This is a genomic window from Sphingobacteriales bacterium, from assembly GCA_012517435.1.
Lineage (GTDB): Bacteria > Bacteroidota > Bacteroidia > CAILMK01 > JAAYUY01 > JAAYUY01.
Map to the genome: position 1 here is coordinate 1 of JAAYUY010000076.1, position 57,671 is coordinate 57,671.

Annotated in this window: 10 protein-coding genes (1 of these 10 running past the window's edge); 4 read left to right on the plus strand and 6 right to left on the minus strand. The window is 42.0% G+C overall.

The genetic code is table 11. The features are described from left to right. Positions 1-212: 212 nt before the first annotated feature. Genes GX437_04310 through GX437_04320 form a run of 3 tightly spaced genes read right to left on the minus strand, consistent with a single transcriptional unit; the run spans position 213 to position 32,097 of the window. Positions 213-1,796: a PorP/SprF family type IX secretion system membrane protein gene (locus tag GX437_04310; GenBank protein NLJ06879.1), complete on the minus strand. Its 1,584-nt coding sequence runs from the start codon at positions 1,794-1,796 to the stop codon at positions 213-215. Positions 1,797-1,815: 19 nt separating this feature from the next. Further along, on the minus strand, positions 1,816-3,843 hold the full coding sequence (locus GX437_04315; GenBank protein ID NLJ06880.1) for a PKD domain-containing protein: 2,028 nt from the start codon (positions 3,841-3,843) through the stop codon (positions 1,816-1,818). Positions 3,844-3,879: 36 nt separating this feature from the next. Next, positions 3,880-32,097, minus strand: a complete 28,218-nt coding sequence (locus GX437_04320) for a PKD domain-containing protein (GenBank protein NLJ06881.1) — start codon at positions 32,095-32,097, stop codon at positions 3,880-3,882. Positions 32,098-32,633: 536 nt separating this feature from the next. Here GX437_04320 and trkA point away from each other — a divergent pair. The 4 genes from trkA (at position 32,634) to GX437_04340 (ending at position 37,947) form a co-directional block, all read left to right on the plus strand. Then, positions 32,634-33,977 (plus strand): Trk system potassium transporter TrkA, encoded by a 1,344-nt coding sequence (trkA, locus tag GX437_04325; GenBank protein ID NLJ06882.1) that lies wholly within the window; start codon positions 32,634-32,636, stop codon positions 33,975-33,977. A 69-nt stretch (positions 33,978-34,046) separates the two neighbouring features. Then, complete coding sequence (locus GX437_04330; GenBank protein NLJ06883.1) at positions 34,047-35,432, plus strand: TrkH family potassium uptake protein; 1,386 nt, start codon at positions 34,047-34,049, stop codon at positions 35,430-35,432. Between the two features lie 64 nt (positions 35,433-35,496). Continuing rightward, positions 35,497-37,254, plus strand: a complete 1,758-nt coding sequence (locus tag GX437_04335; protein ID NLJ06884.1) for a hypothetical protein — start codon at positions 35,497-35,499, stop codon at positions 37,252-37,254. 3 nt (positions 37,255-37,257) lie between these two features. Next, a complete protein-coding gene (locus GX437_04340) occupies positions 37,258-37,947 on the plus strand; it encodes a hypothetical protein (GenBank protein ID NLJ06885.1) in 690 nt (229 codons plus the stop codon). Between the two features lie 50 nt (positions 37,948-37,997). Here the strand turns inward: GX437_04340 and GX437_04345 are convergent, their stop codons facing one another. The 3 genes in view from GX437_04345 to GX437_04355 are tightly spaced (at most 23 nt apart) and all read right to left on the minus strand, a layout consistent with a single transcriptional unit that may run on beyond the window. After that, the gene (locus GX437_04345; GenBank protein NLJ06886.1) at positions 37,998-46,604 is read right to left on the minus strand and encodes a PKD domain-containing protein; all 8,607 of its coding nucleotides are present in this window, start codon (positions 46,602-46,604) and stop codon (positions 37,998-38,000) included. 2 nt (positions 46,605-46,606) lie between these two features. Further along, positions 46,607-47,629, minus strand: a complete 1,023-nt coding sequence (locus tag GX437_04350; GenBank protein ID NLJ06887.1) for a hypothetical protein — start codon at positions 47,627-47,629, stop codon at positions 46,607-46,609. A 23-nt stretch (positions 47,630-47,652) separates the two neighbouring features. After that, on the minus strand, positions 47,653-57,671 hold the 3' portion of the coding sequence (locus GX437_04355) for a hypothetical protein (protein NLJ06888.1). 6,424 nt of this gene lie beyond the right edge of the window; the window shows 10,019 of its 16,443 coding nt (coding positions 6,425-16,443); the start codon falls outside the window, past its right edge; its stop codon occupies positions 47,653-47,655.

The window sequence follows — 57,671 nt, forward strand, 5'->3', positions numbered from 1 at the left end:
GAAATTTGGTTGACTCCGGTTTTTCACCCAAAACATAAAGCAGACAGCGTCTATTTTAACCAGGCAGTGGGCAGGGAAATTCGAAATCTTGCCTGTCGGCAGACAGGTCCGAAATTCGCAATTCGCAATCCGAAATCCGCAATCTTACCTGTCGCCTACCTGACGGGAGGCAGCTCAAGGCAGAATAACTACCTGCTAAAACCAGTCAGCTCTTATTTCACCATCATCACATCCACCCTTCTGTTCAATGAACGTGCTTCATAAGAAGTGTTAGGAACGAGGGGTTTTTCTTCGCCATAGTAGTTCATGGTAATCCTTTCCGGTGCTATACCATTTTTAACAAGGTAATTGTAAACTTCCTTTGCTCTTTGCTGGGAAAGAAGAAGATTGGTTTCTTCTTCACCAACATCATCAGCATAGCCCGAAATTTCTATTTTGTTCGTTGCATCTTTGGCTAATGCAATAAATTTGAGTAACTCCGTCTTTGCCTCACGACTCAAAATATAGCTTCCTGTTTTAAAATACACGCTGTTGTATCCTCCACCGGAAACCACGGTAACCTTTTCCACCACTTTTTCAGTAGTTCCTTCTTTGGTTGAGGGGGTAGTTCCCGGCTGCTGAGGAAGGTTGGCCAAGTCATTTCTTAACTTGTCGATGTCTTCTTTCAGGCCTTCGATCATTTTCGACTGCTGATTGTTTACTCCGGCAATGGAATTGGTTGTAGCAATATTGGCATCCATCTTATTGCCTAAGGTATCCAGTTTGGCAGTCATAGCCAATTGGTTTTCCTTCAGCATTTTAATATCTTCATCATAGGATTTTCCTTTTCTTCCCTGTCCAAAGGTGTAAATCAGCATGATTTCGTGTGTGCCATGCGACCTGTCGTAGATAGAAGAATTAGAAACTTCGTATCCGTAGGCAATATCAATATTATTGAGCAGGGTAATGCCACCTGAAAGCAGAAAATAAGAATTGGCAAGGGAAAGGTTGATTTCCGTGTAGTCTCCTCCTCCGGCAGATTCCACCCATGTTCTGCCGCTGTTGCGATATCCCAGTCCAAGCCAGTATTGGTTTTTCCATTTGGTTACCACATTCAGGTCGAGCTGAGAGGGACTGTGGCGGGCATCCCGGTAAACCAATACCGGTTCAATAGCCCAGTTATCATTTTTCAGGTTAAACCGGTAAGATACAATGGCATTGAAATGACGGTAGAAGTCGAAAACATATTCATTATTTTCTGCCGTAAAATACCTGACTTTTGACTGAAGCAGGTAAGGCACTGAAAAGCCAACTTCGAGTTTCTTGAAATTGTAGCGAAACCCGAAACCTGCATCGAACCTCATGCCTTCAAATGACTGAAGTGTAAGAAGGTTGTCATTATAGTCTTTTACCTGTGCATTGCTCATCAGAAACTGATTTTCAGTCAATACGCCATTCAACGCAAAGGTCAGTTGGTGGTTTTCAGCCAGTTTGACCATATAGGCATAATTCAGGTTCATACTCATCCGGTCGAGCAGGCCGGTACGGTCGCTGATGACAAAACCGCCAATGCCCATATTGTTTTTCAGTAAGCCATGAACGCCAAAGATACGCGTCTTCGGGGCACCATTGATACCTACCCATTGATTGCGTGAGTCGAGGAAAGCCGACCATGTCCCATAATCGCCCGTATTGGCCGGATTGATTAAAATCCTGTTCAGATGATACAGATCATACACGGGAAGTTGCTGTGCCGACAGAGAAAGTGAAAAAAGCATGGCAACGATCCATAAGTTTATTATCCTGTTCTTTTTCATTGTTTTGTTCATTTAGCGGTTAACGTAAAATGGTTAAATATCCTGAATACACTTTATCGCTGTTATCAAACCTGATAAAGTAATAATAAGTGCCTTCAGGGACAGGATTTCCTTTGTACATGCCATCCCAGTTGTCGGCATAGGCTTTCTGACGATAGACTTCCACTCCCCAGCGGTCGTAAATTACCACTTCATTATCGGAGTAGTATTTCAGTCCGATATCCCAGATATCATTTGCTCCGTCACCGTTTGGTGTCAGCATGTTGACCAGATCAAGCGTATAATCAAGATTTACGGTAACTTTCAGTGACTTTGTGTTTTTACATCCTTTAAGGTCTTCCCCGGTTACGGTATAGGTAATGGTTTGTAACGGAAGTGAAACAGGATCGGATTTAAAGGCATTGTCGAGATAATCGGGTGGCGACCACGAATAGGTATTTGCTCCCCACGCCAGTAAAGGTACGGGTTTTCCAAGGCTGACCGCAGTATCTTCAGGAGATACCATGATAACAGGCAGTTCGTTTACAGTAACCATGATGCTGTCTTTGTTCACACAGCCATGATTGTCAAATACCAGTGCCCTGTATTTCCCGCTGTTTTTGGCAGTAATGGTAAATGTGTTTTCCCCTGTGGACCATAATATGGTATTGATGGCCGGTGAAACGGTCAGGACAACACTGTCGTTCCGGCAAAACTCTGTCGGGCCTCCTGCTGTGATGGTAACACTTGGCAATGCCCAGACATTCACGGCCTTCACAAAGGTGTCGCTGCAGGCAAAAATATTGGCCACAATCAGGCTTACCTGATAGGTGCCCGGTGACTGATACAGGTGTTTGGGGTTCTGGTTAATTTCCCCATGATTATCATCAAAATCCCAGTAATAATCTTTTATCGGGGCTCCGTTAGGTTGTGAGAGATTTTCAAAACTAACCGTGTTCCCGAGGCAGACGTCCTGGGCATTAAATCCGGCCGAAGGTGTTGGATGTATGGTTATATTCTTGGATATCATATCATTACATCCGTATGCAGAGCTTCCTGAAAGCTCAATGGTATAGGTTCCGGCATCGTTGTAAACATGAACAGGGTTGGCAGCAGTAGAAGTGTTGCCATCTCCGAATTTCCACAAATATGTTTTTGCGTATGAAAAACTGTTGTCGATGTTAATATCGTATCCAACGCAGGTATTTGAAAAGGTGAAGTTAAGCGTAGGCCGTGGGGCTATCACCACCAGTTTGACCGTATCTTTTACACATCCCTTATCCGATTCCGATTTAACCTGAACCAGATAATTTCCCGGAGCAATAAAGCTGAGTCTGTTGTCAGGGCTGGTGGTTGTCTGCTCATAGAGCGGATCTCCGTCAAAGTTCCAGTAATACTTGCTGATGCTTCCGCCTGCAACTGAGGAAGTAACAGTAAATTCGGTGGTATCATGGAAACAGGTTTTATCGAAATTAAAGTCAACAACCGGCAACGGATTTACCTTAACAGTCTTTAAAACAGTTGAAATACAGCCACTATCTGTTATCACCATGAGGCCAACAGTATAGGAACCGGGAGTATTGAACAAACGGGACACATCGGTACCGGAAGAATCATCATAGATCAGGTCATTGTTAAAGTCCCATTTGTATTTGACAATGCTGCCGCCCGAAATGGTTGAAGTGCTTTTAAAGGTGTTGGCTTCGCCCAAACAGGCATCCGTGGCAGTAAAACTAGCTACTGCCAGCGGATTGACTGTAATGGTTTTATAAGCGGTTGTAACAACGTTTAAACTACTCCGGATACGGATACCTACCGGATAACTGCCTGCAGAGGCAAACAGTTTGGTAACAACCGGTCCGGTGGCATCCGAAAAATTTCCGTCTGCATTAAAGTCCCATTCATACAGAACGATAGTTCCGGAGGTAACCGTTGAAGTACTTGTAAATTTAACAGCACTGCCATCGCATGCACTGGTATAGATAAAACTGGCTACATCACCAAAACTTTTGGTCATCATCAGGGCTGCTGCCAGTACCAGACTCAGGGTTTTCATTGCTTTTTTCATCGCTTTACTTTTTAAAAGTTTTACCATTCTCATTTTTTACCTCCTGAATATTTTATGTCTCAGCACACCGTCTTTGGTCGTTATTTCAACCATGTAGAGGCCTTTCGCATAATTCATGAGGTCGATGCGGTGGCGATACTGTTTATCAAATACATCTCCTTTATATTCGTCCATGACTGCCCCTTCGGAGTTAAGAACCCTGATATAGAGTTCTCCAATGTCCTGATTGGCTGTCATTTCCAGATTGACGTAATCGTCAGCAGGATTGGGATAAATGACTACACCGATATACTGTCCTGAATTTTCATCACCAATGGATGTCGGATAAATATTGAGCTGTTTGGTGATTGTATCGCTTGTACAGCTATTGATAGCAATCAGTGTTACAGTGTATTTACCAGCTGCTTTATAGATATGTACCGGAGAATTGGCGGTGGAAGTTGATGCATCTCCAAAGTTCCATTGATAAGATGTGGCATTCTTTGACTTATTGACAAATGATGCTGAATGGCTGTTGATGTACACATCAAAATCAGCTTCAGGAGGCAAGGTGTTGGAGCTGATGGTAATCAGCTTGCTCTGCAGGCAGAGTTTGCTGTCTTTTACCCAAATTTCATAGGTTCCGGATTTAAGATTGCTGAAAGTACCTGATGCCTGATAGTTGACACCATCTTTCGAATAGGTGTAAGGTGCGGTACCACCTGCGCCACTTACCGTCAATGCACCGGTACCGTCATTCGGACAGTTTTCATTGGTGATGTTATCCACTTTAATGCTTAGTGGTGCGGAAGGTTCGCTGATGGTAACCTGCTGATCGGTCTGACAACCATTCTGGTCGATTACCGTAACCGTGTAAACTCCTTTCACCAGATTGATAAAGTTGGAATCGCTGCGGTAATGTACTTTATCCAGCGTGAATTTATACGGTTTGACACCACCTGAGGCATGGACTGTAAGTTTTCCACTGAAGTCGCCATAGCAGGCCACATCTGTCTTGTCGATGCTCTTGATGGTCAGTGCCTGTGCAGGCTCTGTGATGGTAAAGCTGACTGAATCAAGGCACAGGTTGGCATCTCTGATGTAGGCTTTGTAATTGCCTGCAGGGAGATTGTTGAAGTAACCACTGGCCTGGAAGGTAGTTCCGTTCAGGCTATACTGGTACAGTCCGGTTCCGCCTGTTCCTGTCAAAGATACACTTCCTGTTGAGCTACCCTTACAACTGACATTTGTTTTGGAAGCAACGGTTACATCGAGTGCAGCAATAGGCTCTGTAATGGTAACACCCTGGGATTCACTGCAGTTGTTGCCATCTTTGACGGAAACAATATAGTATCCTGCTTTCAGTCCGTTGAAGACATTGCCGGCCTGATAGGTCTTTCCGCCATCAGCAGAATACTGATAAGTACCGGTACCTCCTGTTGCTGTCAATGTAATGCTTCCGGTCATATCTCCCTTACATTTAACATTGACTTTCGATACGGTAATGACAATCGGGTCAGGCTCTGTAATGACAAAACTGCCGGTATCCATGCATCCTCTCTGGTCTTTTGCAAAGACACTGTATGACCCTTTGCCCAGCTTGACAAAATTACTGTCGTTCTGGTAAGTGGTTCCGTTCATTGAGAAGGAATAAGGACTGGTGCCTTTGTGTGCATGAACGGTGATTTTACCGTCATTAAGCCCGGCACAGGTAATGTTGTAGGCATCAATGTTAATATCAGGTTTCGGATAAATGGTTACCGGAATGGTAAGGCTGTCGGAACAACCATGATTGCTGGTGGCTACCAGTTTGACCTGATAGGTTCCGGCTGAAGCATACATTTTTGTTGCATGCATGGAAGTAGTGGTCGATCCGTCTCCGAAATACCATTTGTAAGTCAATACACCTGTATTGATGGAAGATGTATTGGTAAAGCTTGCCTGATTGCCATAACAAACATTGGCGGTTGTGAACGATACTGAAGGAGCATCGTAAACCGTTACTGATTTGGTAACGCTATCGGAACAGCCTTTATCAGAAACAGTAACCAGTTTTACCGTATAAGTGCCCGGAGCTGAATAGAGTTTGGTTGGATTAATGACAGTTGAACTTGAGCCATCGCCAAAATACCAGGTATGTGACATGGTACCGCTGCTGATGGTAGAGTTGTTGACAAAGCTGGCACTGTGTTTATCGCAGACATTGGCCGTACTAAAGGAAACTTTCGGCATGGCATATACAGTGATGGTTTTGGTTGAGCTGTCTTTACATCCGTAATTGGAAGTGGCTACCAGTTTTACATTGTAGCTATTGGCAACAGAATAGGTATGGTTCGGGCTCATAACAGTGGAAGTAGCGCCATCGCCAAAGTTCCATGCAAACGACATTGATCCGGAAGTAATGGTTGAATTATTATAGAAGCTGGCAGAACTGCCTTCGCAAATATTGTTAAAGGTAAAGGATACCACAGGCATCGGGTAAACGGTTACCTGACTTGAGATGGTGGATACACAACCTTTATCGGAAGTAACTGTCAGTGTAACAGTGTAAGTTCCGGCAGCTGCATAAAGGTGGGCAGGACTGGTTTGCGTGGAGGTGGTGTTGTCTCCGAAATTCCACAAATAACTCATGGTACCACTGCTGATGGTACTGCTGTTGGTAAAGCTGGTGCTGGTACCGTAACACACATTGCTGGCACTGAATCCGGCAACCGGCAACGGATAAACAGTTACCTGCTTGCTTAAAGTATCAATACAACCTTTGTCAGTGGTTGCCTGCAACACAACTGTAAAGGTACCACTGGCAGAATAGGTATGATAAGGACTTACATTATTGCTGCTGTTACCATCTCCAAATGTCCAGTAATAACTGTTGCTGCCACCCGATACGGATGAGGTGTTTTTGAATTCAATGGCCGTTCCCTGACAATCATTATTGGCGGTAAAGCTGACTGTCGGCATTGGATAAACGGTTACACTTGAATTATAAGTGGAAACACATCCTTTATCACTGGTAGCTTTCAGGCTTACGGAGTAAGTACCTGCCGAAGCATAGAGATAGCTCGGACTGGTGGAAGTTGAGGTATTGCCATCTCCAAATGTCCAGTAATAGCTCATCGTGCCGGAGCTGATTGTACTCGTATTGTTAAATGAAACATACTGTCCGTCACAGACATTATTGGCACTAAAGCCTGCAACCGGCACCGGATTGACATTCACAGTCTTGACCACACTTGCCACACAACCCTTATCGCTGGTGATGACCAGTTCAACGCTGTATGTTCCACTGGAGGCATAAGTATAGTTCGGGCTGACGTTGTTGGAAGTATTTCCATCTCCAAATTTCCAGAGATAACTCATTGATCCTGAAGAAATAGTTGAATTATTGGAGAAGCTTACAGCATTGCCGTTACATACATCATTGGCAGTAAATGAAGCAACCGGCATCGGATTCACAGTAACTGTCTGAGTTATACTGTCTTTGCAGCCGTTTGATGTACTGACCACCAGTTTGACGGTATATGTACCGGCTGATGCATATTTATATTTAAAGCTTGTTGCTGTGCTTGTGTTTCCATCACCCAGATACCACATATAATCCATGGTTCCTGAACTGATAGTGCTTGTATTGGTAAATACTGTTGAGTCACCTGAACAAACCGTTGTAGCGCTGAAGCCTGCATGTGGTGCAGGATAAACCACCACCTGTTTAATCAGACTGTCTTTACAGCCATTGTTGGTGGTTGCTATCAGTTTTACGTCAAATGTTCCTGAACCAGTATAGGTATGTGTCGGGCTGGTGTTGGCTGAAGTTGATCCATCACCAAAGTTCCAGCTATAGCTATTGGTACCGCTACTTACACCTGAATTATTGGTGAAGGAGACCTGATTACCTTCGCACACATTGGCAGCAGTGAAGCTGACCACCGGCATCGGATAGACTGTTACTGTCTTGCTGATGCTGTCTTTGCAGCCATTACCTGAGGTAACTACCAGTTTTACCGTATAAGTGCCTGCAGATGCATAGGTGTAAACCGGATCGGATGAGGTGCTGCTGTTGCCGTCTCCGAATGTCCAGACATAACTCATCGTGCCGCTGCTGATCGTGCTCGTGTTGGTGAAGCTGGTGGCTGTGCCTTTACAGACATCGCTGGCATTGAAGCCTGCCACAGGCTGCGGATACACTTCTACGGTCTTCACCAGACTGTCCACACATCCATTATTGGTAGTGGCTATCAGTTTTACACTGTATGTGCCACTGGCTGAATAGGTATAATTAGGACTGGTATTATTCGAGGTGTTGCCATCTCCGAAATTCCACAGATAGCTGTTACTACCGCTGCTTACACTTGAGCTATTGACAAAGTTCACAGCCTTGCCGTTGCAGACATTGGCGGCTGTGAAGCTGACCACCGGCATCGGATAGACCGTTACTGTCTTGCTGATGCTGTCTTTGCAGCCATTAGCTGAGGTAACTACCAGTTTTACCGTATAGGTGCCTGCAGATGCATAGGTGTAAACCGGATCGGATGAGGTACTGCTGTTGCCGTCTCCGAATGTCCAGACATAACTCATCGTGCCGCTGCTGATCGTGCTGGTATTGGTGAAGCTGGTGGCTGTGCCTTTACAGACATTGCCGGCATTGAAGCCTGCCACCGGCTGCGGATACACTTCTACGGTTTTCACCAGACTATCCACACATCCATTGTTGGTAGTGGCTATCAGTTTTACACTGTATGTGCCACTGGCTGAATAGGTATAATTAGGACTGGTATTATTCGAGGTATTGCCATCTCCGAAGTTCCACAGATAGCTGTTACTACCGCTGCTTACACTTGAGCTATTGACAAAGTTCACTGCCGTGCCGTTGCAGACATTGGCGGCTGTGAAGCTGACTACCGGCATCGGATAGACTGTTACCGTCTTGCTGATGCTGTCTTTGCAGCCATTATCTGAGGTAACTACCAGTTTTACCGTATAGCTGCCTGCAGATGCATAGGTGTAAACCGGATCGGATGAGGTGCTGCTGTTGCCGTCTCCGAATGTCCAGACATAACTCATTGTGCCGCTGCTGATCGTGCTGGTATTGGTAAAGCTGGTGGCTGTGCCTTTACAGACATTGCCGGCATTGAAGCCTGCCACCGGCACCGGATAGGCGGTTATTGTCGAAATGGCTGTATCTTTACAACCCTTGTCCGAAGTGGATATCAGGGTAACAGTATAAGTATTTGCAGTAGTATAGGTATGTAACGGATTGACCGAAGTTGATGAGGTATAATCTCCGAAGTCCCAGACATGGGTTAAGGTGCCGGAACTTACAGTTGAAGTATTGCTGAAGCTAATGGATTTTCCGGTACAGTTGTCGGTAGCACTGAAGGCAGATACTGGTTTTGGATAAATACTGATTGATTTGACCGTTGAATCCTTACATCCGAAGTTGCTTGTGGCTACAAGGGTAACATTGTAGCTGCCATCAGCATTGTAATAATGACTGGGTGATGCAGTCGTGCTGCTGCTTCCGTCTCCGAAATTCCAATTACTGGTAAACGTTCCGCTGGTGATATAGGTAATATTGTTAAAGCTTGCATTCTGGCCATAGCAAACGTCATTGAGGGTGAAGTTAACAATCGGATTCGGATATATGGTCACGTTATAGGTGAATACATCTGTACAGTTATTGTCAGTTATCACTGTTAAGGTTACCACATAAGTACCTGAAGACTGATAGAGATGTTTCGGGTGCTGAACTGTTGAAGAATCACCATCGCCAAAGCTCCAGATATAACTCATGGTTCCTGAAGAAAGGGTCGAAGTATTGGTAAACACAGTAGAATCGCCAAAGCAATTGTTATTGACAGTGAAGGAAGCTACCGGCAGCGGTGTAACCTTAACAACAGAAACTGCTGTGTCGCGGCAACTGTAATTGGAAGTAACTATTAACTGAACGGTATAATTACCTGCCGAATTATAAAGATGAACCGGGTTCTTAACTATAACTGCCCCACTGCCATCTCCCATGTTCCACAGATAAGAGGTAATGCTGCCACTGCTTACACTTGAAGAATTGTAGAAGTTAATGGCCTGATTGACACATCCTGCATCATGCGTAAATACAGCATCAGGTTTCGGATATACTGTCAATGTTTTGACAACTGTATCCTTACACCCTTTATCGGTTGTTTCAACCAGCATAACATTGTAATTGCCTGATACAGCGTATTTATGCTTCGGATGCTGGTCAGTTGAGTTATAGGTATCAGCAAAGTCCCAGTAATGAGTAGCAATGCTTCCTCCTGAAATGGTGCTGAGGTTGGTAAAGGCAAGGGTATCATCCAGACAGGCATTGGCTACACTGAAGTCAACACTGCTCTGCGGATGGACGGTAATCTGTTTTGTCAGTGAATCTGTACATCCATTGTTGGTGGTCGTAATCAGTTTAACATCATAAGTTCCTGCAGAAGCATAAACTTTACCTGTTGGATTTTGCAGGGTTGAGCTGCTACCATCTCCAAATGTCCATGCAAATCCGGTAACTGATCCTGATGAAACAGTCGAACCGTCTGTGAAATCAAAGCTGTTGCCTTTCAGACATTGCTTGTCGTTGTTGATGCTGAAGCTGACTGTTGTTTGCGGATCTACCGTAACTGAGCTGCTGGCAGAATCCAAACAGCCATTATTGGTGGTAACAATCAGTTTTACAGTGTAAGTGCCGGCTGAAGTATATACCTTGGTCGGATGCTGGGTGGTGGCATTGCTGCCATCTCCAAATGTCCAGTTCCAGTTGGTAATGCTACCGGAACTAACCGTTGAAATATCTGTAAAGCTGAAGCTATTGCCGCTCAGACATTGTTTATCGTCATTGATATTAAATCCGGCTGTTGATTGCGGATAAACAACAACATTCTTAATAACTGAATCAATACAACCTTTATCGGTAGTAACCATCAGTTTGACTGAATAGGTTCCGGCTGCAGAATAGCTATGTGTCGGGTTTTGAGATGATGATACATTTCCGTCTCCGAAACTCCATGACCATCCGGTTATACTTCCCGAACTGACTGTAGAATTATCTGTAAAGCTAAAGCTGTTGCCACTCAGGCATTGCTTGTCGTCATTAATGCTGAAGTCGGCAGCAGATTGCGGATAAACGGTAACGGATTTACTGACAGAATCCTGACATCCGTTGTCTGTTGTTACAATCAGTTTCACCGTATATGTTCCGGCAGAAGTATAGGAATGGGTTGGATTCTGAGTTGTTGAGGTTCCTCCGTCTCCGAAGTTCCAGTTCCAGGCAGAAATGCTACCTGAACTGACCGTTGAAAGATCAGCAAAGCTAAAGCTATTGCCACTCAGACACTGTTTATCGTTGTTGATACTGTAATCAGCCACAGATTGCGGGAATACAATCACTTGTTTGACTATGGTATCTTTACATCCGTTGTCAGTCGTTACAATCAGGGTAACGTCAAAGGTGTCAGGTACGGAATAGGTCTTTCCTGAAGGATTTTGTGCAGTTGATGTGGTTCCGTCACCAAAATTCCAATCGTATGATACAATAGAACCTGAACTGACTGTACTGGTATTTGTAAAGCTGAAGCTGTGACCACTGTAACATTGTTTGTCATCGTTAATGGTGAAGTCAGCCATTGGTTTGGGATAAACAGTAACTGTTTTTACAACGGTATCTTTACCACCAGTATTAGTGGTTACAATAAGCTGAACATCATAGGTTCCTGATGCAGAATATTGATGGGTCGGATGCTGAAGGGTTGATGTAGTTCCATCGTCAAAGTCCCAGTGATGTGAAACAAATGTTTGTCCCGGAGGTGCATAACTGGTATTGGTAAAGGTGGTTGTAAAGCCGTAACATTCGTTGGTATAGTTAAAGTTTGCACCCGGCTTCGGATAAATAATCAACTGATTGACCTGAGTATCTTTACAACCGTAGTCAGAGACAACAATCTGAGATACATAGAAGGTATCATAGGTCAGGTATTTATGTTTTGGATTTTGCAGGGTGCTGTTTGTTCCATCATCAAAATCATAATAGAACCCGACAATTGATCCACTTGTGATAGTTGAGGAGTCGGAGAACTGAACAGTATCGTCAATACTTGAATTCGGGGCATAGAAATCGGCTACCGGTTTCGGATAAACGGTAATGTTATTGGTTGTAGAGTCTTGACAACCATTGTTGGTTGTAACTATCAGTTTTATGGTGTAATTGCCCGGGTTGCTGTAAATGTGGCTTCCATTAGTGGATGAACTGGTGTTGCCATCTCCGAAATTCCAGAGGCTGGCGGTTATTGAACCACTTGAAACCGTACTGGTGTTGAATGTAGTTGCAGGATTTTCACGACAGGTATTTCCTGTAGTAAAAGATGCCACCGGCTGTACATCTACGGTAACTTGTTTGGTAATGCTGTCTTTACAGCCATTGTTCGTGGTAACTACCAGTTTTACATTATATGTTCCGGCTGTACTGTATGTCTTGGCAGGAGGATTCTGACTGGTGGAAGTCGTTCCGTCTCCAAAGGTCCAGTAATAGCTCGTAATCGTGCCTGATGACACTGATGAATTATCAGTATAGGTAAAGCTGTTGCCACTCAGACATTGCTTATTGTCATCTATGGTAAAGTCAGCTACAGGCTGAGGATCGACTGTTACCTGTTTCGTGATGCTGTCTTTACAGCCATTGTTCGTGGTTGCCACGAGCTTGACATTGTATGTGCCGGCTAAGCTGTAGCTGATTCCTGACGGATTCTGGCTGGTCGAAGTGTTCCCATTGCCAAAGGTCCAGCTCCAGCCACTGACACTGCCGCTTGATACGGTGCTGCCATCGGTAAAGCTGAAACTGTTTCCGCTCAGACATTGCTTGTCGTCAGCTATGCTGAAGTCGGCTACCGGCTGCGGATCGACTGTTACCTGTTTCGTGATGCTGTCTTTACAGCCGTTGTTCGTGGTAACTACCAATTTGACATTATATGTTCCGGCTGTGCTGTATGTCTTGGCAGGTGGATTCTGACTGGTGGAAGTCGTTCCGTCTCCAAAAGTCCAGTAATAGCTCGTAATGGTACCTGATGTTACTGAAGAGTTATCTGTATAGGTAAAGCTGTTGCCACTCAGACATTGTTTATTGTCATCTATGGTAAAGTCAGCTACAGGCTGCGGATCGACTGTTACCTGTTTCGTGATGCTGTCTTTACAGCCATTGTTCGTGGTTGCCACCAGTTTTACATTATAAGTACCGGCTAAGCTGTAGGTGATTCCTGACGGATTCTGGCTGGTCGAAGTGTTCCCATTGCCAAAGGTCCAGCTCCAGCCACTGACACTGCCACTCGATACGGTGCTGCCATCGGTAAAGCTGAAGCTGTTTCCGCTCAGACACTGCTTGTCGTCAGCTATGCTGAAGTCGGCTACCGGCTGCGGATCGACTGTTACCTGTTTCGTGATGCTGTCTTTACAGCCGTTGTTCGTGGTAACTACCAGTTTTACATTATATGTTCCGGCTGTACTGTATGTCTTGGCAGGAGGATTCTGACTGGTGGAAGTCGTTCCGTCTCCAAATGTCCAGTAATAGCTCGTAATCGTGCCTGATGACACTGATGAATTATCAGTATAGGTAAAGCTGTTGCCACTCAGACATTGTTTATTGTCATCTATGGTAAAGTCTGCTACCGGCTGCGGATCGACTGTTACCTGTTTCGTAATGCTGTCTTTACAGCCGTTGTTGGTCGTTGCTACCAACTTGACATTGTAAGTACCAGCTACACTATAGGTGATTCCTGACGGATTCTGGCTGGTCGATGTGTTCCCGTTGCCAAATGTCCAGCTCCAGCCACTGACACTGCCACTCGACACGGTGCTGCCATCGGTAAAGCTGAAACTGTTACCGCTCAGACATTGCTTGTCGTCAGCTATGCTGAAGTCGGCTACCGGCTGCGGATCGACTGTTACCTGTTTCGTGATGCTGTCTTTACAGCCATTGTTGGTCGTTGCCACCAGCTTGACATTGTATGTGCCGGCTGCACTATAGGTGATTCCTGATGGATTCTGGCTGGTCGAAGTATTCCCATTGCCAAAGGTCCAGCTCCAGCCACTGACACTGCCGCTCGATACGGTGCTGCCATCGGTAAAGCTGTAACTGTTACCGCTCAGACACTGCTTGTCGTCAGCTATGCTGAAGTCGGCTACCGGCTGCGGATCGACTGTTACCTGTTTCGTAATACTGTCTTTACAACCGTTGTTCGTGGTAACTACCAGTTTTACATCATAAGTACCGGCTAAGCTGTAGCTGATTCCTGATGGATTCTGGCTGGTCGAAGTGTTCCCATTGCCAAAAGTCCAGCTCCAGCTTGCAATGCTGCCACTCGACACGGTGCTGCCATCGGTAAAGCTGAAGCTGTTCCCGCTCAGACACTGCTTGTCATCAGCTATGCTAAAGCCGGCCACCGGATTCGGATTGGGAGCTATCGTAGCTGTTGCCGTATCATTGCTGGCATCCGGGTCATTTTGCCCGTTTGGCTTATAGCTGACAGCTACAATATTTTCATTTGATGTAAAGTTATGAATACCAATACTGAATGTAATACTACTATCGGTCGGTAAGGAGCCTGTCCAGTAATAAGTAGTCTTGGGCACACCGTTGACGCTCCACCTGATGCTATCCTTGGTCAGGTAATTGGCTCCGTTGTTTTTCAGGGTAACATATACAGCATAATTGCCCGGACAACCCGGAGTGGCAGTAACAGAGACCAGTTGTGCATCATTTTCACGGCCTTCATCGGCTCCGATATATGGAGCAGAGGTGCTTCTGGTGGCTCCGTCAATATCCGTTGTAACAAAAGAAGTTACCGGGGTACCAGCCTTCATGGTATCTGTTTTTACATGAAGATCGGTATTGCTGACAAAATACGGATTTTTGCTGATTGAATTCTGATCAAGGCCGGAGGCTGAATTCCATGTGGCCAGACTTGAATAGTTTGTGGAATTATAATATACCAGGTCGCTGCCTGTCGTACGAAGGTTATTGTAGTCAAACTGTGTTATGGTAGCTACAGAAGACATCGGGATATAAACTGCATATCCTCCTCCGCTGTTGTTGAAAATATTGTTTTTGAAATAAAGACCTGAAGTGGTGGCATACAGGTATAATGCGGAGCTGTTGTTGGCTCCGGTGGTAATGTTTACTGAATTGTAGTAATAATCTGTATAATGCGAATTGTAGGAATAAATCCCATAATGAGTATATGAAGTACTGCTATTAGTGATTGAAACAAAGTTGTTGGCTACAAGGTTACGGTTGGCTGCGGTATTGTTGTCTCCGTTAAAGTAATAGAGATAAATTCCATAAGCAGTGTTAAGTCCCTGAAGCTGAATTTTATTGTTCTGTATCTGGGTCTTGGTGGTTCCGTTGACATAATAAACACTGGAGAAATAAATACCGTATTTGAAATTGGATGAATTGATATCAATGATATTGTTGTTGAACTTATTCCCGTAATAGCAGTTGATAGCATATATACCATAAGAAGCTACATTGATGGAATTGTAACTTACATCAGAAGTATAGGCTATCTGATTGATATTAATACCGTAAAAACCTACAACTGGTGAAGATATGGTATTATTGGTGATGGAAATACCTCTTTGCTGATTGACATTAATACCCTGATAGGTAAAGTTTTTAATGGTATTGTAATCAATCTTGTTCCCATAAACGACCGGATAACTATATCCATTCATCACCACACCGTTATAGCCATTTTCAATGGTATTGTATTGAACCTCATCATATTGGCAATAGTTTCCTGAACCGGTTCCGACAAAAGAAACCACATCAGAATTGTTTCCATTCACGCTGGTCGAACTGCTAATAATATGGTTATATTTTATTTTGACATAATTGGCTGAGTTGGTGGCGTAAATAACCCTGTTATACGTATTGGAAGTATTGCGGATGGTCAGGTACTGGAAGGTAATGTAATCGGTACCATTGAGGCTGATTACATAGTTGGTGGATGAAGTAGAGTTGCCGTATGTCAATATAACCTTTGAAGTATCATTATCTTCCGACTTGAAAGTAATGGTATTGACAGCTGAAGCACCCGGAATCTGTCCGAGTTCAAACTGCTCGTTATAAGTTCCGGCTCTGACATTAAAGGTTACCGGCCCGCGCACACCGCAGTTATTAAGGAAAAATGCAGCATCGGAGAAGGTGGCAAAATTGGGGGAAGTACCACCAATGGTATAATTACCGGACAATGCGGCACAAATGTAGCCTGTGGCTGTATCATTGGCGGGTTTGTTGTCTGTCGTGGCATTTGGTTCACTGGTGTTGGCCACAATGGTATAGAGAATACCATCTGAAACACTCACATTTCCAAGACTTTGCGTTGCGGTTTGTCCGCTTGTCAGTGAGCCGCCCCATGCTTGCTGGCTCTGAGCCGTACCATTGACTTTCCAATTGACTTTTGCACTGGTCAAGGTATTCAGACCATAGTTTTTAATGGTTGCTGAAATGCTCTTGGTACCAGGGGCATATGGCGGTGTAGGACCTGTAATGGCATACACGCCTGCATCATTGTTGACAGGCACTGTACCTGAAATATTAATATCATCAAAGATAACTGCTTCATTACCTAACTGATAACGTGATTTATAGGAAAATTTAAGTTGCGTGGTACCTGATACCGATTGCCCTGCATTCCGTAATACATCACTGATACTTGCAGAAGCATTTTTCCATGTCATATCGCCAGCACGATTGGCACTGATATCATATAATAAAACCCATGGTGTAGAAGGATCATTATTTCCTCTTACCCAAACTCCATCTTCAGCAGAATATTGGCGATACATCTGATACATGTACCAGAAAGAAATATCCAGGTCAGTAGCTCCAACATAGTTGCTGAGATTCAGGGTAAGAATCAGATTACCAACTGCCCAGCTATTGAAAACAGCATTATCGATCAATGCAGCATAAGCGCCTCCGGTCGTGTGATTATAAACCGAACCTGCATTCATTTGCAGACGCGACTGATCAGTGGGTGCAGGAACTGATTCAAACTGCCATTCTTCCAATCCACTTCCATTGAGCGGCCTTGTTGAAGCGGTGTAGGTATATGGTGTTGTGGCGGTTTCAAAATCTTCACTATACGGCAAGGTAAGCGGCAACATATTGACCATTCGGCTTCCTGTCGGATTTTGATCTGTTGTCGGATACAAAGAACCATTGACAGAAATACTGTTTGCTTTTATTTTGGCATCTACTGTATTAAACCAGACTGCATTCGAAGTAATGTCATAGGTGATCCAGAGATATGTTGTTGAATTGCCCGGTAAATCATAATTAATAGAATTCCATTTCACTGAGCCTCCGGAAAGTACTTTTCCCGTACCAACAGGAACGGCTGTTGAGAAGGTTGGCGTTGTGGTCCGGAACAACCTGACCGTGTCAATATCGCTGTTTGAAGTATTGACGGCAGTAACCTCCAGTGAATCAAGATAGAGGTTGCTGGTGGTTCCATTTACAACAAAGTCAAGCCTTAATACAGGATAATAGTTGGAATCCCTGTAAACATCATCTGTCGAGGGCTGAACATATTCAATACGGCTGAGCACCTTATCATTGGTTATTTTTCTGAAGCCTGCAGGAGCAGTAACGGTATTTATTCTGGCCGTATCATCAACGATAACCGTATCACATTCAGCATCAATGGTGTCGCCTATATTGGCTCCGCTCTTTACGTCATAAGCAAGCCAGAAATAGTTGGTACCTGCCTGGAGTTCCTGTGTTCCGGTAATGATAAACCGGCCATTGGGTGCACTGACCGTACTGCCAAACTGATTGGCAATGCTGAAATTATTACTGGTTCCTGTATAGTACAATCTTGCATTTTGAATGTTGGTGGTGGGTGAATTGGTTCCGTTGGTGGTGAAAGAGAATTTGCTGGCAGAAATAGCACTATCCTCTCCGCTTGTAACAACCTGAATACCAAGAATCTGGTTGTAGGAAGAACCCGGAGTCACATTGCTGGTAACACTTTGCGTGGTCGTGGAAGACACATATTTCATGGCCGGCCTGATTTCATCGGCACCAATAGTAGGTGTGGAAGTACTGCGGCTGTGTCCGTCAATATCTGTATTGACATAAGTAACCGGGGTTCCTGCATTGAGCTGGGTGTTCCATGTATGCAGGTCATTTGCACTCCAGAACGATGGATTGTAGTTTTTGGAATTGGCTTCGAATGGTGTTACTGCTGTCTGCCAGTTGGCAAAACTGGTATAGGATGAACCATTCAGATAGCCAATATAGGTTCCGGTAGCATATATGTTATTGTAATCAGAAGCCTGAGGAACATAGCTGGAAGCAATATATACAGCATAACCTCCGCCTGTATTGGAAGCTATATTGTTGTAGAAATAATTGTAAGTGTTTGTTGATGAGTGATTAAAATACAAGGCGGCAGAAGAGGTGGAACCATTGCGGATGCTGATGCTGTTGTGAATAAAATCTGTATTGTTACAGCTGGTGTACTGCACTCCGTAACAGGTTCCCGTACCGTTGTACAGCGAAACAAAGTTATTGGCAATCAACCATCTGTATTCTACACTTGAACCATTACCCTGTAAACTGTTCATGTATATACCTACAGAAGTTGAAGAAGAGGTTGTTCCCTTTAATATCACCTTGTTCCTCAACACGGTGGGTTTAACCATATTATCATTGTAGTAACAGCTTGTCAGATAGATACCTACCTGAACATAGGTGCTGTTGATGGTAATCTGGTTATCGTTTACCCTCGGGCCATAGTAACAGGAGGTGAAGTAAATACCGTACTTGGTATTTGAACTTCCATCGAGTAACACAGTGTTTCCGATGGCTTCTGTCTGGTAATAACACTGGGTGATATAAATACCATAGTTTATATATGTATTGTTGGTTCTGACCGTATTGTAATCGGCTTTGGCAGCTTTCTGGTTGTAAATAAACACACCATAGTAGTAGAAACTATCAACAAGGTTGTAATTGAATACATTGCCTTCGGAATAGCTCGGGGAATAGCCACCCCACCTGAAGCCATAAGAACCGTATTTCACCACATTATAGGTAAATGTATTAAAGGTGCAATGTGTGCTTTGTGATGTATAATAAGAATAGACAACTGCATTGGCATCACTTGTATTGGTGGAATAATAACCAATAAAGATATTGGAGGTGAAGGTATTGTAGTTGGCCTGGTTGGTCAGGTCAACGACTCTTGAATAGGTAGTACCAAGGGCTTTGATGGTCATTTTCCGGATGATGATATAATCAGCTCCGTCAAGCTTAATGGTATAATTGGCAGTGCTTAAAGTAGCGGAATATTGCAGTGTAACCTTTGTACTGTCATTGCTTTCACTCTGGAAAGTAATGGTATTGGTAGCCGAAGAACCGGTGATGGATGGAATAACCACCTGCTCGGTATAAACACCATTTCTGACATTAAAGACGACAGGGCCGCAAATACCCTGCGTGCTTAAAGCAGTTACAGCTGCGTTAAATGAAGCGAAATCAGGACTTGTGCCGCCAATCGTGTAGGTCCCGCTCATCCCCCTGTAAATATTATTCCCATAAACCGTATCATTTCCTGTTTGAGTCTCAGCATACTGTCCGTTGAAATAAGAAACATATACCTTGAAATTGTAGGCTGTATTTGTACTCAAAGTGTATTGTCCGATAACAACCTGTGCGGTATCTCCGAAACTGAGATTTCCTGTCCATGCATAAGGTGTTTGTGCCACCCCGTTAACAGTCCACCTGATGGTATCACTGGTAAGCGCTGCAGTTCCAAAGTTTTTGATGGTTACTTTTACATCGGCCGTAGCGGCACAACTCGGATGAACCGGGCTAAGAATTGCAATAATTCCGGCATCTCTGGCGATGGGTTTCAATTCATAGGCTCCTATGGTCGGAGTGTAACGGGTACTGTCGAAAATATCGGTAGAAATGCCTAGTCCGGTAACTCCGCGGTTGAGTGAATAATTGGAATGGCTTAAATCGGTGTTGCTGACAAATCCCGGATCAATATTGACTGAATTGGCATCCCAGCCTGAGCCAGCCTGCCAGGCACTTAGCGTGGTATAGTTTGTTCCATTGTTGCATAAGTACAATGAATTGGTATAGAGATCATTATAATCGCAGGATGCTACATAATCATTGGGTGACAAATAAATAGCATAGCTGTTTTTGTTTACAACAATATTGTTTTTGACATTGTTATAGTAATTGCTGCTTCCGGATAAATACAAACCTGCATTGGAAGTTGTATTTGATGGTCCTGCCTGAACATTTACGCTGTTGTGATAAATGTTGACGTATTGACTTGAATATACAGCAAGTCCGTAAACTGCACTCGAAGTATTGCTCCCGTAAATAGAGATGTAGTTGTTAAACACAGCGAAAGGCACAGATGAATTACCAGAACAACTGTTCATATACAAGCCGTAATCACTACCAGGTCCTTTCAGGAAGATTCTGTTTCTCGAAATTTCGGAGCCAGTGCTACCTGTCGAAGTATTGCTGTTAATCAGATAAATTCCATATTCACCGGTTATAAGCGACCTGCTTCTGATCAGGTTTCTCTGAATTTTTATATCATACTGATAATAAGAATATATCCCGTAAGTGTAGAAGGAATCAATGGTATTACTGATGAAGGCATTTCTGTATTCGTAAGGGGAAGCATCTCCAAACCAGTAGATGGCATAGGAGCCATATTTGATGGTGTTCCCCTGAATGGTAATATCGTTACAGGTATTGGCCCCTGAAGAATAATTATAGATAACGGTATAGATATCACTGGACGACAGGAATGTCGAACCGTAAATCTTGTTGTTCAGAATGGTAATACTATCATTGTTTCCTTTAAACTCAATTACTCTTCCGTAAGCCGAAGAGCTGGTCTGGATTTTAAGGCCTTTAATGGTGATACATTTGGCACCATTGAACCGTAAGACATAATTGGTCAGAGAGGATGACGGAGCATAGGTCAAAACGGCATCATAGGTATTTGCCGGATCGTTCTGGAAAGTAACCGAGCGGGACTGGATAGCACCAGGAATGGCTGGTATTTCAATCTGTTCATAATAAGTACCCTGGCGTACATTAAAGACAACATTTCCGCAAACACCATAGGTAACCAAAGCATTGACGGCTTCAGTAAAGCTGGAATAATCGGGTGAACTGCCACCGATGGTATAGGTGCCGCTTAAGCCTGTTCTGATTCCTGCTGAAGTGCTTGTGTCGTTTGTCGGATTGCCATCTGCCTGCGTACCGTTGAAATAGGAAGGATAAGCCTTGATTGTATAGCTGTTTCCGGCTGTGAAACTATAGGCTCCTATGTTCACATTGGCCGTCTGGCCTGAAGCCAGTGAGCCTGTCCATGCATAAGGTGTCTGAGCTGTACCGTTGATGCTCCAGCGGATGGTATCACTGGTCAGTGTTGTGCTACCAAAGTTTTTAAGGGTAACGGTAACATTCCCTGTCAGGGCACATAAGGGCACTACCGGATTCAGGATGGCTGTAATTCCGGCATCATAGGCCGGCTGAATGTATTCATAAGCACCCACTGTCGGGCTGATCCTTGTGGTTCCGAATATATCGGTAGTAACACCCGTCCCTGTAACGCCAAAATTCATGGTTGAACTATAATGCCTTAAATCGGTATTTGAATAAAATGACGGATCAAGATCCTTTGAATGATCATCCCATGGGGAATTGAGAATCCACTGGCTTAAAGAAGACTGATAGCCATAAGTCCCTGAATAAATGAAATAGTTACCATTGGTATAATAATCATTGTAATCACAGGCTGAAAGATAGTTGTCGGGATACAGATACAAAGCTAACCCCTGATTTTTATGAACACCAATGTTATTAACAAATTCATTGTATTGACTGCTGCTTCCATACAGATAATAACAGGCTGAAGCAGACGAGTTTGCCTGACCGGCCAGCAGGTTAACCGAGTTGTGATATAATTTGTTGTAACTACTGTAATATAAATAAATACCATAAGTGGTACTGGTAGTCCCTCCTGTGATGGATACAAAGTTATTGTTAACCGGAATAGCCTTTGTTGAATTTGAACGGCAATAATTCATATATATGCCATAGTTTGTCTGGGTCGAGCGTAACATGATATTGTTACCGGTAATGGCAAGGGATGTATCGCAATAATAAAGGTAAAGTCCATATTCCGTACTGTAAACGCCACGGCTCCTCAGGGTGTTTTTATCCAAAGTCAGGTAGCAATGGTAATAGAAATACATCCCCATATAGTAGAATGAATCCAGGGTGTTACCGGTGAAATTATTTGTCCTTTCAGGATCAGAGGTGGAATTACCCATCAGGTAAACGCCATAGGATCCATATTTCATCGTATTGTTGGTGATATTGGAACGGTGTAACTGATTGCCTGATGTTCCATACAGCAATGCCAGATTGGTAGAAGCCCAGTTTCCTGATGCAGCATTTCCGGTACCTTCTATCCAGTTGCTGTCGAGGGTGAGATATTCATTAGCACCGGTAAAATTAAATACAGTTCCGTAAATGGTGCTTGTATTGATAAATTTAATCTTCTTGAACGTAATATAACTGGTTGCATTGAACCTGACAATCCAGTTGGTGCTTCCTGTTCCGGCATAGGTAAGTACCGGCATCTGGGAGTTGCTGTAATCAGAACGGAAGGTAACTGTATTGGATGAAGAAATACCTGAAATGGCTGGTATTGTAATTTGCTCATTATAGGTTCCCTGCCTGACCAGGAAGGTTACCGGCCCGCATACTCCATAAGTCTGAAGTGCAGTTACTGCTTCGGTGAAGGAGGAGAAGGTCGGGCTGACGCCACCGATGGTCAGTGTGCCGCTAAGTTTCTGCAATATTCTGTTCTTGTACAGATCATTGGAAGTATTGTTATCCGTGCTGTTGTTGGGGTCTTCTGTCCATGCATACAGGGTATCTCCGTAATTCATGTTGATACTTCCTGCAAATGCATAATCGTAATAGCCATTCGAAAGAATAGTGGTAACAACTTTAACTGATGTAACAGTACCGTTGTAATTCACTTTGTATTTTACCCACACGGAATCAATGGTAGCTGTTCCGTAGTTTTTGATTCTGACAGTTGGGGTAACACTTCCCGGACAAACTGCCGATGAGGGGCTGACAATGGCTGAAATACCTGCATCCAGTGTGGCTACATTATATTCATCAGCACCCGGATCAGGAGTTGAAGCATTTCTGCTTTCATTGTCGATGTCGTCTGCAACTAACCATGACAAACCTACTCCTTTATTATTCATGTTGGTATTTGACGCATGAAGATTGGTGGAAGAGACAAAATTTGGATTGTAGTTTACTGCACTTGAATCTTTGGCTGTGGCTGTTTTCCATGCAGCAAGGTCTGTTCTGGCTCCTCCCCAATAACCCAGGTAGGTTCCAGTTGTATAATAGTTGTTATTGTTCATCCATCTGATTGCAGTATTGGTGCTGTAATAAGCACAATATCCCGCTGCAGTATTCACAAAATTGTTGTTTACCACATCCACACTATTGGTAACCTGAACACCGGTTACATAAAATGCATAATATGATGATGATGATGATGCGACATGTATGGTATTGTGTACAAAATCAGTATAGCCCGGGGATGAAAAATATACAGCATAAGCATAACCAGAAGGATTATTGGTCAGACTGATAAAGTTATTGGCTATCAGGTTTTTGTACGTCATGCTGTTTCCCCATCCTGAAATATAATATAAACCGTATTGATATATATAATAACTGCTATTTCCTATCAACCTGACATTGTTTTTCAGTACGGTACTCTTTTGTGAACCGTAAGCAGAATCCATGCTTTGCAGATAAATACCATATTGATAATAAGCAGTTGTTGTTCCTGTATAAGTCAGGGTGATGTCGTTTTTGTTTACCTGATTCCCGCTGTAGGGATAGTACAAACTGATGCCATATTGATAATAAGTTCCGCTGATGGATATGGTATTGTTGTTAAACTGATTACCAAAATAGGAATAATATGAATAAATACCGTATCCCGTTGAGGTTGTTCCTGTTGTGGTAATAGTGTTATTATTCACCTGGCATCCGTAATAAAAATAATATGTATAAATGGGATAATAAGCAGCCGCAGAGGGGGACTGCAAAATATTGTTATTAATTTTTATTCCTCTCTGGTTGTAAGCATAAATGCCATAATAGTAAAAGTCTTTGCAAACATTGTATTCAATTACATTGTTCCATGTATAAAGATTCAGTGAGGCATTGGTATAACCATTCAGGTAAATACTTGCGGAACCGTTTTCAATTCTGTTGTAACGGATGGTAACATTCTGAACCCTGTAATTGGCCATTGAGCCGTCTGAATAAATGACAGCATAGCCTGTTCCGCTGCTTGTCGTGGAAACACCTACCAGGCGGTTGTTCAGAATATATATTGAATCTGTTCCGTTGGCAATATCTATGACTCTGTTGTATCCGCTTGTGGAGTTGTTCCAGATGGTCAAATAGCGAAGAATAATATGGCTGGTATTGAAAAGTTGTACAATGTACTGCCCGTATTGTGTGGTAGCGTCATAATAAATAGTTACCTTGGAACTGTCGAGGGCTTCCGACTGGAAGGTGATGGTATTGGTAGCAGAGGCTCCTGAAATGGCTGGAATGCTGAACTGTTCGGTATAGGTGCCATTTCTGGCATTGAATACCACAGGCCCGCACACACCATTGGCTATCAGGGCATTTACTGCAGCTGTAAAGGTCGGATAGTCCGGAGAAGTTCCGCCTATGGTATAATTTCCACTCATTCCCCGCTGTATGCCGGTAACGTTCAGGGTATCGTTACCGGGATTAATATCTGCTATGGTTCCATTGATGTAAGAATGATATACTTTGAAAGTATAACTGCTTCCTGTATTGATATTGTATGTTCCAAGTACCACCTGTTCTGTATCTCCCGGTATCAGTAGTCCGGTCCATGCCACCGGTGTCTGGCTTACTCCGTTCACTTCCCAGCGAATGGTGTCGCTGGTAATGTTGTAAGTTCCCAGATTCTTTATTACCACCTTAACTGTCTGCGAAGTTGAACAGATTGGTTTGACAGGTGACAGCAGTTGTGTCACACTCAGATCATAACCACTTGATGGTTTTTCATAGGCTCCGATGGTAGGAGCAATTCTTGCAGAATCAAAAATATCAACTGTTATACCCAGTCCGCCAACACCTACATTCAGGTTATTGTTGTTGTGTCGGAGATCGGTATTGCTATAGAAACCCGGAACCTCAACAATGGAATGGGCATCCTGCAGCGTTCCGGCTCTCCATTGCGAAATGGTATTGTAAAATGTGGAATTGGCATATCCGATAAAGGTTGCATAGAAACAGTTATAATCGCTTGCTGATACATAATCTATCGGGCTCAGATACATGCAAATGCTGTTGCCATTGTATAAAATATTGTTTTTTACGATATTGTTGGAATTAGTACTTCCTGATAAATACATACAGGTGTTACCTGTTGTTCCTGCTGAGCCAACCACAATGTTTATGCTGTTGTGGTAATATTTGTGCCATGTACAACCAGATGAGTAAATACCATAGTTTGACCCTGTACTTGTGCCGGTATGTGATATGAAGTTATTGGCAATCAGACCGGGGGATGATAGTGTCCCGATGCCCTGGATGATATACATCCCATAATTCGTGCTGGTGGACCTGACCTGTACGTTATTTTGGGTAATTTCCAGTGCATTGTAACAATAATAAGCATAAATTCCATATTCAGTGCTGTATGCCCCCATTCCTCTTATTGTGTTTTTATTGATTTTCAGGTTGCTCTGATAATAATTATATAACCCATAATAATAGAAGGAGTCAATCAGGTTGCCGGTAATTTCATTGGCTTCTTCCATATCAGACGAACTGACTCCATAGGTATAAATACTATAAGAGCCATATTTAATCACATTATTCTTGATTTTATTGTAATTTGCCTTATTGGCAGTAGAAGTATTGTGATAAACAACTGCCTGTGATGTTGATGTAGTTGAACCAATATATCCGTATAAATAGCAGCTTTCAACGGTATTATAATTTGTCAGTCCCTGGAATACAACTACATTTGCGTAGGTTGTCCCCAATGCATAGAGTTTCATTCCTTTCCATGTTACATAATCTGCTTCATAAAAGCGAAGTACCCAGTTATCGCCTGTTCCTGTAGCTGAATAGTTAATAATAACCGGATTGGTATTGGCCGGGTCAGGCTGGAAGACAATATAATTGGTAAGCGAAGCACCGTTGATTTGCGGAATGGTAATCTGAGTATTGTAAGTTCCTTCTCTGACATAAAAAATAGTCGGGCCGCAAACACCCTTGTTGGTGAGATCTGTAATGGCATCATTAAAGGTAGCATAATCGGGGCTTGACCCTCCGATGGTATAAATGCCGCTCATCCCTAACTGGGCAATAGTTACAACAGCAGTAGCAGTATCATTATAAATATTCGGGTCTGTCTGAGTGTTGTTGATGACCTTGCCTACCCAAGCCTTGACGGTGTAGGTTTGTGAGACGGTAAATGAATAAGTTCCGATGGTAACATTTGTGCTGTTTCCGGAAGCCAGTGTACCACTCCATACATAAGGAGTTTGTGCAGTTCCGTTTACCGACCAGAAAATGGTATCATGGGTTAATGTCTGTAAACCATAGTTGTTAAGGGTAACAATAACGGAAGAACCGCAGAAAGGAACAGATGGAGACACGATGGCTGAAATACCGGCATCATAGGAAGGTGTTTTGTATTCATAAGCCCCAACTGTAGGTGTAACCCTCACAGTATCATAGATATCTGTGGTAATTCCAAGTCCGGTTTCCCCGAAATTCATGGCATTGCTGAAATGCATAGGACTGTTGACCCATGGGAACTGCGGGTCAACACTCATTGAATTGGCATCCTGCAGGGAGGTGGATTGCCAGTTGCTCAGGGTGTTGCAGTTGGTACCTCCCCAGTTTCCGAGAATGGTTCCATTTGTATAGAAGTCATTATAGTTGCTGCTGGTAAATGTGGCGGTAGATGCCGTATAAATGCAATAACCCGATGATTTGTTGACAAGAAGATTATTCCTCAGTTTTATGGTATTGTTGGTAATTGGTGTAGAGAAATACATACAGACATTGGAAGTAGAAGATGGTCCGGCATAATTTACCACAGAATTGTGGTAGAAATTGACATAGTTGGTGTAATAAACATAAAAACCGTAAGCTGTTCCGGTGCCACCGTTAATTGAAACAAAGTTGTTGGCTACCGTATGGGTGTTTGCTAAATCTGTTCGGCAATAATACATATAAACACCATAAGAAGTATTTGATGAAGTCCGGGTGTGAATTATCTGATTTTGCTGAACACTCACCAGGGTATCACAGTAATATAAATCCAGACCATACAACGTAGTAGCAGATGGCCCGCCTCTGACAATATTTTTATTAATCGTGGTTTTTCTGTTGTAATATAACCACAATCCTTCCTGATAGAAAGAGTCAATCAGGTTACCGGATATATTGTTCAGGTATTCATACGTACTTTGAGAGGTACTGTTTCCATACAGATAAATACCATAAGATCCATATTTAATGGTATTATTGGTAATGTTGGTATATTCTGTATTGTTCCCGGAACCTGAAAGGTCATAGATAACCGCATAATTGCTTCCGGTACTGGTGGAATAAAGTCCCTGAAAGATATTGCTGTCGAGGGTAATGTATTTGTTGTTCCCCTGAAATTTTACAACATTTGCATAACCAGTTACAGAATTATTTATTATTTTCAGTTTCTTTACGGTAATATAATTTGCCCCATTGAACATGATCACATAAGGAAAGCTTGAAGTTCCTGCATAATAAATTACAGGAGTAGTGCTGTTGGCCGGATCAGGGCGGAAAGTTATGGTATTGGTTGGTGAAGCTCCGATAATATTAGTAAAGGCAAACTGCTCGTTGTAGGTGCCCGACCTGACATAGAACACAACAGGACCACACACGCCACCTGCATTCAAATCACTGACGGCTTCTGTAAAAGTAGCATAATCCGGTGAAGTACCTCCAATGGTATAAGTACCTGTCAAACTCAATGTAGCTTTAACTTTTTTCAGGTCATTGGATGTATTTCCGTCAGAGGCACTGTTTGGATTTTCTGTCCATGCATATACACTGTCTCCTTTTGTAAGAGTAAGCACACCAACTGTAACATCCAGCGTATTGTACGAAGGTACTGAAATTGAGCTCAGGCTGTAAGTAGTAACCGTACCATTGTAGTTTTTCTTAAACTTGACATCCACAGAGGTCAATGTTGAGGTACCATAATTGTAAATCCTTACTTTTACAGAGTCGGTACCCGGGCAGGAAGGATCGGAGGAAGAGGGTTTTAAAATGTCTGTTACCCCTGCATCATTGGCATAAGGCGTGAATTCATCGGCTCCGATATCCGGTGTGGAAGCATGACGGCTTTCTCCGTCAATATCATCTGATACCGAAGTAACCGGTGTACCCGATGCATTCAGATTGCTGTTCACCGTGTGGAGATCATAGGTGGTGAAATAATATGGATTGACTGATTTTGAGTTTGCATCCAGCGAGGTTCCGGAATTCCATGAAGAAAGAGTCCCGTAACTGGTTCCATTGTAGTACCCCAGATTGGTGCCTGTAGCGTAAAAATTATTGTAATTACTCGTATTTACTGTCGTGCTGGATGAGTAATACATGGCATAACCGCCTCCGGTATTCGACACACAGTTGTTTTTTACGTCATGATATGCCGATGAGGATGTGAGGTACAAACCATAACTACTGCTCGTTACTCCCGTAATATTTACACTGTTGTAATATATTTCCGAATAAGTTCCGGCATCATAAATCATATAGGTAGAGCCCGTTCCAATGGCTTGAGAAACAAAATTATTCGCAATTAATGATTTCTTGGTTGATGAGTTGGATCCACTTCTGTAAATACCATAATTGGTATTGGTGGAATTGTTTCCTTTCAGCGTTATTTTATTCTTTACAATTTCATTTATGGTCGAACCGCTATTGTCATAATAACTGGAAGCATAAATACCATACTGAGTGCTTGTCCCTTCTATGATTATTTCATTTCCATTGGTCTGGTTATTGGTATATGCTGAGTTGTAATAAATCCCATATTTGGTTCCGCTTCCGCCATTATAGATGTAATTATTGTTTACTTTATTTCCAGTATTAAAATTAGTACCATAAAAACCATAGGCGGTAGAGGAAGTTGTCAGGTTAATGTTATTCCCGATAACCTCAGCATTCTGGCAACCGGAATTGTTGAAATAAATCCCATAATAGGTTGTTGAACTGGAGGAAGTAATACGATTGTATCTGATTTTCGCATAATTTTGATAATACATGTAAAAACCATACTGATACTGATTTTTAACCACATTGCTGTCAAAGGTATTATACTGGCAATAACTGCTGCTATAACCATAAAAGTAAACAGCGTAGGTGGCACCATCAAAAATGCAGTATTTAGAGGTGATTGACCCGGAATTGGAAGAGGCTGCCGTGGAATACAGATACCAGATGGCCCAATCGGTAGAAGCAGTAGTGGTTTGATTAGCCAGAAAACGGCAACTTTGAAACACCAGACTATCTGCTTTGGAGGCAAACTCAATCACCCTGCCCCGGCCGGTGGAGGTATTCTGAAAGGTAATCTGTTTGAAGGTAATATGGCTGCATCCGTTAAGTTTCAGGACATAGTTGTCTGTAGCCGTGGCATTATTGCTTAAAATGACCTTTGAACTGTCGCCTGAGTATGACCTGAAGAGAATAGTATTGGAGGTCGAAGCTCCCGGAATATTATTGATGGTGTAGTATCCGTTGTATGTCCCGTCATAAATTTCAAACACAACGGCTGCATTCACACCTCTGCCGTTCAGATCGTTAATGGCTGCTGTTACAGAAGTATAATTGCGCGGTCCGGTGGTATTTGGGTCTATGGTATAGGTTCCGTTCATGGGCTCTGTAATCAGCCTTTCTCCTGTCGGATTCGATACCACAGGATATTTTGTCAGAATAGTTCCTGACGAATCAATGATGATGGTATCAATGGTCCCGTCAATATAATCCCCGAGGCTTGCTGCAGTTACCACATCATAAGCCAGCCAGAAATAATTGGTTCCTGCGAGCAATGCCTGCGAACCGCTGACAGAAAAGGTGTTGGTTATCGTATTCAGTGTTGAACCAAACTGAGTAGTGGTTGAAAAGGTAGAATCGTTTCCTGTATAGTAAACCCTTGCATTTTCCACATCGCTCAGCGAAGTTGTTCCGCTGGAGGTAAATGCCAGCCGCTTGAGGATAAGCGGATTTGAACAGCCTGTGGTAATTATCTTCACGCCTAATACTTCGTTTTTAACCGAATTAGGCACTACCACCCCAAGATTGCTGTGAAATCCTGTTGCATAATTCATGGCATGAGCCGAAGGATTGTCGTCTGCACCGGCAAAAGCAGGCAAGGCACGGCAATTTCCGTCTATATCCGTAGTAATTCCATATAAAGACTGAACTATTTTCAATGAAGTATTGGAAGTATGCAGATCGCTGGTACTCGTAAAGGAAGGATTTACGTTTATTGAATTGGCATCATTGTTATTAAAGTTGTTTTTCCATGTTGCAAGGGTGCTTTTTGTTACACTGTTCAGATAACCCATCTGTGCACTGCCGGTATAGTAAAAATTATTGTAATCGCAGGAAGTAATATTGGTAGAAGCATAAGAACTGGAAACAATCATAGCATAACCGGTACCTGATTTTGAAATATTGTTATTTAAAAATCTTATATCCAGATAACTTGAACTGGTAGAGGTAGGTATATAAACTGCCGCACACGAAGTTGCTGAAGAGCCTGAACAGGTATTGTTCACACTGTTAAACATGAAATCTGTGTAACCGCAGGAAGTCAAATAAACACTGTATATGGTTGAACCTGTACCGTTGGCTGTGGCAACAAAGTTATTATACACCTTGTTCCTTGCCGATGCAGTACCATAGCAGCTTGATAAATATAAACTATAACTTGTACCAGTAGTTGCTCCTTTACAATAAATTTTATTACCTGAAATATTGGTGGTTAGGCTGCCGTTTGTGCCAGTAGCACTCGAAACATATATCCCGTATTGCGTGCCGGTACCTCCTGCAGAAACTTCTACGATATTATTTTGAATCTGTGGTCCGTTGTAAGTACTTGATAAATACATACCATAAGTCGTAGAAGAGGAGGTTACATTAACATTATTGCCGGTAATAGTTGAATAATAATTGCTGGAGCCATAAATTCCATATAATGTTGATGAACTTGTTATATTGACAGTATTGTTGGAAATAATGGCATAATAGGAATAATAGACATATATACCATACCTTGTAGTAGTTGCACCGGTATAGCTAATATTATTACCCGTAATTACAGAGTAGTAAAAAGGATAATAATGATAAATTCCATAATAATAAAAACCACCTATCTTGTTTCCTATTAATGAATCATAGGATGCATTGTATGAAGTAGAGCTCGCATAATATAAATAAAAACCAGAATAACCATTATTGACTACATTGTATTTAAAAGCATTTCCCTGAAATTTACCACTTGAACTGACAGTAGCTCCAATTGATACTACTCCGTAATTTGCTCCGGAGGTAGTGGTTGTAGCTCTTTGAAGAATACAGTTTTCAATTTTGATATAATTGGTACCATACGTACTACTTGGATTAAACCTTACGGCATTCCCGGTCCCTGTACTGGTATTTACGATTTTTATCCATTTAAACCGGTAATACTGAACATTACCTGTAGAAGGTGTAAATTGAACGGTAGCAGTGGTACTCGAATCGGTCAAAGTTACCTTTGTACTGTCCATGCTCTGACTGACAAAAGTAATCATATTGGATGCAGAAGCTCCTGTTACATCCCGAAGGGTAATCGCTTCATTATAGGTTCCGTCTCGCACGACAAAGGTAACACCACCCGTACCAACACCTTTGCTATTCAGGTCGGATATGGCTGCTGTAAAAGTGGCATAATCAGGGCTGGTGCCTCCGATGGTCTTCGTTCCGGTCAGGGCCTGGCCCCGGCTTTCCGTTACTGAAAACAGTACTGTAACTGCAATAAATACAATGAAATTCAATACGGCTCTTTTCATATACTTGAATTTAAAAATTTTACAAATGAAAATGGTGTTCCTTTTACCGGAAACACCTGATGACTGAAGTGATTGGGAACTATTTTCCCACAGGAGTAAAATTTACTCCAGCGAGCTATCAAACCTTGGATGTGACCTGACATCCTTTCTTTTTTCATTTTCTTCAACTTTTTTCCCAAGTCAAAGTGAAGTGAGTTTTAAAATACTACCGGGAGGTAGAGCGCGTCTTTTATCGGAGGTGTATCGTTTGTCTTATAGGCATTCTATTTTAAAAATCACTTCACTTAATTACATTCCAGCATTGTTTTAATACGCAATATTAATACGTTATCAACAATTGTGAAAAAAAATTTTTTTTATTTTTCTAAAAAAAATCAAACTAATTTAACGATTTGAATTTCAATATTTTATAAATTCCGGAGTAATTTTTCAGACAAAAATTCCCGGCAAGGTCAGATAAAATATTGAGGAGATAAAAAAATTTACAATCATAGGAGAATTGTTAGCTTTGTTGTCTGGTAAAATTTCATTTAAAGATGAATATAGTAATTTCCGGAGCAGGGGCTGTAGGTTTATATCTGGCAAAAATGCTGGTAGAAAATGATCATAATGTTACACTTATTGATAAAAACGAGGAGAGGTTACGCATAGCATCCGCCCATCTGGATATTTTGACTTATTGCGGCTCATCTTCGCTGATATCGGTTCAGAAAGAAGCCAATATTCCTGATTGTGATCTTTTAATTGCAGTTACCAACGAACAGGATGCTAACTTTCTGACCTGCATTTTAGGGAAAAAATCAGGAGCCAAAACCACCATCGCCCGCATCAACAACCTCGAATATCTGGAAAAATCTGAACAAGAGATGTATCAGTCATTTGGCGTTGACACCATGATATTTCCCGAGCTCATAGCCGCCAATGAAATAGTTGCCCTGATCAGGCAAAGTGCTGCCACCGAAATCGTATCCTTTTGTAATGACAAGTTGATTCTGATGCAGTTAAGGATTGAAGAGGATGCTGAAGTAAAAGGAAAAACCCTTCGTGAAATTATTGAAAAAGACCCTACCATCGACTACCGTGCCGTGGCTATTCAGCGTAACAATAAAACCATCATGCCTTCCGGAAAAGATGTTTTCATCCCGGGTGATGAGGTTTTTGTGGTTACCAAAAAGGAAAAAATTGATAAATTGCTTAAAATAAGCGGATCGAAAAATTTCCACATTCGCAATATTATGCTCATTGGGGCTTCTGAAGTAGGTATTCTGGCTGCCAGGGAACTCGAGCAGGATTATCATGTCAAGCTGATTGAAAAAAGAGCTGATATTTGCCAGAAATTAGCCGGAGAACTCAAACATACATTAATTATTAATGCAGACGGTCATGAGCTGAACACCCTGAAAGATGAGGGTCTGGAAGAAATGGATGCTTTTATATCGGTTACGGAAAATACGGAAGCCAATATATTTTTCTGCCTGCTTGCCAAACGCAACGGTGCCAAAAAAACCATTGCCCTGATTGAAGATACCGAATTTATTGAGATTTCTCATGATATTGGGGTAGATACCATCATCAACAAAAAACTGATTGCTGCCAGCCATATTCACCGCTATACGCTTGAAGCCGAGGTGGTTGCCTCCAAATGTCTGAACAGTGTGGAGGCCGATGTTTTTGAGTTTATCGTTAAAAAAGGTTCTCGCATTACTTCCAAAAAGGTCAGTGAGCTGAATTTCCCTGAAAATGCCATTTTAGGCGGCTATATCCGAAATGGGGAAAGCTATATTGTGAAAGGCGATACTCAACTTCAGGAAGGCGACCATGTGGTGGTCTTTTCTGTTCCTTCTGTCATTCATAAAGTCGAACAGTTTTTTTCAATATAATCAGTCATGTTAAAATCTCGCCTGATTATCAATCTTTTAAGCCGGATTCTTATACTGGAAAGCATACTGATGGCTACTTCATTAAGCTTTTCAGCCTATTACGGGTACAGTGATTTCAAAGCCATTGCCCTTTCTTCGCTGATCACCTTTTCATGCGGTATCTTTTTGTTTTTTGTTACCAGAAAAACTGAATACAATGCCACCAAAAGAGAAGGCTACCTGATTGTCAGCCTTGGCTGGATTATTATTTCCTTGTTTGGCACACTGCCATACATCCTCAGCGGAGCCATTCCCGACTTTACTGATGCTTTTTTTGAAACCATGTCGGGCTTTACCACCACAGGAGCCTCTATTCTGACAGATATTGAAAAGATTCCCAAAGGAATACTATTCTGGCGTGCCATGACTCACTGGATCGGGGGAATGGGTATTATTGTACTGACTGTAGCCATCATGCCCTTTCTGGGAGTTGGCGGGTTTCAGCTTTTTGCCGCTGAAGTACCGGGTATTTCAAAAGATAAACTCCATCCCCGGATTACCGAAACAGCCAAAAGACTTTGGGGACTTTATGCCCTTTTCACCTTAGCTGAAACCATTCTTCTTGTCCTTGGCGGCATGAACCTCCACGAATCATTATGCCATTCTTTTGCCACCATGGCTACCGGTGGCTTCTCTACCCGAAATGCCAGCGCTGCTGCATTTTCTCCCTATATTCAGTATGTATTTATTGTCTTTATGTTTATTGCCGGAATAAATTTTACCCTTTCCTATCTCGCTGTCATCAAAGGTGATGTTAAAAAACTGTTTAAGGACGATGAATTCAAATTTTACTCCACCTTTATTCTTTTATCGGCCTTTGTCATTGTTGTAGTTCTGGCCGTATTGCAACACCACGGAGTGGAGGAATCTTTCAGAAATGCTTTGTTTACGGTCGTTTCCATCATCACTACTACTGGCTTTGTCAATTGTAACTATGAAAACTGGGGTATTTTCGGGATGATGCTTGTGTTTATTTTAATGTTTATCGGTGGTTCATCAGGCTCCACGGGCGGCTCTGTCAAGTGTATCCGCCATCTTTTGTTGATAAGAAATGCCTCTCTCGAATTTAAAAGACTTGTCCATCCGCGAGCCGTTCTACCTGTCAGATATAACCAGCAAAGCGTTTCAAAAGATACCATTTCGCATGTCCTTGCCTTTTTCTTTTTATATGTGATTATCTTTATCGTCTCTTCTCTCCTGATGGTAGCTTTTGGCAGCGATATTGAAACCTCAATGGGATCTGTCGCTGCAACACTCGGAAATGTAGGCCCGGGTATCGGCCATGTAGGACCTGTAGAAAACTACGCCCATTTAAACATCGAATCCAAATGGCTTCTTTCTTTCGACATGTTGGTCGGACGTCTTGAATTGTTTACCGTCCTGATTATTTTCAGTAAAGCCTTCTGGAAAAAATAAATTTGCATATCTGATTTAATTCTCAATTTTGATTCGAAATTAAAATGCTACTTTTTGCAAAATAATGAAGTATTTTTCAGGCTCGGGCTTCAGGAATTTTCTTTTAAAATTCAATATTGTTTTTTCTCTGATTGTAATAACCACGCAGTTATATGATTTTGGATACCCTTCATCCCTGTACGGCCAGAAAAATATCCATACCTTTTACCAGATTGCAGCCATTGTTTACCTGCTCAACTTCATCGGTGAACTGATTTCTGAAAGATTGTTACTGTTGAGAATACTCAGGGAAAATCCGCTGAAATTTGCTTTTCATATACTCGGATTAATTGTTTTAATGGTTTCGTTTTCGAATGTAAGCATTTTGATTCAGGACCTCGGATTTATATCTTCAAATCTGAATATCGAAACGGCTCTGATCGTATTTTTAAATGCCTATCTACTCCTAAATTCATTGATTATTATCGTTAAACTTAGAGAAAACTGGCTTTTTGTCTCTGCTAATCCATCAAAGGTTCTGTTTTTTTCCTTCGGTATTTTAATACTGACAGGGACATTGCTTTTAAAACTGCCAGCTTGTTCAAATTATCATCTTAGCTGGCCGGATGCTTTGTTTACCGCTACTTCAGCAGTTTGTGTAACAGGCCTTTCAACCATCAATATTGCTTATGCTCTGACTTTTAAAGGGCAAATAATCTTAATGCTTTTAATTCAGGCTGGTGGGCTTAGTATTATTACTCTTACAACTTTTATCGCTTTGTTTTTCAGAAGGGGATTTAAATTGAAAGACCAATTATTACTCCAATACATGTTTTCAGATGAAAATATCAGTTTTATAGAAAACATACTTAAAATTATCATTGGTGTCACTTTAATTATAGAGACTTTTGGTGCCATATCATTTTTCTTTTCATGGCAGTATCTTCATCTTTCTTCAGGGCGACGCTTATTTCATGCTGTTTTTCACGCAGTCAGTGCTTATTGTAATGCAGGCTTTTCCGTTTTCCCTAATGGTTTTGAAGAAAATTTTCTCTCAACCAGTTATCCTACCCTAATTACAGCTATGATTCTTATTATTCTTGGAGGAATTGGCTTTTATACCATCAGTGATATATTCAAATTTGAGCATAAAGAACATTTTAACATCCGGCCAAAAGGGCTTAGGCTACAAACACGAATCATTTTATCAGGAACAGGCATTCTTATTATTACAGGAGCCGTTTTAATCTGGTTTTTTCAATACCCGGAATGGAAAAATCTTCCGGTCGGACAACAAATCATTTATTCATTATTCAACAGTGTTACCAGCAGAACAGCAGGATTCAGCTGTTACCCTGTTTCTAAAATGGCTATACCATCAGCGTTGATTATCATTTTGCTGATGTTTATAGGGGCATCACCCAATGGTACTGCTGGAGGTATAAAAATCACTACATTTTATACGGTAATATTAGCATTTTTCTCCTTTTCCCGTGGAAAAGAACGAGTAACTTCCGGCTGGAATACTATTCCTATGACCCTTGTCAGGAAGGCTTTTATTGTTTTTTTTGCCTCCATTTCTTTAATTTTTATTGCTGTATTGCTGATTTCATCTGTTGAAAAAAAAGACTTTTTTGACATTTTATTCGAAACAGTCAGTGCTTTTGGAACCGTTGGGTTGAGTAGGGGTATCACCCCTTTTCTGACAGATTTTAGCAAAATCGTCTTGGTGTGTGTGATGTATTTAGGCAGGGTTGGCCTTTACTCACTGGCCATTGCTGTTACAGATGAATTGGGATCAAATGCATATAAATTTCCTGAAACAAGTTTAATGATTGGTTAATATATGAGCAAAACACAAAAATACGTTTTAATTGGCATGGGTGCTTTTGGCCAGGAAATAGCCTATACCCTGAAAGAGTACAATGCTGAGCTTATTATTATCGATAAAAATGCAGATACTGTCGCACAACTCAAACGCGATGGTTTTCCATTTGTCGTCCAACTCGACTCAACAGACGGCTTTTCACTTGAAAAATTTGTCTCTCCTGACGATATTGTCGTCCTTTCTATGGGCGAATCTTTTGAAGATAATATCGTTACGGTTGGAATTCTGACCAGAATTGGTGTCAAAAAAATTTATACTCGTGCTACCCGGATTATTCATGAAGAAATTCTGAATCAGATGAAAAACACTATTACTCTCTTCCCTGAACGTGAGGAAGGTAAACGGGTCGCTCTTAAACTGCTTTACAAAGAATTTTATTTAATTGAGGAAATTTCTCCGGGAATTTTTCTTTGTGAAATGGATGTCCCTGAATCATTTGTCGGCCAGACAATTATAGAACTTGATGTCAGAAACAAATATGGAATTAATATCATCGGACTGAAAAAGCATTCTGAGGATAATGAAGGTCTCATTTCCTCTGAAATGCAGGTTATTGGTTTTGAAAAAGTAATACTTGAAAAAAATCATATACTTGCCTTTCTGGCTAATGAGAAAAATATGGCTCAGATGTTAAAGCATAAATTCTGAAATAACTTTTTCGCCTGATCCTTGCTATTTACTGATTATCTTAGGTTTACCTAATATCCCTGCTGTATTTTAAATACCCGTTCAACCCAGATTTTGTTGTTAACATTCAGTCGGATGAAATAGATCCCGCCTGCCAGGCCTTCATCACCGAAAGCATATTCATAACGCCCTGCCGGTAAGGCAGTATTGACCAGCACTTCGACTTCTTTACCATAAGCATCGTAAACACCCAGCTTTACATTTGAAAAGCTGTTAAGGTCGAAACGTATATTGGTGGATTGTTTAAACGGATTAGGATATACCAGCATTTTAAAACGTGCCTGATAAAGCTCTTCTTCACTCAGACAATTTGTAATTACTGCCGTATCAATCACATAGTTGTAACAACCATTATTTGAAATCACCAGCATAATGACGGGGTATTTTCCGTTGGCATTGTATTTATGAACCACTTTATGCCCTGAGGAAGTATCATTATCGCCAAAGCTCCAGTAGAAGGTGTTCAGGGTGTCGCCACCTGCCAAAAAGGTAGCCTCTCCGTTGCTGCCGTAAACAATGGTAAATTTAGCTTCGGGCAAAGGATATATTTCAATGGTTTTATACGCTGTATCTGCACATCCCTCATTGCTTACCGCTTCGAGGCTGATGGTATAAAATCCTGCCGTATCGTAAATATGTTCAGGATGCTGGCTTACCGACTGATGCTGGTCGCCAAAATCCCAGTTCCATGCGCTGATATATGCCGGACTATCCACAACCGATTGATCCGTAAACCTGACCGTATCGCCCGCACAGCTGTTTTTTGTGTCAAATCCGGCAACCGGCATTTTCCAGATAAACACATCACGATAAGCGGAATCGGCACAGCCAAATCCTGATACAGCCTTTAGTTTTACTGCAAAATATCCGGTAGTGTCATAACTAAATACAGGATTTTTTACATGAGACACATATTTCGGATCCGAAGTATTTTCTCCGGCAAAATACCAGGTAAACCGGAGAGTGTCTCCGATGACTGAACTCAGGTTGCTGAATTTAAACTTATTATCCCTGAAACATTGCTCGTTGTCATCTACATTGAAGCCGGCAACAGGCATTTTAACTACCACCACATATTTCATGACAGTATCGGAACATCCAAGATTACTTTCTGCCATCAGCCATACATGATAATTCCCTGCCATTTGATAAAAATGGCTTGTATTGACAGCTGTGGAAGTATCTCCGTCACCGAAAGACCAGATAAACTTCATGTTTCCGCTTTGAATGTAAGATGAATTACTGAAAACAAACAGGTTATTACTGAAACACTGGCTGTCGCTGTTCACCGAGAATGAGAGCTGAGGAGACGGGAACACATAGACTTCTTTAATCAGCGAATCTGTACAGCCAAGATTTGAAGTTGCCGTCAGTTTTACCGAAAAGGTATCTGCATTCAGGTAAATGTGGCTTGTGTTGGTTGAAGTTGAAGTATAGGCATCTCTGAAATCCCATAAATAGGTCATACTGCCGGAATTGATTTTCGACTGGTTGGTAAATACAAAATGATTGTGTTTAAAGCATTGCATACTGTCGTTGATCACGAAATCCAACTGCGGGCTTGGCCAGATATATGTCTGACTAACAAAGGTATCGGCACAATTCTGAATGGAAATGGCTATTAGTTTTACTGTAAATATTCCGTCCCTGTTATACTGATAAACGGGATGGGTGGCTGATGAAATGTTGCTGTCGCCAAAATCCCATGAGAATACCATATTTCCGGTATTCAGCGAAGATTGATTGGTGAAAACAAACTGATTCCCTGTCAGACACTGGTCTGTATCGTTTATTGCAAATTTTACGGAAGGCATTTCGTAAACATATACTGTTGCTGATGAAACATCTGTACAGTTTTTATCAGAAACTGCAGTCAGTTCGACCAGATAATTACCATAAGCCGTATATGAATGCTGAGGATTGGTCTGAACGGAAGTAGTATTATCACCAAACTTCCATTGATAGCTCAGATTTCCGTAAGCCAATGCTGACTGATTGGTAAAGTCAAACTGATTGCCTTTCTGACACTGGTCTGTGTCATTAATTGTAAAGGTACTTGTTGGAGAAGGATAGACATAAACGGTCCGGATGGCAGAGTCTCCACAGTTTTTGTCTGAAATAGCCACCAGCCTGACAGAAAAAGTGTCGGCTGCAGAATAAGTGTGAGAATCATGGGTTTGAACAGATGTTGACCCGTCACCGAAATACCATTTGTAAGTAGAAAGGCCTTGTGCCAGCGTGGTCTGATTGGTCATTACAAAATTATTTCCGTTAAAACACTGGTCAGTGTCGTTCACCTTGAATGAGACAATCGGATTGGGATTGACGGTTACTGTTTTTATCAGGCTATCAGGACAGTTTTTATCAGTTATGACCAATAGTTTGACATCAAAAGAGCCATAGGAAGTGTACTGTTTTGAAGGATTCGGCAAGGTGCCGGTGCTGTTGTCGCCAAATGACCAAAACTGGCTGAGTGTTCCGCTGCTCACCGTTGAGTTGTTGGTAAAACTGAACTGATTACCTGCCAGACATTGAACATCATTGTTGATGCTGAAGTTGGCCACCGGACTCGGATGGACGGTAACCGTTTTGGTCAGCGAATCCTTACAGCCATAGTTCGAGGTGGCTATCAGTTTCACCTGATAAGTGCCTGCAGCGGTATAGCTATGCTGTGGCGAAGTTTGGGCTGAGGTGCTGTTGTCTCCGAAGTTCCATAAATAAGTCAGTGTTCCGCTGCCTATGCCGGATTGATTGGTAAAGCTGAAACTGTTCCCATTTTTACATTGCTCTGTATTGTTGATGGCAAAGGCAACTGATGGATTTGCCCTGACATTCAGCGTTTTGGTTGTAGAGTCCTTGCAACCCTTGTCGGAGATAAGCAATAGTTTCACCGTATAAGAACCAAAACCGGCATACGAGTGACTGGGGCTGGTCTGCGTGGAGCTGCTGTTGTCTCCGAAATCCCAGAGATTTGCAAAAGTTCCTGAACTGATGGAGGAAGTGTTTGTAAACACAAAATTATTGTTCGTAAAACATTGTGAATCAGCATTTACACCAAACGAAGCCACCGGACTCGGATGGACGGTAACCGTTTTGGTCAGCGAGTCCTTACAGCCATAGTTCGAGGTGGCTATCAGCTTCACCTGATAAGTGCCTGCAGCGGTATAGCTATGCTGTGGTGAAGTTTGTGCTGAGGTGCTGTTGTCTCCGAAGTTCCATAAATAAGTCAGTGTTCCGCTGCCGATGTTGGATTGATTGGTAAAGCTGAAACTGTTCCCATTTTTACATTGCTCTGTATTGTTGATGGCAAAAGAAACAGATGGATTTGCCCTGACATTCAGCGTTTTGGTTGTAGAATCCTTGCAACCCTTGTCGGAGATAAGCAATAGTTTCACCGTATAAGAACCAAAACCGGCATACGAGTGACTGGGGCTGGTCTGCGTGGAGCTGCTGTTGTCTCCGAAATCCCAGAGATTTGTAAACGTTCCTGAACTGATGGAGGAAGTGTTTGTAAACACAAAATTATTGTTCGTAAAACATTGTGAATCAGCATTTACGCTAAACGAAGCCACCGGACTCGGATGGACGGTAACCGTTTTGGTCAGCGAGTCTTTACAGCCATAGTTCGAGGTGGCTATCAGCTTTACCTGATAAGTGCCTGCAGCGGCATAGCTATGCTGTGGTGAAGTTTGTGCGGAGGTGCTGTTGTCTCCGAAGTTCCATAAATAAGTCAGTGTTCCGCTGCCTATGCCGGATTGATTGGTAAAGCTGAAACTGTTCCCATTTTTACATTGCTCTGTATTGTTGATGGCAAAAGAAACAGATGGATTTGCCCTGACATAGACTGTTTTTGTCAGGCTGTCCTTACAACCAAAATCAGAAGTAACAACAAGCTTCACTATGAAAGAATCTGCTGTTGCATAGCTATGTGAAGGATGCTGTTGGGTGGAAGTAGTGTTATCCCCAAAATCCCAACGATAGGTTATATTTCCGGAACTGATGGTCGATGAATTTGTAAAACTGAAATTATTTCCTGTCAGGCATTGCTCGGCAGTGTTGACACTGAACTGAACAGCAGGCTGCGGAAATACACGGATATTTTCAGTTACCGAATCAATACAGGCTTCATTGCTGATGGCTTTCAGCTTGACGGAATAAGTGTTGGCCGAGCTATAAGATTTTGAAGGACTTACAGAGGTCGAAGTGTCTCCGTTTCCGAAATTCCAGAGATATGTCAAAGTTCCGCTACCGATTGAAGAATTGTTGGTAAACTTAAACGAATTTCCGCTCAGGCATTGGCTGTCGTTGTCAATGGTGAAGGAAGCAACAGGCATTTCAAAGACAGAAACTGTTTTTGTGACCGAATCCATACAGCCTTTGTCGGAAGTAATAATCTGACGGATATAATGAATACCTTTTGAAGTAAAAGATGTTGACGGATGCTGGCTGTTCGAAGTGGCTGAATTGTCGAAACGCCAGAGATAACTCATGCTTCCTGAGGCTATTTTGCTGGTATCGGTCATCACAAAGTTATTGCCTGATAAGCATTGCCCGGTATCATTGATGGTAAAACCGGGCTGAGGCATGGGATAAACGTTAATGGTTTTATAGCTCGAATCGGAGCAGGAAGCATCGGAAGTAGCAATGAGCCACACATTGAAATTACCATGGGTGGTATAGGAATGGGTGGCTGTATCAGCAGTAGCAGTAGTGCCATCACCAAAACGCCACAGGCGGGTATAATTTCCACTGCTTAAGGTTGAAGTATTGTAAAAGTTGAAAGTGTTGCCATACAGACAATTTCCGGTAACAGGTGCTGAAAATGAAACTACCGGAGTCGGATTGACCGTAACCATGACACTATCCGTATTCACACAGCCAAAGGAATCCTTCACCACAAGTTGATAAGCGGTGGTGGTGGTGGGAGAAGCTACCGGATTGCTGGCAGAATCGTCATTAAGCGTAGTGTAAGGCCGCCATGAATAGATATAGGGAGCTTTGGTTCCGCTGGCAGTGGGTGATCCCCCGATAGTAACACTCTTACCGGAACAAATAGTTTTATCATTTCCTGCATTTGCAACAGGCAGGTTGAGAATCGGGAAATAATCGCTGAAACTCAGGCCTGCATCATTCAACGCATTGGTGATCAATATTCTGTAGTATTTTCCACTCACAATACTATCAGGCATTTCCCAGGTGTAAGTTGAATCGGTTATATCGATGCCATTGGCAATAGGGACATAAGTTCTGCCACTGTCGGCTGTATATTTAATATTAATTAATGGTACTTCCACTTTTCGCCAGGCTATTGTTATGTCGGTACCTTTACAATAAGCTGATAAGCTATCTGGTTTTACAATCATCTGGAAAGGCTTTATTTTGATGGTTGCCTCTCCTGTAGTTTTGGCTGCTTCCTTATTTCCCACATTGTCTTTTGCCCTTGTATAAAACCTGTATTCATTGCCATATTCACCCGAAAATATGGTAAAAGTATCGGCAATATCTTTTTTATACAGTGAGAAATTTGAGCTGTTTTCAGAAACGTACAGATCATAGGTTTTGACACCTGAACCTTTGTTGTCGTCAGAACCTTTCCATGTAACCACCACTGAAGCCGTATCGACTGAAGGAGGCAGGCTGTCCACCTTACTGTCGGGTGCTCCGGCATCAAACACATTGGCCCATGTATTGGTATAGATCGGGCTGTGAATATCGAATACAATTTTGGCCTGAGCCTTAACGGTATCACTTGTTTTTACGGTTGTTTTCGGGAAAATATAAAAGCTGACAAATCCTTCTCCTCTATGGGTAATGCTGTCGTTGACGGGCAAAAAACCTTTGGAGGGATCGCTTGGCGGAAGACCATTATCAGGCCCGATGGATTCAAAAATCCAGAAAGCTTCTCCTTTTGTCGGGTCAATACCAGCAATAAAATCGACATAAACGCCCAGAGAATCTTTCACATCAATCCGGGTGGCATAGCTTGTTTTATTAGCAGGAGCCTGAAAGGTAAAATCCCCGAAGCCAAAGTCTTTCAGCCGGAAAGTGTACATATCCATTTTGGGATCGAAGGGAAGCGTTACTATCACTCTCTGGGCAGGTGCGGAAGCAAATTTAGGATCGTTTTCAAAACGGACATTGTAATAAAGCGGGTCTGATTTACTGACGAAATGTTCAGGGCCAAAGCCTTCAGGGCCTGTAATATCGTTGGGGTCGCGTGAACAAAGGATGGGAATAAACCAGACAAAGGTAGCTCCTGAAGCTTTACAACCATTGTCATCCACCACATCACAACGGTAAATACCTGTGGCACTGACCACCAGGGTCTGATTCGGCCAGCTATAGGTATAAGGGGCAGTTCCACCTGAAGCAACTGCCGTCAGGGTAACCGTTGGGTTTCCATCCTGCACACAGAAAGGAATCACAGCCGGGCCTCCGAGAATATTTACATTTATTGGCAGGGGTTCTTCCACTGTCGTATCAGCATACCCTTTACACCCTCTGGCATCCTGTGCCATTACCTTGTAATATCCTGCCGGTACCGGAGCAAGGGTCTGTGTCCGTGCTCCTCCATAATTCCACAAATATGCAGAATATGGCAGTTCTCCCGAATGTGGTATGGCTTTAACCACGCCTGAAACATCACCGTGACATTTTATATCCTGCTTGGTAATGCCGACATAGGTCAATGAGTCAAAATTGAAATAATGTGCTTTATCGCTCTGTGAAGGGGTACTTGGTGTCCATGTTCCATTGCTGTTCAGCTTAGGAATATTGTTCCCCGACAGATTTGCCTGATTCTGAAATCCAAAAATATCCTGATTGTAAAGGTCTTTTCCCGTAATAAAAAGTTTATGCTTTTTGTAAGTATGACCGGCTACCTTATCCACCGGAATGGTAAATTCCCATTTGGTCAGGGTATCGGTGGCGGTATTCTTTTCTTCGGAATAACTCAGGGAAGGCACTTCGAGTTTGACACTTTTCATGGGCTCAGTGAGGTAAATGACTACTCTCACCGGTTTGTTACAAACAGCCACTGTATCCCTAATCAACTGATATTCATACCGGTTATTGGCAGACGACCAGTTCCACCGTGCATGATAAACCTTATTATTGTCTGCATACACCTCCACTTCTCTGACCATTGGCCTGAAGTTTTGCACCATTACATTTTTGGTAAAAAAAGTATCATGTATCAGGTCACCAACCACTGCATAAACTTTATAAACCCCGTCAGGGAATTCCCATTCTCCCGGACTGCGGGCTTTATTGCCTGTGGGCCCTGCACCGTTCGACCATGTTTCCGTATTACGGGCATTGGTCGCCCACGACCTGCTATCATCAAGGTTTGTTTTTGAACCATTGAAACCGGAGGTATTGGTTAACAGCCATGTAAACCATTGCCAGAAATCATAGTCAGGATCGGGCGTTACCGGTGGTTTTGAACGGTATGAATCCCAGGGAATAATCATTGCATTTAAAAGCGAATTTGATGTTTTATTGAAACTATCGCTTAAAAATTCATCACACTTAAATAACAAATAAGGAGAAGCAGCCGAACGAACAGTATCCACCCAGTTGTTGCCCACCTTTTTCCTGATATAATACCCCACCTTGTGTGGATTTTGATAAAATCCGTTGGTGCTCATACGGTCCAGCAGCTCCCATTGAATATCCACTCTGTTGTAGGCTACAGTGTCAACAGTAGTATTGGTCCAGTTGCTGTCGAGCAGAAATTTAAAATACTTATTATCATCATTGGTATTCAGGGTAACAGGTTTATTGTTCCCGGGATCTTTGTCTTCATTCGATAAATACATTTGTAAAGCATGCCTTGTACCTGCCAGCATGGTAACACCATTTAACCAGCGGTGAAAATGAATATGATAACACTGGGTATTCCAGAAACTATCCACTATTTCACCAATGGTATCTCCAGCCTTTATGGAAGTTCCAACGGTCAGGTATGGCCTGAGGTTTTTCATGTGGTTGTACTGGTAATATTGATTTACCCCGTTAATAAAAACCTGGACATTGATATATTTTCCGGTCTCTCCCTGTCCAAATGAAACAATCTGTCCGCTGAATGAGGCAATAACGGTTTCTGTCTTGTAATTATAGTCCCCGTTAATATCGACTCCTTCATGAAAATATTTATCCCCGCCTGCCATGATGGGTTGGTTAAAATTATGCATCAGATTACGGCTGGGACCGGTTTTAGCCTGATTCAATACAGGCCAGTATCTCTTAACATAAGTAAACTTTGTGCTCGAAGCGCTCCACACGCCTGCTTTTTTTACACCCATGTTAAAAGTAATGGTATCTCCTTCCGAAAAATTAAAATTGTACCATTTACTGGTCAGATTTGAGGCTACTGTGCTGTCCCAATTGGAAAAATTACCCGAGTTTACTTTATATCTGATCCGGTATGCCTGACACGGGGTATCCGCTGCCCATACAATAATAGCACTGTTATGGGAATAATCAGGTATAACAGATTTTATAACCGGCTGTGCCTTAAGACTCATGGAGCCCGCCAGGAGGAATATTGTTAAAAGAAGATACTTCATCAAACAATTGTATTGAGCTTCTTTATACATTTTAGTTAATCCTTTCATAATTACCTGTTTAATTGAAGTTTAACCAATTGCTTCCCCGTCCTCAGCAGAATTTTATCCTTCCCTTCAAAAACTGCCATCCGGTAGGGTTCCCAGAATGGCGACTCATTTATCTCAATTTCTGAAATCAGTTTTCCGTCTTTCAGGCTGATAGCCGACAGGTGATAGACGTTTCCCGAACCTAATGAAACAACAATAAAGTAATCCTTATCAGCAGAAATGGTGATGGGATATCTGCTGAAGGTTTTGCCGGGCAGAACTCCTGAAAAAATAGGTTTTGCCCCATTATTTATGCTATAGAGTTTCCAGCCGTTTTCTTCTGTCACAATAAACTGTTTTTCGGAAATAAATTCAATTCCGCCAACACTCAGCGTATGATTCAGGCTGAAAAGTTTAGCTCCTTTATCATCGTAAAAATCCGTAATAAAACTCATGCTTTCCTCTTTGAGGTAAGTGACAGCCATCAGTTCTCCACCGGGAGAAAGATTGACGGCCTGCGGAATGCAGTCTTCCATCCTGATTTCCCACTGAATATTCCCGTTTTTATCAACTTTCTTCAGGTATGGCAGGGAGTGAATGCTATCGATGTCCACATGGGCAAAGGCATAAAAATCACCTCCTGCAGAAGCAGCCACGGCATAAGGTGCATGACCTATTACTCCGACATTTTTAATCCAGTTCCCGTTTGTTTTTAAAACATGAAGTTCAAGGTTGTAATCTGTGTAAAAACCAGGTTCTTCTCCGTAATTAAATAATCTTTCAGCCTCCGGAACCACGATAAACATCCCAAGGGGTTTTTGTATTTCCATCCGCTGATTGTTGTAAGTAACAAATAACTCAGCCGGTTTTTCCACATAAAAATATCCTTCGAAACTTCCCGTAATAATTCCCTTGTTATCAGGCAGGTCGTTGATATTGTAATTCCTTGTGTAAGACACAGAAGATAAAATACGAAATCCGTTTTCCTGCGCTAAAACAAGGTGTGTCGAAAATACGGATAATACTATCAAAATCCATTTATTCATGATCGTCTTTTTTATCAGATTAACTATTTAATTTCAGGCAACATGATCTGGAAGCCAAGACCGGCAGTTGACTTTGTATAAATCAGGACAGAGCCGTAAGCACCCGGTCGAATGACCCATTGCGGGCCGTTCAGCTCCTTGAGCATAAAGGTCAGTTCGGTCTTTTTATTCTCAAGATCCGGAACACTCATTCCGACAGGCGCCAGAGCAAGACTTTTCAGGATAATGGTAGGCACATCAATATCTGTATTACCCACGTTGGCAAAATCGAGCGACATGGCCGTAATCGCAGAAGGCCTGACGTTGGCTGGTTTTGAAATACTGACCTGAAGGTCGGATGCCACTCCATTTACAATTTCAAAGCCCTTTATCAGTTTTGCCGTATCAGGCTTACTTGTTTTGATGGCTACCACATCATATTTGCCCAGCTTCGCACCCGCAAGGTTGTAGGTAACGAAAACCTTTGTCGGGTCAACATAAACAAGGGTGTCAGGCTCATAGACGGCACTGTCGTTTTGTAAAATAACCGTCATGGTGGTATCGAATTTACTTCCGCTGACAATTACGGTTACTTTCCCTGTATTTCCACCCTGGTTGGCACTGATTCCCCTGACTTCAAAATGAAGAATTTTCGCCATTAACCCTATTTTCTGCATGCTCCCTACCATCGTATAGCCGTAAACCATGATATAATAAGTACTGTCTTCCAGTGATGGCACTATTATTTCCTGATTGCCGTGGAAAGGCTCTGAATATGCATAATCGTAAACATTTCGGGTCGGTACCTTCAGATAACTGAGATACAACTCATTATCACCATTAACAGAATCACCGTACAGATTTAGTAACAGCGTTTCGGATTTCAGGGTATCGTGGCTTTCGAGTTTGAAATAGACCTCTGAATTATCATAAAGTGTATCGTAGGTCATGGTGTACCATGGCAGGTTCTGCACATTGACCTTCATGGTATCCACAGAAATTTTTTCATTGTTGTTGTCATTGGTCTCATTGATGTTAGTAAGTATATCCGTCCTGACAATCACATAATAATAACCCAGCGTAACCCCTTTCAGTTGTTTTGTCATATTCTTTGAAACCTCCGTGTTGGGCGACAATCCGATGGTGTACTGATTCGTTCCGAACAATACGTCATTGACATCCCACTGATTGTCTTTTGAAATATAAATGGCATCCCTGATGTAGCCTGTGGCGGGATTGATACCTGTATTTTTGATTTTGTAGGTAATGGTTGCTGATTTACCTGCAACGGCATTGAGTGGAAATCCGATATGAGAAACAATCAGGTCGCAGGGTGGAGCGGCAGTAATGGATATGGGGGCGCCCATGATGTTGTTGTCTTCTCCGTTATGCTCGTATTCTGCATCTGTGGCATCTGTTTTCAGTAAAATAATGCGGTTACCGGTGATATTTGAAGGTAAAAAGACCTGCTGACTCTGGTTGTAAGACGAGTTCACCGCCAATGAGGACGTTCGTTGAAAACTTCCTAGTAAGACATCGCTGCCGTCAATAGTAAAGTCAGCCGACAGATATATTCTGTCTTCAAAGGTAACACTGGTTGCTGCCTGCCCCTGATTTTTAACAGTCCACGTCACGGTAACGGGCTGTCCGGAGGTTCCGGTAGCTGGCGAATTGACAGATGTGGGTTTCAGGTCGGGTGTGAGGGTAAGCTTGATAAATATTTTCTTCATCTTATTCTGTGCGTCTGTCCTCGCCCGGTAATTATTGCTCAGGTTGACATCGTTGTTGTTGTTGTTTTCATCCGTTACCACCAACAGGTAATAATTTCCTGTTATTCCGTTGGGCAGAGTCACATTAATGTTTTTCGTGTATGAAGCATTGGCTGCCAGCTGGGTTGTCATGTCTTCACGGTTGATCAGGATGTCGGTGGCAGGGCTCCAGATGGAATCAGTTGAAAGATAGACCGCATTTTTGTAAGACGGAGCTAAACTCTTCCCCTGACCATTGTTTTTAACCGAATAGGCAATGGCAAATGTTTTTCCTGAAGAGCCGGTGTCTCCGCAGGTTACATTGTAGATCATGAAATCAACCGGAGGATAGGCTTTGATATAAATAGGACGGAAAGAAGAGTTGTTGCTGTTTGAGGTATGCTCATAAATCTTGTCTTCATAATCTGTATAAACATGCAGGTAATATATTCCTGCAGTCAGGTTTGTTGCCAGTCCGGCCATGGTGGTGATATTGTAGGAATCACTGACGGCAAGCGAAGTTGGCCTGATCACATCTTTAAGTAAACTTGCTGTTGAAGAATTAAATACCGAGTCTTTTGAAATAAACACATTGTCTTTCCAAGATGAACCGGTAGCAGTAGCAGTTCCTTTGTTGGTAACCGTGAAATGAACCGTTATCGGATCACCTGCTGTGGCAGTGTCGGGAGCTGATATTTCAACTACCTGAAGGTCAGGCCATGGGGACAAGGTAACCGTTATGGATGTATCGGCTTTTTTAGTGTTATTGTTTTCTCCCCCTGCTTCAAAGACATTATTGACTGCATCGGTGGCAATATACAGATAGTAAACACCTGAATATCCGTTGGGAATGGTAATATTTGACGTTAACAGGTATTCATTGTTCACATTCATGCTTACAGAAGCAATGGTAATTTCCTGCAGAAATACTGCAGTGGAAGAATTGAATGTTGAATAAGGGGAAATATAGATTTTGTCTTTCCAGCCTCTGTTGATAATTTTTCCCGGGCCTGTGTTTTTATCTTTCCATTTGATATTAATGCTTGTTCCTGAATAGGCAGTTGCCGGATTTGAAATCCATGAAACTGTCAGGTCAGGCGATTTGATATAAATGGAATCGGGATCAGAAACATTGTTGTTTTCATAAGTGTATTCATAAACACTGTTAAAACAGTCAGTTTTAACAAAAATGTAATATTTTCCGTTAATTCCTGTAGGAATGGTTATATTGCCCGGCAAAGTATCTGTCTGGCCGGGAGACAGGTCTTGTGAATGATAACGGGTGGCAAGCAGGATTGACCCTGATTCACTGAAAGTGCGGGAGGCAGAAATATAAATTTTATCATACCAGGAGCTTTCCGGATCATTTCCTCCCTGATTTTTAAGGTAATAGCTCATGCCAAGGGTTTCGTTATTGCTGGCACTGTCGGGGACATCTGTTCCGGTAACAACCAGATCTGGCGGAGGAGTCAGAATGATTGAAATAGCATCACTTCTTTTCACATTGTTGTTTTCCCATGCATGCTCATATTCACTGTTGAAATAGTCCGTTTTAACAAAAATATAATAGGTCCCGAATATAGCATTGGGAATTGATACGGTTTTAGCTGCATTATACGTGCTGTTGACCAGCAACTGTCCATTATGATATACATTTCCGAGATAATAACAATTGGCCGGATCAAAGGTGGTATCCTGTCCCAGATAAAGTGCATCGTACCAGTAATTGGTTACAGTGTTGCCGGTTCCCTTGTTCTGCACTGTCCATGAAACATTGGCATTTGTACCACTGTAAATCGTGTTTGGACGCACAATCGAAATGACCTGAAGGTCCGGAGGCGGAGTCAGTTGTATCTGAAGGGTTGAGGAATTATAACCTTTATTATTGTTTTCATTTGACTCAGTCAGGGCAGAAAATTTATCGGTGATAAGGATAACGTAATAATTGCCCGATAGTCCCTGCGGAATGGTGAATGTTTCCGTCTGATTATAGCTCACTCCGGATCCGAGTGAACTGAGATTGCTGACAGCTCCCAGATAAAAATCAACATTTTCATCCAGGTTGGTGTCTGATGATAAATAAGCTACATCAAACCATTCCGTGGAAAGGGTGCTGCCTGTTCCGGTATTTTTTATCTGCCACGACACATTGAAAGTCTGTCCTGAATATGCAGTCGAAGGTACCGTTACACTATTGACAATCAGGTCGGGGAGATACCTGACCGTAAATTTCTGAATATTTCCGGCAGTCTGACAGAATATACTCTTTGCCACAATCTGCCATTTATAAGTTTTGCCATATTGTAGGCTACCGTTGTAGGTGTAGGTAATCTGTGTAATGTTGGCAACCGTTGGGCTTACGGGTTTATTTTCCGTTTCAGGCCAGATATACAGATCATAACTGTTGGCTCCTGAGGCCGGAGACCATGAAAATGTTACCGGCAGGGCTACATTCTGTGCAGTATCAACGGGCAGCATATTGCTGATGGCTCCCGGATAAGGATAATTGCTGAAATTATAGATAAAGGTATCATTTGAATGAATAGTATCTCCGCTGAGATTGGTCCAGCAAATCAGGGTATGATTTCCCTGCGTTGAAATATTCAGTACGGTATCGAATTTATATACATAGCTGCTTCCCTTTGGTATGGTAAGCGAACCAATATTCCTGACTACCACCTGCTGATTGTCGAATTTGTAATAAACATTGAAGTTGCTCTGTGACTGACCGCCAAAATTCTGGATTTTGACCCTGACGGTATCGCTTGACAGTCCGCACCCTGAAACAGGAGCTATAACAGCCGAAATCCCGACATCATGACTGACATAAGTAAACTCATCGGCTCCGATATCAGGATAATTGGTATTACGGTTTTGATTGTCAATATCCTTTGTGATCCCTGTCACCGGAACAGCTGCACTGTCGAGTAATACCTGCGAAATGTGCAGATCGGTAGTGCTGTAAAACAAAGGATCCAATGATTTTGAATTATTATCCTGTCCGCTTGCCGACCTCCATGCTGACAAATCTGTTCGGTTTCCGCCCCAGTAACCGAGAACAGATCCTGCAGAATAATGGTCGTTGTAATTCGAGTAAACAATAGCCGAAGTATTACTGATATAACAGGCATAACCTCCTCCGGTATTGGCAAAAATATTATTTTGCAAAACCACATTGGCATTGCCGTTTTCAACAAACAAAGCCCTGCTCCCTGTATGCGTATTACTGACGTTTATCGAATTGTAAATGAAATCGGTATAGTCACAGAAGTTCATCACAACAGCAGAGGAAGAAGCAGTTCCTCCCAGTTGAAAGAAGTTGTTATAGATCTTCATTTTATTTGAAGAAGAACCGTCTGCATCATACAATTGAAGGGAATAAGCTGATTTTTCAGAGCTGATTTTATTACCATAAATTTTCGGGCCATTGTTGGCTGTATTGATTGATATAGCTCCCTGGTAATTATTTACAGATGAAGAAAAGGTGTTGAAGGCTATCACCGGCTCACTTTGTCCATACAGAAAGACACCGGAAACAGACTGATTTTCAAATATATTTCCGTAAATATAGGTTCCGCTTTCGTAAGACCCTGACAATCCGTATAGGCGAATGCCAAAACTTCCGTTATTAAATACATTGTAGCTGAATTCATTTCCAATATCATTGTCTCCTGAAGAATATACATTGCTGAAGAAGTCGGAGGAATTAGTGGTTGAAACGCCTTCAAATCGGCAATTCCGGAACTTGTTATAGTTGGCACCACCAAGGAGTTCAACGCCCCTTGCATAATAATTATGAATGGGCTGGAAGGTCATTTTCTTAAAGGTAACATAATCTGCACCGTTAAGCCTGAGTACATAGTTGTCTGAACTGTTGCCCTGATAGGTCAGGGTTACCAGATTGCTGTCGTTTCCTTCAGATTGAAAAGTAATCTGATTAACCGATGAACTTCCGGGAATTTGTCCGATGGATAGCTGTTCGTTGTAAACTCCTGTCCTGACATTAAACACAACCGCACCTACCACCCCGCCAAGATTCAGGATGTTGGCTGCTGCACCAAAACTAATAAAGTCAGGATTGCTGCCGCCAATGGTATAAGTCCCGCTTAAAGCTGCATAGAGATTCAGGGTTCTTGCCGTATCATTGGTATTCAGCGAGTCTCTGACACCATTCGGATTATAGGTATAGGCAACCAGGTTATAGGCAATGACTGTTTTAAATATATAATTACCAATGACTACCGTATCGTATCTGCCTGGCAAAATGCTACCGCTCCAGCTCTTTGGCGTTTGAGAAATTCCATTGACCGACCATTTGATGGTTACTGTGGTAAGCGTATCGTATCCGAAATTTTTCAATAAAACCTTCACCGGCAGGGTATCAGCAGGAAATGGAACAGCTGGATCGATAAAGCTCACAATACCAGCGTCATCGGAATAAGGTGCTTCAAATTCATCCGCACCAATATCGGGTTTGCTGGCATGTCGTGTTTCTCCGTCAATATCCGCTGTTATGCCTGCAATTGGAGTACCTGCTTCGTTCAGCGTGATTTCACGAACATGTAAATCTGAATTTGAAACATATTGCGGATCTACTGAAATGGATGTTGCATCCAGACCAGTGGCACTTTTCCATGCTGCAAGGCTGCTGATGTTACCGTTGTAATAAGCCAGATAATTTCCTTTTGAATAAATATTATTATATCCGGATGTAATTCCACTGGCAGTGCTGATATAATAAGCATACCCTGCTCCCCTGTTCACAATATTATTGTTTAACAAATTGATATTGTTTACACTATACAGATACAACGCCCGGCTGCCCGTTGCTGAGCCTGAAGTTATATTAATGTTGTTGAAATAAACATTGTGGTAAGACGAGTAATACAAATACAAACCTGTCGGATTAGATGTATTTCCGCCCACATAAATAAAATTGTTGTAAATATTTCCCTTGTAAGTTGATGTCCCATTGCTGTTGGATAAATAAATCCCAAAATACCCTGCCGGAACACTGATTTTATTACCCGCTATTTTGGTGGCATTCCGGCAATCATACAGATAAACACCTATCGAATAGGAATAATAGGAAGACAGGTTGATAACATTGTTTTCAATTATCAGCCCGTCATGATAATAAGCATAAATGCCGTAATAAACAGCATTCTGAATGATGTTGCCCTTAATCTGTACTCCCGTTGAACCGGATGAACTGCTTCCAATAAGATAAACTCCGAAACTCCCATATTGAATAACATTGTTCAGCAGGTTCAGGTGATGATTATTCCCTCCCTGAATATTAAACACACTGTAACTTGTAGAAGTAACATTACCGTTATACCCCTGAACCACATTGCCGGAGAATGTATTGTAAACGGCATCATTTGAAACCTGTATAACCGTACCGTAATATCCGGATGAGGCGGTTGTCCGTATGGTCATTTTTCTGAAGGTAATATAATCTGCTCCATCCAGATAAAGTGTGTAGTTATCATTATCGGTGTTCCAGCTAAGGAAAACCTGTGTACTGTCGCCAGACTCTGACTGGAATACCACACTCCTTGACGACAAAGTTCCCGGGTATGAATTGATTTTCACCCGCTCGGTATAAATGCCGTTCCTGACATTAAAGATAACATTTCCTAAAATGCCGCCATTGTTTAAAATATTTACTGCATCGGAAAAGCTGTTAAAATCGGGTGAACTCCCGCCAATGGTGTAGGTTCCGTTCAATGCAGCATAAAGAACTGCCGATAACATTGTGTCGTTGGTATTAAAGGAGTCTGCATTTCCGTTTGGATTCACGGAATAAACTTTTATCTGGTAAGCTGTACCAATATTGAAATCAAATTTTCCGATGGTAACTGTATCTGAATTCCCGGTCAGCAGACTGCCCGACCAGTTATAGTCATTTTGACTGACTCCGTTTACTTTCCATTTGATGGTAACGGATTTCAGCGTATCAGCGCCATAATTGGTAAGAACGACCCTCACCAGATTGGTATCAGCCGGAAATGGCACTGTCGGTGAGACAATGTCGTTGATTCCGGCATCATCCTGAAGTGGCGGAGTAAATTCGTCAGCACCAATATCAGGGCGGGTGTTGTCGCGTGGCTCACCGTCTATGTCAACTGTAACTTCAGCTATGGGTGTTGCGGCTTTGTTTAAGGCTACCTCCTGAACATGTAAATCATTATTACTGTTGAACAAGGGATCTTTGGAAATAGAATTTGCATCTTTTCCGCTGGCTGCCTTCAGACCTGTCAGGGTGCTGATGTTTCCGTTCCAATAGGCGAGATAGGTGCCTCCTGTGTAAAAATTGTTGTAGTTGCTGGTACTGATAGTCGAAGTACTGCTCACATAATATGCATAACCGGTTTTACAGGAAAATATATTATTTACCACATTAACATTTGAACCACCATAAATATAAAACGCATCACTTGAAGAACTTGTATGATAAACATTAATGGAGTTGTAATAAAAATTACTGTAATAAGTATAGTAATTATACATTCCATAACCATAGGTATAAGTTCCGTTTATCGCAATAAAATTGTTGGCAATCAGATTATACTCATTGGAGTTCCCCTGAACATTATATAAATACAATCCAAAGCCATCATTCTGGATGATTCTGTTGCCGGTAATAACCGTCCGGTTGTAGCAATAATCAAGCTCTATACTCTCCATGTAATTATACGTTGAAGCCTGAAGGTTAATATAATTGTCTTTAATCACCAGATAACTCTGATTATATGCATAAATAGCGATATAACTGATGGAGTCAATTACATTCTTTTCAATTAAAGTGTTTTGCTGGTATCCTGAAGGTCCATATAGCCAAATTGCTGAAGCACCTTTCCGGATTACATTACCTGAAATGGTCAGATTATTTACGATCTGATAATTGTTGAATATCAGGAAATTATCGGATGATGTACTGCTATAATTCGAACCGATAATAAGATTGTTTTTTAAAGAACAGTTCAAAGCATTGTTTGTAAGTTCGATTACCCTGCCATAAGAGCCATTTAATGCCTTGAGGGTCATGTACCTGAATGTCAGATAATCGGCTCCGTTAAACCTGATCGTATAATTATTTGAAGAATTAGAGGAATACTGAAGTACGACTTTGGTACTATCCAGACTTTCCGACTGAAAAATGATAGTATTACTTGCTGAAGTCCCAGTAATTTCCGTAATATCGAGCTGTTCGGTATAAACTCCGTTTCTGACATTAAACACGACATTGCCCAGTATTCCCCCCAGTTTCAGGGAATTGACTGCGCTCGTAAATGACGTAAAATCAGGGTTGCTGCCTCCTATGGTATAAACCCCGGAAAGTGCAGGCGACAGGTTGGGTACAACGATTGAATCATTTATCAAATTGTTATCTGTCAATCCATTGGGTAAAGTTGTCCATGCCTGTATCTGGTAAGTTGTCCCAAGACTGAAAATAGCGTTTCCGATAATAACATAAACAGTGTCAGCACTTTTCAGACTTCCTGACCAGTAATATGGTGTTTGGGTTACTCCATTGATTTTCCAGTTGATGGTTACGCTTTTCAGGGTATCACTTCCATAATTCCTTAACCTGACCGTTACGGCATAGGTATCTGCCACAAAAGGTTTGACCGGATTGAGTAAGGCAACAAGGCCGGCATCATTTGAAGGAGGAGTAAATTCATCGGCTCCGATATCGGGAGTTACACTGTTTCTTGTCTCATTGTCAATATCTTTGGTTATTCCACTGACCGGGCTGGCGGCTGCATTCAGGGTAATTTCTGAAACATGAAGATCTGTACTGGAATAAAATAACGGATCTATCGAAACAGAATGGTTGTCATAACCTGAGGAAGAATTCCACGATGCCAGATCTGTTTTACTGTTCCCTCCCCAATATGCAAGATATTGCCCTTTGGCATACAGATTATTGTAATCAGAATATACGAGTGAGTAATTAGAGTAGGCATAAATGGCATAGCCATCACCTTTATTGCATAGAATATTGTTCTTTAGTCTGTTGTTGCCGCCATAATATAATCCAATACAATATCCACTTGAGTTGCTTGTATTTGTAATGTTTATATTGTTGTAGTAAAAATTAACGTAATAACTACCATAGCAATAAATTCCTCTGCCACTCGAACTACCTGTGATGGAAATAAAGTTGTTGTAGATACTAACCGGAATTGCATTAGTCCCCTCGCAATAATAGAGCGTTACACCATAGCCCTGAAAGCCAATCTGAATCTTGTTTTCAGAAATCCTTACCTCCTCGTTGCAATAATATAAATACATTCCGTAGGTAT

Excerpts from the sequence above, each read along its gene's own strand:
- GX437_04310 (NLJ06879.1), bottom strand. The coding sequence starts at position 1,796 with ATGAAAAAGAACAGGATAATAAACTTATGGATCGTTGCCATGCTTTTT.
- GX437_04315 (NLJ06880.1), bottom strand. The coding sequence starts at position 3,843 with ATGAAAAAAGCAATGAAAACCCTGAGTCTGGTACTGGCAGCAGCCCTG.
- GX437_04320 (NLJ06881.1), bottom strand. The coding sequence starts at position 32,097 with ATGAAAAGAGCCGTATTGAATTTCATTGTATTTATTGCAGTTACAGTA.
- trkA (NLJ06882.1), top strand. The coding sequence starts at position 32,634 with ATGAATATAGTAATTTCCGGAGCAGGGGCTGTAGGTTTATATCTGGCA.
- GX437_04330 (NLJ06883.1), top strand. The coding sequence starts at position 34,047 with ATGGCTACTTCATTAAGCTTTTCAGCCTATTACGGGTACAGTGATTTC.
- GX437_04335 (NLJ06884.1), top strand. The coding sequence starts at position 35,497 with ATGAAGTATTTTTCAGGCTCGGGCTTCAGGAATTTTCTTTTAAAATTC.
- GX437_04340 (NLJ06885.1), top strand. The coding sequence starts at position 37,258 with ATGAGCAAAACACAAAAATACGTTTTAATTGGCATGGGTGCTTTTGGC.
- GX437_04345 (NLJ06886.1), bottom strand. The coding sequence starts at position 46,604 with ATGAAAGGATTAACTAAAATGTATAAAGAAGCTCAATACAATTGTTTG.
- GX437_04350 (NLJ06887.1), bottom strand. The coding sequence starts at position 47,629 with ATGAATAAATGGATTTTGATAGTATTATCCGTATTTTCGACACACCTT.